Here is a 57,671-nt window from a genome sequence, read left to right on the forward strand (position 1 = left end):
ACGAAAAATTGGCTCGTAATTATAAGTCTATGCTGTATCTAGCTTGTACTATGATTCATTGCAAACTGAATTAGGGACACGCCCTAGCACAGCTTTGTCATTTAGATTTTGATGCAAATAATAAAGTATCTCCTTATGGAGACATTCAAAATATCGTAGCAGATAAAGTAGAATGGCTTACAGATATAATAGACGATATTCATGAACCACTGCTGAAAAATAGAGTTGCTGATGTACTTTGGTTATGCCATGAGCATAGAAATATTACATACGTCCATCAGGCTATTGATTCAGCAACATCTATGGATTTAAATCAAAATTTTGCTAGCCAAGATATTTTAGCCTGCTTTAGAAGAGCAACAATACTTGCTATAGGAACAAATCAAAAGGTTAAAATTAATGAGCTTTATACTTATTTACTATTAGAAATAGATAATAGTACCGATGAAAGATACTTCAAACTTGGTATTGCTAGAGTTATTCTCGATTCAGGTTTGAATAAGAATGAAGAATATATACTTGCTAAAAAGATGCAGCAAATAGCGGAGTCTAAAAAAACTGAGTCTCACGTGAAAATGACACAAGCTATCGATTATTTAGATTTTGTGATTGATTCATATCATAAGTCTAAGAAAAAACAAAGTAAGTCCGAAGCTAACAATGAAAAAGGGCTTTATCTTGAGGTACATGCTGATAATAGAATGCTAGATAGTGGTCTAGCAGCTTGTGATTTTTATAAAAAAGCCCTTAATGCTTTTCAGGGTGTAGAACAACCATTTCGTGAAAACTTAAAAACCGAAGTAAGCATTAATAGAATAAGACAAAAAATTAGTGATGCAAACCTGTCTGGACTAAACTCTATGCAAATGACCGAAACTGGAATTGATGTTTCTGAACTTACTGAACAAGCAATTAGTCGTGTCACTGGTACTACTAATTTATCAGAAGCCTTGAAAAGGTTTATAAATATAGTTGATGAACCAGACTATCAGGGAATGAGAGAACAGTACCACCCTAGTGTAATAGATTTTCTTGGAGGTAGTAGAGCAGTTTCACCCGTTGATGGTCGTACTATAGCAATAAATAAAGGCATTGATATAAATGACCCTAACAGTATAGAAGAGTGCAAAAACGACCATGCTATTAAGTTATTAATGACTAGAATCAACTTGACTATAGAAAGTCAAGTTTTACCCGCACTGGATCAAATTAATTCAGAACATGTATTTACACGTGATTACCTAGAAGACTTATGTGAGCAAGCTCCTATTGTTCCACTTAATCGTCAGAAGTTAATGGGTCATGCTTTATATGCAGGGTTTCAGAAAGATTACTATACTTCAACGCATGTACTATGTCCTCAGTTTGAACATATGATTAGAATGATTCTAAAAAATTCAGGCGTTAAAACAACCTACATCGATCCTGCAAATGGTATTGAAACTGAAAATGGTTTAAGTACATTAATGAATTCTTTAGAGCTAATTAGCTTGCTAGGTGAAAATCTATGTTTTGAAATTAAGACTCTATTTACAGATTCTAAGGGATTTAATTTACGCAATAATATTGCTCATGGATTGCTAGATGATGCACATGCAGTTACATCAGGAAGTGTTTACGCTTGGTTCCTAATCTTACGAATGATTATAAAATCAATTGAAAACAATGTAGCACATCAAATTTAGTAAAAGGAAAACCAACATGAAACTCGCAGAAGCCCTACTGATCCTTAGTGATATACAAAAGAAGCTGGCTCAGCTAAAAGGTCGTATCAACGCCAATATCAAAGTACAAGAAGGCGATACGCCATCTGAGGATCCAAACAAGCTGAGGGTTGACGCTCCGTACCTATCACAAATCACACAGCACTATTTAGACCTTATCACCAGACACTGACAATCGGTTTCAATCTTATTTTTAATGCGACCCAAAACGTATCGGAAGCATTTCATTGAGTCTATTTTAAAAAAATCACAAATCAATAGTCGTACAAACCATAAAGACATCTATCATGACTAAAACAAAGCCCAAAACCCTAAAAATAGATGGCAGCACTGGCGAAGGTGGCGGGCAAATCATTCGCACTGCCCTATCGTTATCGATGCTCACAGGCACACCAATCGAGATCACCAATATTCGTGCTGGAAGAGCTAAATCTGGATTGATGCGTCAGCACTTGATGTGTGTACAAGCCTCGCAGCAAATATCAAATGCCACCGTGACAGGTTCCGTTTTGGGCAGTATGGCGTTCACCTTTACGCCAAGCAAAGTGAAATCAGGCGATTATAATTTTGATATTGGCTCAGCAGGCAGCACCAGTCTTGTGCTACAAACGCTTTTACCCGCCCTGCTTTTTGCCAACACTGGTTCAGCATCACCATCTACCGTGACTATCAAAGGCGGCACGCACAATCCTCTCGCACCAACGACAGATTTCCTACAGCAAGCGTTCGTCCCTGCAGTAGCGAAATTAGGTATGCACGTGGATATCGAGTTTGTACAAGCAGGGTTTGCGCCTATTGGTGGCGGCATGATTAAAGCGACGATAACGCCATTTATGCGCCGTGCGAATACGCCACCCTTACAGCTAACCAAGCGTGGAGAGCTTATCGGTATAGAGCTGGTCGCGAGCGTGCTCAATCTAGAGTACGACATTTGCAAACGTGAGCTTGCCAGCGCAAAAGCATCATTGGTCGAATCGGGAATTGATGAAACGCTGATAACCACTCATAGTCATAAATTGCAAGGTATAGGTGAAGGCAATAGCTGCTATGCACAAGTCACTCATGAGGTTTCTGACACCCAAAATCATGAAGAATATCACGCCGAGGTGTTCACTTTACTAGGAGAAAAACGCAGCTCAGCGGAAAAGATAGGTTGTCGTTTATCAGGCTTAGTCAAACGTTATGTATTTAACACCGACTCACTGGTCGATGAATACTTAACCGATCAATTACTCTTACCGTTGGCGTTAGCAGGCGGTGGCGAGTTTACCTCGCGTGTCGTTAGTAAGCACACTGAAACCCAAGCATGGCTCATTCAGCAATTTTTGCCCGTTGAGATTAAGCTTAAAGTGATCGATGAGCAGAAAACTTTGGTACAAGTTGTCTGTTAAAATCACGCCACTAGCAACATCAACAGTAGCACTCTGTTACCCAATTACTGCTATGCGGTGATATCATATGTGTATGATGTAGGCGATAAATCTGAGCGCTTTGTCAGTGTCTAACAATAATGGTCATAAGGGGGTGGTTTTTTCCCTACTCTCTCTTTGAACCATTGTCACCTTTTTAATATTTATGTATTACTGTTGAGTGTAGCCATGCCCCAATCTCGTACCAATCTAAATCCTGAACCTAAAACCAACTCTCCGTATTTGGTCGGCTTATTGCTGCGTTATAGCACCTTTGGCGCTGCCATCTTAATATTTTTAGCAGGTCTACTACTGCTAAATTGGTGGTTAATTATTCTCGGTGGGTTTGGGGTATGCTTGGGAATTTATGACGTCATACAATCAAAGCATGCTATTTTGAAAAACTATCCTGTTGCCGGACATATCCGTTATGTACTTGAAGACTTTCGTCCTGAAATTCGTCAATATTTACTAGAAAATGACAAAGAGCAAGTACCGTTTTCACGCCAGCAGCGAGCGCTCATTTACCAACGTGCTAAGAATGTCAGTGACACCAATGCCTTTGGTACGCTAGATAATTTATATACAAATGGCAAAGAATGGTTTTTACAATCAGCGATTAGCCAACCTCTAGAAAACAAAGATTTTCGTATTATGGTTGGCGGTGAGCGTTGTCAACAGCCGCATGATATGTCGGTATTTAATATCTCGGCGATGAGCTTTGGCAGCTTATCGGCTAACGCGATTATGGCGCTCAATCAAGGCGCAAAAATGGGCGGCTTTACTCATGATACGGGTGAAGGAGCTATCAGCCCTTATCATCGCAAGTTCGGTGGTGATTTGATTTGGGAGCTAGGTACAGGGTATTTTGGTTGCCGTGATGATAGTGGCAATTTTGACCCGCAGTCTTTTGCCGAAAAAGCGGTTGATCCACAAGTAAAAATGATTGAAATCAAATTATCTCAAGGCGCAAAACCTGGTAAAGGTGGCGTGCTACCCGCGGAGAAAATCACCCAAGAAATCGCTGATACCCGTCAAGTACCGACAGGTCAAGATTGTGTGTCGCCCTCGTCGCATACAGCCTTTAGTACCCCGCGAGAATTGGTGGCTTTTTGGCAACAACTGCGCGAGTTGTCAGGCGGCAAACCTGTGGGCTTCAAACTTTGTGTTGGTCAGCCTTGGCAGTTTATGGCCATTGTGAAAGCCATGATCGAAACCGACAACTATCCTGATTTCATCGTCATCGATGGTGCAGAAGGCGGTACTGGCGCAGCTCCTGTCGAATTCATGGACAATGTCGGCATGCCGATGGTTGAAGGATTTTTATTAATACACAATACTTTGGTCGGCGCAGGCATTCGCGATAAAATCAAACTTGGCGTGAGCGGTAAAATCGTTTCTGGTTTCGATATTGCCCGTATGATTGCCTTGGGCGCAGACTGGTGTAATTCAGCGCGCGGCTTTATGTTTGCTGTTGGCTGTATTCAATCACGCTCGTGCCATACCAATACTTGCCCGACGGGCGTTGCCACCCAAGACCCGTATCGTCAAAAAGCGCTGGATGTACCAAGCAAAGCTGAGCGTGTCGCAAGCTTCCATAAAAACACCCTGAAATCCCTAGCCAGTATCGTCGGTGCGGTCGGCTTACAACACCCAAGCCAATTACAACCGTATCATATCGCGCGTCGTCTCGATGATGGGCAGATAAAACTATTATCGAAGTTCTTTTATTTTACAGATAAGGGAGCGCTACTCAATAATAGTGCCCGCGCAGATGTGTTTAATCAGATGTGGGTCATGGCGAACCCAGATAGCTTTTTAGCCAATGATGACGCCCTCATTGCTTATAATAAAGACTCACGGGATAAAGGTAGAGAAACCACCACATCGGTGGAACAGAGCCTTGGTAACTTTGCGAGTATCACTGGCGGTGGGCAATTAATCGGCAACGTCAACAATACTTTTCGCGAATTTCCGCCTAGCAGTGATTGAGATTTAGCGATCAAAAATCCGTGAGCCCTGACTATTTATATCTCACTCCATACTATAAAAGATATATCATTGATGCCAAATTTCGCTCTTCCCTTACCTTTAGGAGCAGTCGCCCTACTCTTGCTAAGTGTCAGTGCTTGCCAACCGATAAGCACTGATGCTGCTGACAACAAGACACAAAACTGGTCGTGCCAGACTCAGGATGTACCATTTTCCTATAGTCTTTGTAAAATTGATGCTGAAGCTTTGACGGATGAACGTTATTCATTGAAATTGTTTTGGCAGCAGCCTGATAGTACGAAATCGTTGCTCACCTTTGAGACGTTATTAGCCACATTGCCCTCCAATCAATCGCTGATCTTTGCCATGAATGCTGGCATGTACAATGAGAACTATGCACCGATTGGCTATACCATCATTGACGGCGAAGAGATCAAATCGCTAAATCTCAAAGAAGGCGGTGGCAATTTCCATTTATTGCCCAATGGTGTGCTGTGGTGGGATAAATTTGGAAAAGTACATATCACAGAAAGCAACGCCTTAAACGAGCAGCTTAACAGCGGCGAAGCGAAGCCTTGGTACGCCACCCAATCAGGTCCTATGTTGGTTATCAATAACGAGATACATCCACAGTTTAATCCTGACAGCACCTCACTCAAGATTCGTAATGGCGCAGGTGTTTGCGATGACGGCCACATAAAATTTGTCAATAGCGATGAGCCTGTGACATTTTATCAATTTGCATCGTTGTTTAAGGATGACTTAAACTGTCCGAATGCTCTGTTTTTAGATGGCGGAATTGCGTCGGCATTATATGCGCCCAGCATTGATAAGCATGATAAAAAAGAGATGGGTGTGATGGTTGGATTGGTTGAAAATAAAGATTAGGCGATGTATCCATTTTTCAAATAGTGATAAAAATAAGATAAATTGCACTGAATAAAAAGCACTTGAGACGACTTTGTCATCCAAGTGCTTTTTTTATTAATAGCAACAGTTAATGGCTAACAGTAGCTAAAATTAACCGCCCAAACTCATCTTGGGACCAAACGGTTCATAATGAACGCTATCAACACCGTGATCTAGCGTCACTAGCCCATCGATCATGCTTTCCATAAATGGCATCGAGCCACAGACATAAATATCAGCAGGCTTAGGTAATTGAGCAAGCCACGCCTCATCTAATAGTTGTCCCGACTCAAAATAGAAAATATGCTTTTCTACAGTCTCAGCATTTTCTAACAGCGTCTCCACTTCAGTATTGAAAGCGTGATGCGCATCATTTTGGCAAGCATAAACCCAGATAATAGGTCGTTTTGGATTGGCTAATACTTGTGCCTCCAACATAGACAGCACAGGAGTTACCCCAACACCCGCACTCATCAATACTAGCGGAATCTCATTTTGCTGTACCAAGTCTTGATTGAGCGCAAAGTCACCTGCTGGTGCCGATAATAAAACCGTGTCACCCACTTCTAATTGGTCGTGCATATAGTTAGAGACCAAACCATGATGCTCATTGCGATTGTCACGTCTGACCGCAAACTGAATGCCTGCATCGGTACTAGCAGAGTACAAAGAGTAATGACGTAGCGCAACATGATCACTGTCTTTTGGATCTGTTTTCACTGTGATGTACTGACCTGCGGTTAAAGTCAATTTGCTCAGGTCAATCTGTTGATGACTTTCTGCATTATCTTTGGCTGGTACAACTGTAAAGGCAGCAATATCCGTAGCAGCTGCTACCTTTTTAGTCACTACAAAAGGCGCAAAACCCTGCCACATCGCCTCCTTATACATGCCATGTTCAATCTGGATAAATACTGAGGCAATCTCATCATAAGCTTCAGTCCAAGCATCGATGATATCGTCATTGGCAGCCTCGCCCAGCACTTCCTTGATTGCACCGATTAAATGCTTACCAACGATAGGATAATGCTCAGGCAAAATCTGTAGAGCACGATGCTTGTGGCTGATTTGCGTGACTTGTGGTAATAACGTCGCCAATTTATCCAAGTGTTTAGCAGCAGCTAACACGGTCGTTGCTAGAGCCGTCTGTTGACGACCCAATTTTTGATTGGTTTCGTTAAAGATGTCCAACAGCTCAGGATGCTCTTCAAACATATTTTTATAAAACACCGTGGTGATTGCCGTTCCATGCTCTTCAAGGACGGGAACAGTTGCGGTGACGATTTCTAAAGTCTTTGGTGAAGCCATACTGTCTCTCTTATTAGTACCAATTCCAAAACATATGAGAAGCACCGTCAAACTCGTCTAGTCTACTGAATGTAGTACTTGCACGCGCTTTTTTGCTACTAAAATGGTTGAAGATGGCATAAGTTCATTACATTGATTGGTTGATTAACATATGAAAAATGAAGTGCTTAAATAAGCAACGACGACTGATTTTTACAAACGATTATCAAATTCTTGTCATCAAATTTTTTGCCTAACCAGTCAAAACGCCTCTATAAGATTCATTTAAAATGAATGTTATCATATTTTGCTGCTTATACCAATGCCGTATGACTGCAAAACTGATTATTTTTGACAAAAAAGCAGCCGCTATGCTGTCATAACGGCTGCTTTTATCAAAAAATATGGGGATTAACAGGTTTTCTAAGTTAGGGCGTATCTTTATCCACACGTCAAAATTAACGCGCTAGATAATTGGTCATCTCTTCTACCCCATGTAAGGTCATCGGATACATTTTATTGTCGAATAGTTTCTTAATTTCAACGATGGTTTGGGTATATTGCCAGTACGCTGGATCTTCAGGATTGAGCCAAGCGACTTTATCGAAATGCGCGAGCACCCGCTTGAGCCAAACAATACCTGCCTCATTGTTCATATATTCAACGCTGCCACCAACTGTCATCAGCTCATATGGTGACATTGACGCATCGCCGACAAAGATAACGCGATATTCGCGACCGTATTTATTGAGCAGCTCATACGTTGGCATCGGCGCACTGTGGCGACGATTATTATCCTTCCAGACATAGTCATATAAACAGTTATGAAAGTAAAAAAACTCTAAGGTTTTAAATTCATTTCTAGCCGCTGAAAATAGCTTTTCTAAGGCTTCAACATGGACATCCATACTGCCACCCACATCAAACAGCATCAATACTTTGACACGATTACGACGCTCAGCTTGCATATGGATATCGAGCACGCCTTTTTTTGCCGTGCGTTTAATAGTCTCATGAATGTCTAGCTCATCGGCGCTACCGGTACGGGCAAACTGGCGCAAGTTTCGTAGTGCCATTTGAATTTGACGGGTACCAAGCTGACTGTCATCATCAAGGTTGCGGTATTTACGCTGCTCCCAGACTTTAGCGGCGCTACGTTTACGTGATTCACCGCCAACGCGCACGCCTTCTGGATGGTCACCATAGGCACCAAATGGCGATGTACCGCCTGTACCAACCCACTTACTACCGCCTTGATGACGCTCTTTTTGCTCTTTGAGACGCTCTTCAAGCGCTTTCATCAGCTCCTCTAATGAGCCGTATTTTTTCAGCAAGCGCCGCTGCTCTTCGGTTAGGTTTTTTGGGTCTAATTTTAAGTCAAGCCACTCTTTAGGAATGTCCGTCAATTTAGCCAATAGCTCATCCATATCCAGGCTGTCGACGCCTTCGAAATAATCTGCCATTGCTCGATCAAATTTATCAAAATGGCGCTCGTCTTTGACCATACAAAGCCGAATCAGTCGGTACATATCCTCACGACTGGCAAAGGTAGACAACTCTGGATTTTCAGGATGCGGCTGCATCATCAGCCCTTGATCTAACGCGGCATTTAGGTCAAGCAGCTCACGCGTACTGACTGGCACACCATAAGTACGTAAGGTATAGAACAATTTGATAAACATAAGAGTCGCATCGCTTATTGGCTGATATGGTGACGAGTGAAGCCGTTTTATTAGGGCGTGTCGTCATTTTGAAAATAGTCTGTCGCTTAACGGCGCATTATATTAGCAAAGCGTTGCAACAAGCTCACATCGGCTTCATTTTTGAGCAGCGCGCCATATAACGGTGGAATAGACTTCTCACCGCGCAAGTTTTCTTCTAGCTCTGCTTGCGCCATATCATCAGCCAGTAGCAACGTTAACCAATCGACCAATTCTGAGGTTGATGGTGGCTTTTTAAGCCCTTGGACATTACGCAGCTTATAAAAGATATCCAGCGCATCATTGACCAGCTTTTCTTGGATATTAGGGAAATGCACGTCAATGATTTGACGCATAGTTTCTTCTTCTGGGAAGTCAATATAATGGAAGAAGCAACGACGCAAGAAAGCATCAGGCAACTCTTTTTCATTGTTTGAGGTGATAATAACCACAGGACGCTGTGCAGCAGTGATGGTCTCGCCTGTCTCATAGACATAAAAAGACATTTTATCAAGCTCATGTAGCAAGTCATTTGGGAACTCGATATCGGCTTTATCAATTTCATCAATCAGCAACACACTGCGCTCGTTACTGGTAAATGCCTCCCATAACTTACCGGGCTTGATATAGTTGCCAATCTCATACACCTTATCATCACCCAGTTGCGAGTCACGCAAGCGCGATACGGCATCGTACTCATACAACCCTTGCTCCGCTTTAGTGGTTGACTTGATGTGCCACGTAATCAGCGGCATCTCTAAGCTTTCAGCGACCTCCTCCGCCAATAATGTCTTACCGGTGCCCGGCTCGCCTTTAATCAATAGTGGTTTTTGTAACGTCATCGCGGCGTTGACCGCCAACTGCAAATCGTCAGTGGCAATATAATTTTGCGTACCAGTAAAGCTTTTTTTCGTTTTATCAGTCGTGCTCATAATCAAGTCTCAGTTATTGTTATAGATTAGGGCTATCAAGAGCCAGAAAAGAATTAAAGGCAATTGATGGCAAATAAATAATCATTTAGATTAGCACAGCATGATTGATTGCCAAAATACTCATGCGTTCGCAGTTGTTGAAAAATAATAGATGCCTTGAACGCCTTTTGACGGTTGGTCGGCACAGTTATAAAACGTTTTTTCATAAAAAAAGACACGCATGGTGTCTTTTTTTATGGTGCTTTTCATTCACAGTATTTTTATTGATAGCGTCTTTTATATAGCTACTATAAAAGCAAAGCTCCAATCATCGCTAGCAAAAATTTAATATCACTTTACTGATGTCGCTTTATTAATGTTACTTTACTACTTATCAAGCTTTTCCATATTAGGCTTTTTAGCTAAACTGCTGTCTTTTTTTAAGCTAACGTCTGCTTTAGGATTAGCCGCTAAAGGCGTTTTATTAGACTGTTCAGCAACAGTTGCTTGATCGGTTAAAGTCATGCCTTCTGTCAAATAATTGCCAGTCGTCAGCTGCACGGTCGCTTGTGTATCTTCTGCAGTACGACTGCGCGCTTTGTCTAGACTTGACTCAAAAGCACCGCGAATAAGCTGCCAGACGAAGCCCACAAACAAGCCGACCACTAACACGACGAGTATCGGCAGCATATTGGTAATCGCGCCAGCCGTGTCTTTCATCATAATCGCATAAACCACGGCGATACTAGCGGGGGCAATCACACTTGGATCGCCGAGGGCAGTACCTGGTGCCAATAACACAGCAAACAATATCATCCAACTCATACCGCCCAACGGCCGCGGCAGCATACGAGCGACCAGCAACCACAATACCAACACAATAACGACACCACCCAGATACGCGTACATCGGTAAGTCTGCGGGTGGCACGTCTTTTACCAGCTGTCCCCACCAAATAGCAATTTCGCCGAGAATATCACTAATGGCTTCCAGCGGTAAGCTGTTTATAATACCTTTTAACCAGTCCATGCGTGTGTAGTTACCTGCGTTTATAAATTGTGCAGCGCGTTTACGCGCTTAACGATAGACAGTGTGCTGTTTCAACGAACCATAATATCGAATACATTATAGTCAAAAGCAATTAAGACATAAGCACTTGAAACATGACCTTTTGCCTCGCCACGTATTTTGTGTCTTGTCACTCATATAGCCTGCTAGTTTATCACGACTTTCTACCAAAATGCATGAGCGCAAATGTGTCATAAACTTTTTCTTGCTGGCTGTCATGCAACATAGTCAAAAGAGGCTGATTAAAAACTCGCTTCAAAAATACCCATTAATCATAAATATTGTCTTGTGCTTCGCGCGCACGTAATTCCGCTTGGCGGCGCATCACATCTTGCGGTGGCATTTGTACAAAATACCCTTGCGACTGTAATTTTGCCAGTACCTCTTCTTTGTCAACGCGCGCAAGCGTCGGCGTATTGGCTAAGTCCAAGTGCATCACAAATTTACTGCGCCCTAAACTGGCACGGAAATCTTTTGGTAATACGCCAAGCCAATCTTTAAGCTCGTCGGTATCGTCAGGATAATCAGGACGGGCAATATAGACATACATATCGTTATGTTTGGGGAATTTATAAATATCACAATGCATAATAATAACCTATCAGAAACTATCGCCATAGATTAGCATATTTTGGGTGAATATCAGTAGTCGCTTTACGTTTTACGATGGGCATTCATGCTAAATTGACTACTGCCTACCAAACGTAAAACGCTTTACTTATCGATACGGTATTGATTATTCTCACAAAAAATCATTTTTGCCAAAATTATTCACTTTAATCGCCTAGATGGCTTGTAAAAGCGCCTTGAACCTTTCATAATAAAAGCGTTTTTCAGGAGAGAGTCTTGAGCACGATATCAGGTGCGTTCATATTAATGAGCTGGCGCTGATAATTGCTACTTGACCACCGAAGGCGCATCCACCCTGCCAATCGCTCAGGTAAAAGGACTGAAAAAACACATGTCACGACTGTTTCGCTGTCTACCATCAATTGCGTAGCACACCCAAACATAAGGCATAACAAATCTGGAGAGCGGTAAGGACGGACGACGCCTTACCCACCGAAGGGGAGAAAATGCGACATCATTTAATTTGGTTTTTTAAAGCTGGTGCTTTTAAAAACGTGAAATGATGGTTCGTGTTGAAAATCTCAGGTTACAGGACAGATAGGGCTTTTGCTTAAACCGACGTTCAGCGTCTGTTTGGCGGATTGCGCTATTTTTCTGTGCCACCCTTGGTTGCAATGTTTGCACCTTGCAATATTGCTTCTCGCTACTATGATAAGGCACATCAGCCCTCATACTTTGATACTTGTTTTTACGACTGGTTATCGAATGCAGCTGATGTCCACATAAGGATTTGTTATGACCATTACTCAAGATAACACTGCTCAAAGCGCCAACACTTCAGCCCCTAAACGCACACCTCTTTATCAGTCTCACGTTGATAGTGATGGCAAGCTGGTGGATTTTTCAGGTTGGGAATTACCAATCCATTATGGTTCGCAAATCGAAGAGCACGAAGCGGTGCGTACTGATGCTGGTATGTTTGATGTCTCACATATGGTCGTCGCTGATGTCACAGGTAGCGATACCAAAGCATGGCTACAAAAGCTACTGGCCAATGATGTCGATAAACTCAAAACCGTAGGTAAAGCGCTATATTCTGGCATGCTCAACGAGCAAGGTGGCGTCATCGATGACTTAATCGTTTACCTAATGAACGAAGACGCTACTGAATATCGTATCGTCTCAAACGCTGCTACTCGTGATAAAGACATGGCGCAATTTGACAAAGTCGCCGAAGGTTTTGACATCAGCATCACCGAGCGTCCAGAGCTTGCGATGATTGCCGTGCAAGGACCGAACGCTGTTGAAAAACTGGCGCAAACCAAACCTAGCTGGGCAGATACCTTGGCGGGACTTAAGCCTTTCGTTGGTGCTGATTTAACAGACATCGAGGGCACAGATTGGTTCGTCGCTCGTACTGGCTATACCGGTGAAGATGGCGTCGAAGTCATCATGCATGGTGATGATGCACCAGCGTTTTTTGAACAATTAAAAGCCAATGGCATCAAACCTGCCGGTCTTGGCGCGCGTGACACCTTGCGTATGGAAGCTGGCATGAACCTCTATGGTCATGACATGGACGACAACGTCAGTCCTTACGAATGCAACATGGGCTGGACACTCGCGCTTAAAGACGAGCGTGATTTTGTCGGTCGTGACGCTTTAGTTAGTAAACGCCAACAGTCAAAAGACGATAGCTCTGCCATGAAGCAAGTTGGCTTGTTGCTAACGACACGCGGCGTATTGCGTGAAGGCATGACAGTCACCATCAATCAAGGCACGGACAATGAGCAAACGGGCATTATCACCAGTGGTACATTCTCCCCTAGTCTAAAAAATTCGATTGCGATTGCCCGTGTGCCTGCCAGCGTATCAGATGATGATAGTGTTCAGGTCGATCTGCGCGGCAAAGGCAAGTTCGTTGATGTGCGTGTTCTTAAGCTACCGTTTGTCCGTAATGGCAAACAGCAGTTTGACTCGTAGGCATTATAAACCCTATTATTAACGTCCACTATTTTTGTTAACCATCCTCTATCACTTAGGAGAGAGACCATGAGCAATATCCCAGCAGAACTAAAATACATCGCCAGCCACGAGTGGTTACGCTTAGAAGACGACGGTACTATCACTGTTGGTATCACTGACCATGCTCAAGACCTATTGGGTGACGTGGTGTTTGTTGAATTGCCAGACGTGGGCGACATCATCGCTGTTGACGACGAAATCTCTGTTGTTGAATCAGTAAAAGCGGCTTCTGACGTTTATGCACCTATCTCAGGTGAAGTCGTTGCGATCAACGAAGCCCTAGAAGACGATCCAGAAATCATCAACTCTGACCCATATGGCGAAGGTTGGTTCTTTAGAATGAAGCCTGACAACATCGCTGACTATGAAGCACTGCTAACCGCTGATGAGTACGAAAGCGAGCTGTAATAGTAGCTTCACTCTCTCGCTTAAAAGCGGTATTTTATTCAAATACCGCTACTTATAACCTTAAAAAACACAACTTGTTATGACAGATATTGGCGTCAGCTGATATCTGTACGCTTTTTCTTAGAATGCTTATCGCTCAATTTATTGCTTCCAATCGCTATCTGATTTATTCATATCAATTACTTGTCAGGCGCTATTAAAGAGACGTACTCAATACTGCCCCAAGTTGATCACTTAATCTCCAGCATGGATTCTCATATGACCCCTGACACTGATAATCAAGCAAACGCTCAAGAAAAATTTGCCACGCCTGATAATACACCGCAGCTGCAAGCGTTTCGCGAAGTGGTTGAATCACGTCGTTCAGTGCGCCGCTTTACCGACACAAAGATACCTGATGATGTGTTAGCAGACTGTTTGCGTTTGGCCATGCTTGCGCCAAACTCTAGCAATCTACAGCCATGGGAATTTTATGTGATTGATGATGCGGACAAGCGCAAACGCGCGGTGAAAAATTGCATGAATCAAAATGCAGCGAAAACCGCCGCTCGTTTAATCGCAGTCGTTGCTCGCACCGATGTGTGGCATGACCATGCCAAGCAAATATTGCGCGAATACCCTGATAAGCCAGTACCCAAAAAGGTCAAAGACTATTATACCAAAGTCGTTGCCATGGACTTCTTACGAGGACCTGCCAATGTGGTATCAGCGGCTAAATGGGGTGCGACTCAAGTGGTCAGACGGGTAAAAGGTCCGATTAAATCACCTTACTATACCTTTGAAGACACCAAAAACTGGGCAACCAACAATACCGCCCTTGCGGCTGAAAACCTAATGCTTGCACTACGCGCGCATGGCTTTGACAGCTGTCCGATGGGTGGTTTTGATGAGCCTGCCATGAAGCGCCTTTTGAAGCTAGGCGATGATCAACATATCGTTATGATGATTGGTGCTGGTGAGCGCGCTGATAATGGCGTTTACAACAGCCAGTTCCGCTTTGACCAAAAGCAATTTGTTCATTACGTATAAAATCTTAAACCGTCATTAGTTATTATTACTATTTATTTTAGCCATCCCTTTATTACTCCCTTAACCAAGGATTGTCATGACTATCTCGCAAAACCCAACGTTTGATACCTTTAAAGGTTTATTCAACGAAGCTGAATTTGTCTATCGTCATCTAGGCTCTAATGAGACCAAGCAAGCTGACCTGCTCAGTGCCGTTGGTTATCAAGACATGGCGAGCTTCATCAACGATACCGTGCCTGAACCCGTGCGCCTGCATAAAGAGCTAGATTTGCCTGTGGCGATGAGTGAGCACGCCGCACTTGCTAAACTACGTACCATGGCAGATGACATCACGGTTAATAAGAGCTATATCGGACAAGGCTATTCGCCAGTACGTATGCCTGCGGTCATTCAGCGTAACGTCCTTGAAAATCCAGGCTGGTACACCGCTTATACCCCTTATCAGGCAGAGATTGCCCAAGGTCGTCTAGAAGCCTTGCTTAACTTCCAACAAGTATGTATTGATTTGACTGGTCTTGAGCTCGCTGGCGCGTCATTACTTGATGAAGCAACCGCAGCCGCAGAAGCCATGGCAATGTCAAAGCGTGTGAGCAAAAGCAAATCAACGCAGTTTTTTGTTGATGAGCGTATCTACCCACAAACATTAGATGTTATTAATACCCGTGCCAAGTACTTTGGCTGGGAAGTGGTGGTTGGTGATTTTGAAACCGCTAAATCTGGCGACTATTTTGGTGCGCTATTCCAGTACGTCGGTGTTGAAGGCGATGTTAAAGACTTAACCGACGTCATCGCTTCGGTGAAGAAAAACAAAACTTATGTGAGTGTCGTCAGTGATATCATGAGTTTGGTGCTATTGAAATCACCAGCAGATATGGGCGCAGACGTCGCTTTAGGTAGCACGCAGCGTTTTGGTATTCCAATGGGCTTTGGCGGTCCACATGCTGCTTACTTTGCCTTCTCTGACAAAGCCAAACGCTCAGCACCTGGTCGTATCATCGGCGTCTCTAAAGACTCGCAAGGCAATACTGCCCTACGTATGGCACTACAAACTCGTGAGCAGCATATCCGCCGCGAAAAAGCCAACTCAAACATCTGTACCTCACAAGTATTGCTTGCCAACCTAGCCGGTATGTATGCCGTTTATCATGGTCCAGGTGGCGTAAAACGTATCGCTACTCGTATCCATGCGTTTGCGACTGCTTTTGCTGATGTCATCAAAAATGCTAACGACAGCAACTTAAATGTCGTACATGACCAATTCTTTGACAGCGTCGTCGTTGATTGTGGATCAGAAAAACTGGCTACTCAAATTTTCGAAAATGCTGACAATCTAGGCTATAACTTATGGCGTCTTGGTGAAACCAAATTAAGCGTCGCGTTTAGTGAAACCAGCGATCAACAAGACTTTAATGTATTAACTCAACTGTTTGTCAGTAAAGCACACGACCTACCAGAAGACGCTCGCGTCTCTCTTGATAGCGCTCATTTGCGTACCGATGCTATCTTATCGCATCCAGTATTTAACTCGCATCATACCGAGCACGAAATGCTGCGTTATTTAAAATCGCTTGAAGACAAAGATTTGGCGATGAACCGCAGCATGATTTCACTGGGTAGCTGTACCATGAAATTGAATGCGACCAGTGAGATGTTGCCAATTACTTGGCCTGAATTTGCCAATGTGCATCCTTTTGCACCGCGCGATCAAGTTACAGGCTACGTTGCCATGATTGATAGCTTGCAAGACCAGCTGAAAGCCATTACCGGTTTTGATGATGTGTCTATGCAGCCAAACTCTGGCGCTTCAGGTGAGTATGCTGGTCTGCTAGCGATTCGCCGTTATCACGAATCATTGGGTGAAACTGACCGTGATGTTTGTTTAATCCCTCAGTCAGCGCACGGTACCAACCCTGCGACGGCTATGATGATGGGTATGAAAGTAATCGTGGTTAAAACTGATGACAATGGTAACGTTGATATCGATGATCTAACTGCTAAATGTGAAGAAAATAGTGCCAATCTAGGTGCTTTGATGATTACTTATCCATCAACGCATGGCGTGTTTGAAGAAGGCATCCGTAAAATCTGTGACCTTATCCATAAACATGGCGGTCAAGTTTATATGGATGGTGCCAATATGAATGCACAGGTTGGCATGATGCAACCGGCTGACGTTGGCGCTGATGTATTGCACATGAACTTGCATAAAACCTTCTGCATCCCGCATGGCGGCGGCGGTCCAGGCATGGGCCCTATCGGCATGAAGTCGCATTTAGCACCCTTTATGGCCAATCATACATTGAGCCCTGTGCATAATGCGCAAAAAGACTGCTCGGCCGTATCGGCAGCCCCTTATGGTTCAGCAAGTATTTTACCAATTTCATGGATGTACATTGCCATGATGGGTCGTGATGGTCTGCTAAAAGCCACTGAGCTTGCGCTATTAAATGCTAACTATGTCGCTGCTCAATTAAAAGACCACTACCCTGTCCTTTATACGGGCAAAAATGGTCGCGTTGCTCACGAATGTATCATCGATATTCGTCCGTTGAAAGAAGAGACGGGCATCAGTGAAAGCGATATTGCTAAGCGCTTGATGGATTACGGTTTCCACTCACCAACGATGAGCTTCCCAGTTGCGGGTACGTTGATGATTGAACCAACTGAGTCTGAATCTAAAGAAGAATTAGATCGTTTCATCAGTGCCCTAAAATCTATCAAAGCCGAAGCAATGAAAGCCAAAGCTGGCGAAGAGGGTTGGACGTTAGAAGACAACCCACTAGTCAACGCGCCGCATACCGCGGCGATGGTCACCAACAGCGAATGGACGCACCCATACAGCCGTGACACAGCAGCATTCCCACTGCCTTATATCCGCGCCCATAAGTTCTGGCCGAGTGTAGCACGTGTCGATGACGCTTATGGTGATAAGAACCTCATGTGTTCTTGCCCAAGTATCGAAAACTATATGTAGTTTTCAAATAAGTATGAACAGTTGATATAAAAATAAACCTCCAAGTCAGCAGCTGATTTGGAGGTTTTCATTTTGCCACTAATATTTAGCGCTATAATAAAATGGCTATCAATCTATTCACATTATTTACTTGGTTAGAATTAACTATGCAGAAAAACAATCTTGTCATTCTCATCCATGGTCTGCACCAAACCGCTTGGATCATGCGACCACTGGCCAAACGCTTGCAAGCAACAGGATTTGATACTCATCAATTCGGTTATCGTAGTATGCGTGACGGTATCAAAACCAATAGTGCCCGCCTAAATAGCTGGCTAGAAAACCATCATCATCCTGACCAACCGATAGATTTGGTCGGTCATAGTTTGGGCGGTCTGATTATTCGTGATTTTGTTACTGCATATCCGCAGTGGCAGATCGGACGCTGCGTGACACTTGGGACACCGCATGTAGGCAGTGTATGTGCTGACTATATATGGCGCTTGACCCCAGCTGTAGTAGGGCGCTCATACATCGATGCCTTAGATGGGAGCGTTGCACCTTTACCGGAGCATATTACCCTTGGGGTGATTGCGGGTAATCGTCCTTATGGCCTAGGGCAGTTGTTTTTGCAATATCATAATCGCAAATTGCGTAAGACAAATAATATACCATCAGTAGAACATCTACTACACGATGGCACAGTATATATAGAAGAAACCAAAATAGAGGCTGCCACGGATCATATAGTTTTACCAGTTTCGCATACTGGGATGCTGGTCGATAAAACAGTAGCCGCGCAAACCAAATACTTTTTACAACATGGACAGTTCGAGCATAACAAACTTACGTCTTGAGAAAAGCATCATCTTTTATCAATGATAGAATCTTACGGCTTATCGAACATTGATACCCATACCCTGCTGCAACTCAGTTCTATGTTTTTTGATGACTGGAATCAGGGTGTTCATGACCCAGTCATTCCGCCAGCCTTTTAAGCCTTCTGGCAACTCGCTTAATTCCTTATCAAAAGCAATTACTTCATATAATTGCCCGAGCCACTTCTTACGCATCAATACATTGTCAGGTACGCCGATAGCTCGTGCGTGATCATCGATCGCTTGCTGCACTGCTTTTGACAGTACTTTATTTTTTGAGCGATACGGCGGTAATAGGCAATCAGGATATTCAGCAGGGTGCAGATTTTTTGCTTGATTTATCACTTTTAGCAGCTCTTCGCCGTATAAGCGCAACATACTGCGATGCATCGTGGTTTTATGCGCAAGCTCTCGCATATTGCTTGGTTTTTCAGTGATGATCTCGCGTACTGCTTGTTTTTTAATCACAAACGTACGTGGCTGATTGGTCGAACGTGCCAGCTCCTCGCGCCACGTCGCAACCGCTTGCAGTATCGCCATCTGCTGTGAAGTATAACGATAATCTGCCATTGTTAGGTACATTGCGTTGTCTTCAACATGCTGAGCATCATACAAATCACTGGCATAAAGCTGGCAATCTGCCCATACATAATCGTATAAACCTTGCTTTTTTAACGCATATTCAAGACTTAAATAAAGCGCTGGCAAAAAGCGTACGTCATCAATCGCATACTGCTCTTGCTCGTCTGATAATGGACGTTGTAGCCAGTCCGACTGGCTTTGTTCTTTATCAATGTGCATGTCTAGCTGGTCGTCAAGCGCTTGTTGATAGCCCATTTGCAATTGACCCGTTAAGTAAGACAACGCAATTTGCGTATCAAATATATTGGTCAATGGCGGACAGCCAGATAATAAGTAAAAAATACCCAAATCCTCACCACAGGCATGCCAAATCGCCACATCCACTTTCATCAGCGCTTGCCACAGCTCAGCCAATTGCAGTTGCGGGGCGTCTAGCAAATAAATATGATCACCCACATTTAACTGCACCAATGCCAAGCGCGGATAATAAGTATCACGTTTGATAAACTCAGTATCTAACGCCACCCGACCACAAGTTGCCAATGCATCGATCACTTCAGCCAAACCATTTTGCTCACGCACCCACGTGACAGCAGCTTCGTCGGCACTATCTAGCAGCGCATCAATATCTGGCTCTGACGGTAGATCTGCTGACTCTATTTTAGAACTGATTGATGGTGCTAATAAATCATCAGAAGCAGCAACGTTAATGTTGTCTACAAGGTTTGATTGGATGGCAGCAGTTGAAGCTGTTGGAGCATGGTTGGACACGGGCAGATACCTGCATAAATAGGAAAAAATAAAACGCTAAAAAGCGTCTCAATAAAAGTAGATAACAAGATACTAGTGAATCAATTATAACAATTTCATGAAATAAAATGGACAAGACTTGGTTTTTATAAAGAAGTTATAGAAAAAAATGTCAGTGTGCTATAAAAATGAACGATTTTGTATCGCTTGTCCAAGGGTCATGCTATCAAGATATTCAAGCTCGCCGCCCATTGGCACACCTTGTGCCAAACGTGTGACCTTATTAACATGACGACTAACCGCTGCACTGATAAAGTGCGCGGTGGTCTGCCCTTCGACAGTCGTACCAGTCGCCAATATCAACTCTTCAACAGACTCTTGCTTGACCCGCCAGACCAGTTGTTCAATATTCAAATCATCAGCGCTAATGCCATCAATCGGAGATAAATGACCACCTAACACAAAGTAGCGGCCACGGTAACCTGCGGTTTGTTCGATAGCCATCACGTCTGCTGCGGTCTCAACCACACATAGCAAGGCATCATCACGGCGCGGATCTTGGCACAGCGGACAGATTTGATCATCACTGAAGCTGTGGCAGCGTTGGCATTCGACGATATCGCGCATCGCCTCATCAAGCGCTTGGGCAAGTGCCATGCCTTGTGGACGTTTTTTGGTGAGCAAATGCAGTGCCATACGTTGGGCACTTTTTTGACCCACACCCGGCAAAATACGCAGCTGTTTAACCAGCTGATCAAATTTGGCTGTCAGCAAAGCATCTTCCTTTATTTAACTTAATTTATAAATCGTAGCTATAAAAATGGGGTCGTATCATGTCGATAACAACCCCATTTTGTCTTTAATATGTCGTGTTTGGCTTAAAAAATAACGACTTAGAACATACCTTGCATACCAGGTGGTAGACCCATACCTGAGGTCGCGCCAGCCATGGTTTCTTCGTATAGCGCATCTGCTTGACGAACGGCATCATTGATAGCAGCAGCGATAAGATCTTCGATCATATCTGGCTCATCTTCTAGCAAGCTTGGATCGATGGTTAAACGCTTAACCACATGGCGACCCGTCATGGTGACTTTTACCAGACCACTGCCCGCTTCAGCTTGTACTTCTTTATTCGCAAGCTCTTTTTTAGCATTTTCAACGTTTGCTTCGACTTTCTTTTGCATCGTTTGTGCTTGTTGCATTAATGCTTGAATATTCATAGTTACCTCTTTTGTTTTTTAATCATAAATGATTGATATTTTACTAGGGCGTGTCCTCAATTCAATTGATCATATCTAAACGGGTTAAAAATGGCTAAATTTTGCCAAACATCGTTAAATAGCTGGTTAATATCCCGATATTAACCAGCTATTTTCCTCGTTTGACGGCAATTTATCTCATTTTTATCACCATTTTTGAAATAAGGACACGCCCTAATATAAAGTGCTAACCGTGATTATACCGTTATCTTTACAAACTGTCTAAACCACGCGCCAAATCTTTGATGATATCTTCTATATCTTCTAAGCCTACTGACAAACGAATAAGACCATCTTTGACGCCCGCTTCTGCGCGCTCTTTTGCACTCAAACGAAAATGGGTGGTTGTTGCAGGATGGGTAATGGTGGTTTTAGCATCACCTAAATTATTAGTGATAGAAACCATTTGGGTGGAATCAATGACATGCCAAGCAGCAGATTTCGAATCACGACTATTTAAATCAGTGCTATCAGAAGCCTTTACCTCAAAACCCATGATAGCACCATAGCCACCTGTCATATGATGTTGACGCGTCGCAAGCTCATGAGCAGGATGATCACTCAAACCTGAGAAATGTACGGCACTAACATTGGGATGATTGACCAAAAACTCTGCTACTTGATTAGCATTTTGACAATGCGCTTGCATACGCAGTTTCAGCGTCTCTAACCCTTTAGTAAATACCCATGCGTTAAATGGACTCATACTGATACCGCCTGAACGTACCACAGTAAACGCCTCTTGCATCAGCTTATCGCTACCAACTAGTGCGCCGCCAAGTACTCGCCCCTGACCGTCTAAATATTTAGTGGCAGAATGAATCACCACATCTGCACCCAAATCGAGCGGACGCTGCAAAGCTGGGGTGGCAAAGCAATTATCAACGACCAATAAGATATCATTGGCTTTACACAGCTGGCTTAAAAAGCCAATATCACAAATCTGTGCCAATGGATTGCTAGGGCTTTCGCAATAAATGACTTTGGTGTTTGGTTGAACGGCGTTTGCCCACGCCTCATTATCGAAGCAATCAACGTAGCTGACTTCCACACCGAACTTTGCCATATAATTATTAAATAGACCAATCGATGAGCCAAATAATTGATTGGCAGCAAGCAAATGATCGCCCGCTTTCAGATATGCCAAGCACATGGTCAAAATCGCGCCCATGCCAGAGGCTGTCGCTACTGCGCGCTCACCGTTTTCAAGCGCTGCCAAACGACGCTCAAAGGTACGCACACTTGGATTGGTATGGCGTGAGTACACGTTGCCCGTCTTGTCTCCATTAAAATGTGCCGCGGCATCTGCCGCTGAGGTATAAACGTATGAGCTGGTGGTAAAAATAGCCTCTGAGTGCTCACCCTCATCGGTACGATGTTGCCCTGCCCGTACAGCAATGGTTTGCATACCATAATCGAGATCTAAATTGAGCGCGTCACTGCGCCAGTTTGGATCTAATTTATCTACATTTTTATCATCATGGGCTTGCGACTGACTCATAAATATTCCGTTGCTTTGATTGGTATTTTGATTGTTATAAAATGACTGCTTATTCTTCTGATTATCGACCGAATGCATCAGCGTTATCATATCATGTCAACTTATTCCACACAGCTGGTTTCAAGCGATGGCTAAACATTATTTTTGAATACACATCTATAGTCGGTTCAATATAATTTAGATACAAGGAAGGCAAGCGAAAGTACTACAAATAGTAGGCTAATCGAGCCTGACACCGTATCTGGTTTATATAGGATTGACTATACCTCTTTCTTAACAACAGATGAAAGAGAGAGCATATCTAAACGATAAGTAAATAATGACTGAATAAGTCGCTGAATCTAACAAAAATAACGTATTTATAATAGGCATAGTTGACGACAGCTGATAAGCTTAGCGGCGATTTAATTTTTGCCTTGGGCGATATTGTTATACGCTTCGTAATCAGTGCTATCATCGGTAAAATAAACGATGCATTAGCGCATGTCCTTCATTCAATTGATAGTCTTTTTAATGGGCTAAAACTGAGGACATGCCCTCACGCTTACTTTCTAACAAATACTTCTTTATGTAAGGCTCACTAAGGTAATTCATTTATGTCGATGTTCAGTATAGAACCAAGCAACTTATCGTTGAGTCTAACACTCGGACTAACCTTAGGTCTTAGTGGATGTCAGGTTTTGCCAAAACAGCCGCACTTACCTGAGAGCCAAGCATTATCAGCACGAGTACATGACTTATATCAACAAGAAGACAATCAAGAAACTGGACAAAGTGACACAGTAGCAACCAATGACGTTGATTTGGTAGCATCGATTAGCGAGCAGAATGATATTCACCCAGATTTATCCGGCTATCACCCCATTGTAACTGGTGCCAATGCTTTTGCTTCTCGCAGTATATTAACGGATATGTCCACACGTAATATCGATGCGCAGTATTATATTTGGCATAATGACCAAGCTGGTCAGCTACTATTGAAAGATCTGTGGGAAGCGGCTGAACGCGGCATCATTGTACGCTTATTATTAGATGATTTTAATAATGATGCCACCTTCGATCAGCATTTATTACGTTTTTCCAGTCATCCGAATATCGCGGTACGAATCATCAATCCGCTGATGCATCGTAAGTTTCAAACATTAAACTACGTCACAGGTCTGCCACGTATCAATCGCCGCATGCACAATAAAAGCATGACTTTTGATAAGCAGATTACCATCATTGGGGGACGTAATATTGGCAATGAATATTTAAGCAATGACCAAAATAGTCAATTTGCGGATTTAGATGTTTTACTCATCGGTAAAGTCGTCGCAGATATTGACAACAGTTTTTCAAGCTATTGGTCGTCACCTTTGTCATTTGACATCGAAACGCTAGTGAAGCCTGACAACAATACAGCGCCTGATTTCCTAGCGGCACTGGACAAGCTCGGTCAGGATGAAAAAGGTAGCGACAATCATTTGACGGTGTATAAAGAAGCGCTAGAAGAGTCAACGATAGACAGTGACTTGGTCAATAAACGCGTGCCTTTTCGCTGGACAGACATGCAGTTTTTGAGTGATGATGTGGGCAAGCTGACCAAAACAGTACCAGCGGATACCAATTTGGTGCATCAATTGCGTACCTTATTAGGCAGTCCAACCAAAAAGCTAACCATCATTTCCTCTTATTTTGTACCCACCAAAGATGGTGTCAATACTTTAGTGCAATTGGCTGAAGCTGGTATCGAGATTAAGATTTTGACCAATTCATTTGATGCGACCGACGTGACTGCTGTGCATTCTGGCTATAGTCAATGGCGACCTAACTTGCTGCGCGCTGGTGTTAAAATCTACGAGCTAAAATCCACCGCCTCTGAGGAAAAACGCGAAAACAAGCTTTGGAAAGCTCGTAGCCAATCCTCAACCAGTTTACATGCAAAAACGTTTGCCGTTGATGACTATCAAGTATTCATTGGCTCCTATAATGTCGACCCTCGCTCTGCCAATATCAATACAGAAATGGGTGTGATCATCAATGATGATGAGCTGGCAAAACAATTGCATGGTGCGCTGAGCGATGACCTGCTAAACCAAGCTTATGAAGTCAAACTATCAGATAATGGTAAGCTACAGTGGCATACTATGGAAGACGATAAAAAAGTAGTTTACGATTCAGAGCCACGCGTCGATATCAGCGATCATGTCTGGCTGACTATCATGTCATGGTTACCTATTGATTGGTTGCTATAGCTGCCATCATCAAAAACACTCTAAAACCTAGTCATATTTAAATAATAACAGCGTTATCGAGTGATTCTTTGACCCAATTTTTTTTAGTTTGAGCACTTTTTAGTTGGAGTGCTTTTCATTTAAGCACTTTTCATTCAAGTGCTTTTAACTCCGAGGCTTGTTGCCCAATAACTTTTAGCTCAAACGTCTTTATTTTTTCGGCAAATCATTATTTTTCATATTGATTTGTCGTTTTTTATTATAGCCGGTTATCCAGATAATAATCGGCTTAACGAATACTATTATATGTGGATGCGCGACCTATTATGCCTTCTCGTTCTCAATATGCAATGATGTCTTCTAAAGACAGAAACACCGTACTGTTTATCTGCTTTAGCAGCGCAGTCGCGTTTTTTGATTTTTTGATTTATTTATATCTAGCAGATATCATGGCGACCGCTTTTTTCCCTGCTAATATCGACCCAGCTATTACGAAGGTGCAAGGGCTTGGTCTATTTGCAATTGGCTATTTGGCACGCCCACTTGGCGGTATCATCTTTGGTCGTTATGGTGATATCAAAGGCCGAAAACCCATACTATTGATCAGTATATTAGTGACGGCCGTCAGCTTGTTGGCGATGGCATGCTTACCGACCTATGGACAGTGGGGGTTGATTGCACCAACCTTATTTATAGTCTTGAGGCTAATACAAGGCATGGCATTTGGTCTTTATGTGCCACTCGCTTGGGTTTTTGTGGCAGAGCATGTACCGCGCCAATATTCGTCAGTATCTTGTAGCTATGTCACCGCCAGTTTTTATGTAGGCGTGTTTTTTTCTAATGCCTTTTTTCTTTGGTTAACCAATTCTATGACGACTGAGCAATTGGCTAATTACGGCTGGCGCTTGCCATTTTTTATCGCGGCTATTCTGAGTTTATTACCATTACTGGCGTGGCGATGGATAGATGAGTCACCCTTTTTTCTGGAAATGAAAAACTCAAAACCAAGCGATTATGTTGCCAAACCCTTCAATTTACTCTTTAAGCATTGCAAACATTCGCTATTTATCGGTATGGTTCTCACGCTTATTGTTTCTAGCATCACGACCGTTGTTGTGCTATTGCTACCCGATTTGATTGAATTACGTTTTACCTTAGACAGCGATTTATTTGGATTCTCACACAGTCTGGGTATTGTGTTCATGGTTTTTGGTTGTATTTTTTATGGGATAATATCCAACCACCAAAACTTCGGTAAGATTCTGACGGTTGGCTCTATTCTTTTAATCGCTCAGATGTTTGCCTTTTTTTACCATCTGCAAGCCAGCGGTGACTACATCCTTATTATGTATGCGCTTTTAGGCTTTTGTGCTGGCATCGTTGGGATGATACCTGCCATCCTTGTACAGTTATTTCCGACCAATGTACGACTAACAGGAATGGCTTTTTGTTATAATATCGCCTACGGTATTGTTGGAGTGCTTGTGCCTTTTGGACTGGGTTATGCCACTCTGTATGTGAGTTTCTCACCAGCGCTCTACATTGCATTTATCGGTTTTATCGGCATAATAATGGGTATTTATTTTTATAATTTGCCTGAATTCAAAAAAATCGACCACATTATTTAGCTAGTAGGTAGCTGCCTATTATCTGTATAACGATTGAAATTAAAAAATTAAGGTGCAATCGTATGTCTCATACATTGCACCTTGTTCATTTATTTAAGACACCAATATTAAAATATTAAGGCTCAAAACCATGGTTGATATGACCAACAAACGTCTTTCCGTTGCACCCATGATCGACTGGACAACGACGGATTATCGTTATTTTGCTCGGCTTTTTAATCCGCATGTTTATTTATACACCGAGATGATCAGTACGGGCGCGCTGATACATGGCAATCGTGCACGGCATCTGCGCTTTGATACGCTTGAGCATCCGCTTGTACTACAGCTGGGCGGCGCAGATATTAGCGAGATGACGCAATGTGCTGAATTTGCGCAGCAGCATGGTTATGATGAGGTCAATATCAATGTTGGTTGTCCCTCTGATCGCGTACAGCATAATAAAATAGGTGCTTGCCTCATGGCAGAGCCGCACACGGTTGCCGATTTGGTTAAGCACATGCAAGCGGCGGTCGATATCCCAGTAACCGTCAAGCATCGTATTGGTATTGATGATTTTGACAGTTATGAGTTTATGGTAGATTTTGTAGAAAAAGTGGCAGCAGCGGGTTGTACACGCTTTATTGTCCATGCACGTACTGCATGGCTACAAGGGCTTAGCCCCAAGCAAAATCGCGAGATACCACCGCTACGTTATGAGGATGTCTATCGTCTCAAACAAGATTTTCCACAGCTTGATATCGAGATTAATGGCGGCATCGATACTGTTAAAGACATCGAAGCACATTTGCAGAATGTGGATGGGGTGATGATTGGTCGCGCGTTTTATCACAACCCTTACCTATTAGCAGAAACCAATAGCTTATGGAACGAACCAGCACCTAAGCGCTCAGATATTCTAGCGCAGCTGTATCCGTATATGGAGGCGCAGATTGCTAAAGGTGAAGCACTGCCAACGATGACAAGACATTATTTAGGGTTGTTTCAAGGACTGACGGGTGCGCGCAAATGGCGACAGGCGTTAAGTGGTAAACCTCAGCTAACAATCGACGATATCAAACGGGCAGCGGATGAGGTGTTACTACTAAATCCTGATGCTTAAGAAAATTCATCATTATGATGACAGCTATAAAAGTGTAATAATAACGCCGAAATACCATTATTTATTTAGGCGGTTTGCGCAATATATTGCCACATCGCCGCCCCATTATTCACGATATGCAATAATATCGGCAGCAACAGCGAGCCTGACTTGATACGCGCGTAGCAAAATATCAATGCCAGTACCACGATGGTACTGATTTCATAAATACCATACTGCACATGGATCACTGCAAATATCAAGCTGGTCACGACACTTGCTACGATCGCCCCTCGATGCGTTGAATAAGTTGACGAGGTAAATTGCTCTGCGATCGCTGACCATAATAGACCACGAAATATCAACTCCTCATAGATTGGCGCGACAATGACCATTGCAAATATCAATAGCCATACTGAGCTGACAGACTGATATAAAGGGTCAACGAAGAGCAATGGCGATTTATCAAGTAAATAAGTCAATGCCTGACTGCTAATCATAAATACCAATAGTAGCCCAAGCAATCCCATACCCACCGCAAATGAGAACGGCTTTAGCGCTAAATACTGCCGACTATCGCCGCCTCTTACACGGATCACCAAAAGGCTAATAGCGATCAATAGCACGCAGCCTATGATAATAGAGAGGCTGACCACAGTGCCATCGTTACTACCAAAAAAGAAGATATCAGCCATGGTTGAATTTTTAGCAGCCGGTAAGACTAGCTTGCCAGCGATATATACGCCTAGCAGCTGACTGATAAAAAATGCCATCAGTATACCAATAGTCAGTAGCAATACACCCAATCGTGAAAATAGCGGCGTGCGCTTAGGCGGCGTATTAAGATTGTGCGAACCAGTAGCATTTTTTAGCATAAAGTCATTACTCAAACGGATATTTTGTTAGCTCGCATTAACATAAGCAATAATGAGCATAAATAGTCATCAGCGATTATGTTGGTAGTTGCTGCTCAATCAATGATAATACTTGCTGAGATACGGACTCTGGATACTCAAGTGGGAACATATGACCACCGGCATGGGTCTCATAAGGAATATCCAAACGCGACTTTATTTGTTGCGGAAATCGGCGTTTTAAAAAGATACTGTCTTGACCGATAATCAAAGTAACAGGCGGCTTTGGTCCATGATTTGGTGCCAGCCAATACCAAGATGGATTGGTGCGAAAGACAGCGACCTCACTGGCTTTCGGAATCGCCAATGTCACTTTGCCATCCGCACGTTCATGTAGCCCATGCTCGATATAGCCTTGAAAACTGCGTTCATCAAAATTTTTGAAAAAGCCTTTATGCCGCATCTTATCGTACGCGTCTGCGCGGCTCTCCCAGACATCACGGCGATGCTTAGACACGCCAGCTGGTGACAATTTATCCATCAGGCGGTTATTCATCATCGGCAATCTATCCGCCGTCTTTGCCAAATGCCATAGCAAACTCACTTTGCCATAAATCCAAGGTGGATCCATGAGTACCGCTTGGGCAAAGTACTGCGGCGCACGATACAATGCCTGCAAGGTACACATCGCACCCAGCGAATGACCCACTGCCACTACTTGCGACACGCCATGCTTCTCACAGGTATTTTTGACACTATCAATAATCTGCTGTGTAAGGCTGCGCCAATGGTCATCGACTGGATAATCAGGCGTTGCACCCAGCATGGCAATATATTCAATGGTAAAAAATTCTGCTAACTTCTCAAAAAATGGTTGATAAACCGCACTTGGCATCCCATTAGCATGAGCAAAATGCAAGACAGGTTTGTTGGTTATTGTAGAGACAGGTAAAGCAGTAAAAGTTGGCAAATTAATTTCATCACTCATGATAAGCTCTCTTCGATTTAAGTCGCTATTTAGGGTGTTTTTTATAATCATTGAATCTCATATACAATTGAGGCTGAGCATAATCATACGCTCAGCCTCAACAATCATACACAGTAAATCTCAAACATAAAACGCTTAACGCATCTGCGCATTGCCTTCTTCTTGCGGTAAAACATCAAGGCTGACACTAGAGCCAATGCCCGCACCCAATTTAACAGCAAAGCGGTCCATGAATAATTGAAACGGATCTGTTGGGCTATAATTGATCACATTATCCAGCTCTAACTGCTTTTCTAAGCTAGCAATGCTGCCTTTCTTATCGGCTAAGCCAAGCTCAATCGACTGCTCGCCTGTCCAGAATAATCCTGAGAACAGCTTATTTTGTTCAGGATTTTTGAGACGATCACCGCGCCCTTCTTTCACTGCATTAATGAAATGCTTGTGGGTGTTGTCCAATACTTTTTCGACATGTTTTTCTTCATAATCCGTTAACGGACGTGACAAACTTAATATGTCTTTGTATTCACCAGCAGTAATCGTACGATCTTCTACGCCGACTTTATCCATCAAACCTTTGATGTTATAGCTTGGCATAATCACGCCGATCGAGCCAACCAAACTTGATGGATTCACATAAATCTCATCCGCCGCAGAAGCAATATAATACGCGCCAGAAGCACCCATATCACCAATCACTGCATAGAGTTTTTTGTCTGGATATTCTTTACGCAAATCCATCATAGTCTGCCAAATCTCATCAGACTGTACTGGTGAGCCACCAGGTGAATTGATATCCAAAGCTACCGCCTTTGAATTGCTGTTTTCAAAAGCACGGGTCAATGCCTCATTGACATCATAAGCGTTGGCCACATCGCCACTACTAATGACACCTTGTAGCTCAACCACAGCTAAATGTGGCTTACTCGTGTCAACACCATCTAAACCCGTTGGCGCGCTGCTGCTGCAACTACGACCAAGCGTCAGAAATATCAGTAAAATATAACCAAAGGTCAATAGTTTAAAAAAGATACTCCAGCGACGGGCGCGGCGTTGCTCGACCACACTAGCCAATAAAGTGTTTTCAAGCAATCGCCATTCTTGTCCACTCGGCTGGCTTGGCGGCGACATCGGTACTGGCTGATTTGCCGAATTGTCAGGACGTTTGTTAGGGTCTGGTGGCCAGTTGGGCATATAACTTCCTAAGTCAGAAACAGTCTAAAGCAATAAAAAGAGAAGATAGAAATACAGTCAGTAATAAGGAGCTGCTTCTCACTCCAAATACGGTCACAGTCATCTATATTCATAGGCTGCTAAGTATGGTGGTATTTCAATCATGGTTCAATAGTATAACTGGGAAATATCACTATATTGTAACATTGATTAGACAAGCGATATTTTTATGGCGTCATATTGGTCGTATCTACTGCCGGATTGAGAGACAACGTTGCTTCTGGCATTTTGTCATCATAAGTGATCATTTCATTGATTGTTTGACGATTTATAACCTCAGCAGTTATCTGTGATGTGCTATGTCCTAGCCATGTTACATTACGAAAAGTGCGTGGTTGCTCAAGGGGTTCGACTGAACATAATAATGTCCACATTTGCCAGATACGCTGATGAGTATCTGCATTTAATATCAGACGTGCCTGAGGCATATTGGCTTGATGAGTCGGTGGCTGGCTACTTGATGTGAGTGTTTGCGCAGTGGCAGGTATTGATTTGAGTGGATCAGCCGCATTATACTTTAATACCCTTATGGGCAAGCTGGCATCTATAGCCACCGTACAATCCCAAACACTCGGACTGTCTATTTTGCTCCACCCTGTCAATGCTTGTATGGACAAGTCACCATTGCCCAACTGCCATGTTTTGCCTTGTTCACAGCGTTGCACACTGATATTCGTCATGTCCTTGGGTTGGCTAGTGACTTTATAGGCTTGCTGAAATGCAGACCAACGATCAGAGCGTCCTGCTTGCCAATACTGACTAATAGGTAAATGCTGATTAAGCTGAAAAACCGTCAAAGGCAACAGCTCAGAAGCACTAGCATTAGAAGCTAAATACTTCTTATCAGTAGTAAGCGTATCCGTCAATCCAGCACTGCTACTCTGCACAACCATACCCTCTAGTATATCAACTGACAAGCTACCCAACTGCTGCGCCAATGTCATCGACAGCTTATTCGCCGTTAGATTACTGGGCATCGTTCGTGCAGCATTGGGTCTGTGGTCAGATAAAAATAGCCAGCTGATGTTTGTCTTATGCGTATTTGTTGTGGATGACTGCTCATTATTGACAACAGGATACTGCAACAAAGCAGCGCTTATATAGGGATCACCCGTTGATAAGATATACAAGGTCGGTATCGTCGTTAGTGATTGCTGATTGGCATATACCGTCATCATTAATAAGGTTAGCGGCGGCAGTGCCAGCCAACGACTGATAAATCCTCGTGGTAGTAGCCATGGCAACATACTTAATAGTACCATCAGCAATATGGCGACATTCACAGGAGTATAAAGCCACGCTTCTGACAATGCAGGTAATGAAGTTAACCACGTTATCAGTTCATGCAGTTTCGCGACAATGGCGCTAACGAGCAGCCAAATACTATCAGCAATAGCAGGTGATAAAAGATAGCAAAGCCCGGCCAACAGATTAAGCGGCACAATCACCCAACCAAATAAACCGATAGCAAACAGATTGATGACAAGACCCCATAGCGACGCCTTGCCAAATAATAACAATGTAATAGGTAATAAAGTAATAAATAGCCAAAATTGTAATTTAAATACACGTTTGCCTATTATCCAAACACGCTTGAATGCAGTCTCTACTACACTGGCATTATGAGCAGATGCCGTTTCTGATACGACAGCTGATTGCGTATATGACGTATCATCATATTTAAGGAGTAATGCCACTGCGATAAAAGATAGCCAGTACCCTGCCTGCCATAATACATAGGGATCAAGCCATGCCATCAATACTGCCAAGGCAAACAACACCCGCATCGTACTAACCGGCAATAATGTTAAACGTACCAAACCTATCGCGAATAACATCCATGCGGTACGAGCAGCAGGTACATCAAAACCAGTAAATAACGCATAAATAAAAGCAGCAGCGATCATCACCCACCAGCGCACTTGCCAACGCGGTACATAACGATAAATCCTTGGCCATAACCGATCAAAAAGCAACACCGCCGCACCCGCCAGCATAATCGCTAAAAACAACACATGAGTGCCAGAGATAGCCAGCAAATGTGAAATACCAGCCAGCTGATATAGATCTTTGGTCTCACGATTGATTAAACTGCGATCACCTGTGAGCAAACTTAAAGTGACCGCTTTTGCCTGTTGCGCTGCTGTGGTCTGTGTCGACCAATCTTGATAAAAATGCTGGCGTAATTGCCAACGCCCTTGATTAATATAAGTCTGAAAATGCTGAAGATATGAAGAAGAGGCAAACGCTGGCTCTAATACCTCAGTATTGGTGACAGTCGATGTGCCAACGGTCAATATATTAGCGACTCCATCAATATGACGACCTCGCAGCCAGCGATAACTGTCAAAACCAGATGGATTGCTCAACGCTTGCTCAGAGGTCGCCAGTGGTGCAAGGGCTAAACTCATAAACAGCTGATCGCCAGGTTGTAAATAATTTAAGCGGTCAAACGGATTGCTGTCCAAATTTTTCTTGGATGATTGTTTTGATGAATTTTTTGGATAACCATTGAGCAATACACGGTACGTGACATTTTTGCCGTTATTGTTATTTGAGTTATTTCTATATAGGTTGTTATTGCTTAGGCTATTATTTTCATCTATTAGAAAGTTACTGGTCATGGCATCTAAATCTTCAACCGCCAGCGCCGACACCAAGGGTGATATATCACTAATGACAGCAACTTGTCGATAGCCACTGTCCGTGGCGACGTCATAAACGCTGTCACTTATTCCTTCGAGGGTGACTAATGCTTGCACACGCATTGGCTCAGTGATTTCTGTTAATTCTGCTTGTTGATGGCTAATCAGGGCTTGCAGCGCACTGCCAATGATTAATCCAATTGCCAATACAGCAACTAAAACATGAGTCAAAATACGAAAGAAGAGTTTAGATTTATATGAAGTATTATGTGAAGAGAGATCAGCCGTATGTTGCGAAAAATGGCTGGGTTTTGCAGAAGGTACATTAAACTGGGCAATAACCATCAGGATAATAGCAAAAATAATGAGCAACAAAGATAAGGTGGGAGTATTTAATATATCCATTAACGGTGAACTAGTGGGTATCGCCATACTATCTGCGACTGCCAAAACGCCCATCATGGCGATAATAATCAAGCTACCAATCAACCAGTACACCAGCGCTCCTTGCTTGATGAGTTGAATATTAGTTTTTGCCTAAATAAAGCCATTTATTATGATAAACAGCCACTTAATATGACGAAAATGTACTGGAATGCTAAAACACAGGTTAATACTAAAGCCAGAAACAACAACTGATACGTCATGCAATAGCATTTATATAACTATTACCCTATACTGACTGACATATTGCGATGATGATAATCTGATATCATTATCCTATATATTCTCAGCTGTACACTTTATGAATAATATTACTTTATAGCAGACCATCAATGCGATTGAGCGGACTGTAGCTAACGATTACAAAAGGCGATCCTGTGCCCCAAAAACGTCTGAAAGACCTGCTTCCTACGCCAGAGAAAATCTTAGAAAGTCGCACCTTAAAACTGTTCGCACCGCATCTGGCTGATCCACGATTATGGCACTTTAATCGACATAGCTTAAATAAAGCGGTCTATATCGGGGTGCTTAGTGCATTTTTCCCATTGCCAGGGCAAATGCTACTGGCTCTAGTTGGCTCATTAATTTTTCGTGCCAATGTTCCCATGGCACTCGGCTTGACTTGGATTACCAATCCACTTACGAGCTTGCCCATCTTTTATGCAGGCTATTATATCGGTGCCAAAATCCTTGACGTACCGATGATTAGTCTGCGGCTTATCGGCAGGATGATTGCTGATTTTAGCTTATGGGCACTGTCAGATGGTGCAAATCCATTTATTACTTATCGCGGCACGGTATCGATTGCTGCTTTTTGCATAGGCTTGACGATCTTAGCGATTGTGACCAGCATCGTTTGTGGACTGGCATTTAAGGCGGTTTGGCGCTACAAAACCGTCGTGAGCTGGCAAAAACGTCAGCAAGAACCTTCTGATAAACCGCCTAAAATCTAATATATGTTGCTGTTATCAAGTCATGGTAACCATAACGTAGCGAACCACCCTTTACTTTCAACCATTCGCTAACGATAGCAATCTAGATCACCATCTATTATCGATTTTTCTATGCTATGTCTCGATATCACCTTAAGCTGGCTATGACCTAAAAACAAAAGCCATTTTCTTTGTTGATACCAGTCACTCTGCTTCTTTATTCTTTTCTATGGCAGCAAGGATGTTGTCCGTAAGGCTAGTGTCCATCTCGAAAACTTCAACCACTTTTTCATCTTTAAGTAATGTATAGCGTTTGCCCGTTGCACTTTCTTGAGCTTTTAGATCGTAATCAACGCCAGCCAAAGTAATGGCATCAAAAACGGGTGTTAATAGATCTATTTGTGCTTGTTTATCAATTGTCTCGAATAACGTCACATCCATATAGGGTTTTAAAGGTTCATTGCCTTCTTCGGCACTGCCAAAAGCAGCGATTGGGTCGTCATCTCTATCCATAATAATAATTCTTCTTTAATAAATTGGCGGCATTTTGCAGCCCCATTTTGCGTTTATTTTTATTACAAACTTAGTGTCTGTTGAACATAAATCTTGTCGTTCTAGGGTATATCCTCATTTAATAATGATGATAAAAGCAAGACAAATTGCCGTTAAACAAGAGAAATAACACAGATCATAGTGATATTAATCAGCAGTTCAGTTCAACGACGTTTGACAAATTTTAGCCCATGTAGATATCAATTGACTTAAATCAGGACACACCCTACTACTTAATAACCATAACCATTTACGCTATTAAAAATAAAGCGTTAAAAAATGCAGTGTTAAAAAACAGTTAATACTGCTCCCAATGACCATTACGTAGCAATAACTGACGATCTGCCAGCGCCGCGAGATTGCGATCATGTGTCACCATTAATAAGGCTGTTTGCATGGTATTTTGCAGCTCTGATAATAATCCAAACACGCTTTGCGCATTGTCATAGTCCAAATTACCAGTTGGCTCGTCTGCCAAAATGAGCGATGGCTTCGTAACCAAAGCACGGGCAATAGCCACACGCTGGCGCTCACCGCCCGATAGCTCACCAGGTCTATGCGCCAGACGATGCTCAAGTCCGACACTTTCTAGTATCGCAATTGCTTGCTCTCTTGCTGAAGTCGTTGAGACTTCTGGTCGCATCAGCAACGGCATAGCAACGTTTTCAATGGCAGTAAATTCGGCTAATAAATGGTGAAACTGATAAATAAATCCCAAATGCTTGTTACGCATGGCACCGCGCTCAGTTTCATTCATGCTATTTAACAATTGACCATGTAGCCAGACCTCACCGCTGGTTGGCGTATCAAGACCACCAAGCAAGTGTAGCAAAGTGCTTTTGCCTGAACCACTGGTGCCAACAATAGCGATGCGCTCGCCAGCATGGACAGTCAAATCCAAGCCAGTCAGTACTTGCGTACTAACCGCCCCTTCATCATATATCTTGTTGATATTTTTCGCCTCTAAAATGGCAGACATGGCTTTTCCTTTATTCTATTTATACTTGTATTGATGCTTTATTCAGTGCTACAAACAATTTATCAGCCTAAACTTGCATTAAAATTAATTTTACCTAACAAGCATTGGTAATAACTCAAACTGTATATAAAAACTTAAGCGACATATAAAATCATTTATTCATAACGCAACGTCTGTGCTGGCTGAATCTTAGCCGCTCGGCGTGCTGGATAAATGGTTGCCAAAAAGCTCAGTACGAAAGACGCACCTGTAATCAATACCACATCTAGTACACGCAACTCTGATGGCAAATAATTAACAAAATACGCATCAAACAAGTTCAAATTAAAGACTTGATTAATAAAGCCTAAAATATCACTCACTGTAAGCGCAAATATCACGCCCAGTATCGTACCAGCAATCGTACCAATCACACCGATGACCACGCCTTGCACCATAAACACTTGGGTAATCAAACGAGGGGATGCACCAAAAGTTTTTAGAATCGCAATGTCCGCTTTTTTGTCGGTAACGAGCATCACTAGACTTGAAACAATATTGAAAGCAGCCACTAGGATAATTAAAAATAGCAGCAAGCCGACCATGGCTTTTTCCATCTGAATCGCGCCAAATAGGTTGCCATGTGTTTGTGTCCAATCATTAGGATACAATTGCTGAGGGGCAATAGCGGCAGCTTTTTCTGCTGCCATCGGCGCGGTAAAGATGTCATTAAGCTTCATACGCACACCCTGCGCGCCATCTGGCAGACGCAACAGTTTTGCCGCATCACCCATCGGGATAAATGCCATGAGGCTATCCACTTCTGGACTGATGGTAAAAATACCTGTCAAGGTAAAGCGCTTGAATCGTGGTATCACGCCAGCTGGTGAAGGCGATGCCTCTGGCAGCACTAGCGTCACTTTATCACCCAGTTGCAGCCCTAGAGACTGTACCATCTCTTCACCTAGCACAATATTGAACTCACCACTTTGTAAAGTATCAATACTGCCTTGAACCATATGTTCATTGATAATAGAGACATCTTTTTCGTATTCAGGATCGACACCAGTGACCATAATCCCTGCAACCTGACCGTTTGACGTCAACATCCCTTGCAGTTGAATAAAGGGCGCTACAGCTGCCACTTCAGGATCTTCTTTAATTTTATCAGCCAATTGCTTCCAATCACTGATAATCTCGGTGGAAACGACCGTTGCTTGCGGGACCATACCCAAAATACGGGTTTTTAACTCCCGATCAAAACCATTCATGACTGATAGCACCGTGATCAATACGGCAACCCCAAGAGTCAAACCAATCATCGAGATAAGCGAGATAAAGGAGATAAAACCATTACTACGCTCTGCTCGGGTGTATCGTAAGCCGATAAACAACGCTAAAGGACGAAACATATTCAAACTCTTTATCTTATCTACGTGCGACTTTATATATACTATAAAACGAGCAACAGCAAATGCATCTCACACCTGCACTTGCCATAGTCACATATAAATCGAACACAAAAACAGGGTTTCAGACGAGCCAAAGACAGCCGTCAAAAGGGAGCTAGTTTGACACAATTTGGCTGATATGTGCCAGTCATTAGCAAAAACTGGACGTATTTTTTAATAAAAAACTGGCTTTTGTTACTATTTTTTATGAGGGGCTTGCTATTACTTGCGTCAATACCTATATATTGTATGCTAAGGACAATTGTCATTAACCATTCATTGTTGTTTGTTGACCCTTTACTGATGACAACGTTGCCAACTATCATAAATCTATCGTGTCAAATAGAGCCTTATGATAGCCAGCAATAGCCGTTTCAGGTCCAAACCTCACGCTGACTAATTTTGAGTATCTTCATGACCATTAATTATCAATATAAAAACGTCCAATCTCCCACCAAAATCACCATGACTGATGAGCAATCTGCAGGTCACGCCGATCATTGGAGTATTCTGACCGATGACATGAGTCATGACGTGCCAGAATGGCTACAAAAAATGATCGAAAAGGCGGCCATGCCTAAAGGCCTCAATAGCAATGTCAGCGCTCAAGACAGCTGCCTATTGCTGTCTGAAAACCAGCCTTGTCATATCAATCAAGTATTAGCCATGAAAAATGGCAAACCTGAATGCTTTATCAATGCTTATCCTTGTGTCGATAGCCCGTATGGACTCAATTGTAAGATTGAGCGCATCATTGCCAATGACAATTCACACGATGCTGTATTACGCTTGCGTACCGCTGATGGCAGTATTATTTACGCCTTTGACCAGCTTTATACCGCCAACCGTCATTTGTATCAACGCGATACGTCTTACTTCGTGAATTTTAGTGCTTGGGCACATGAAATCAAGCTAAGCGAGCAGCACGAAGTTATTATGGTAGAAGATCAAGAAGCCATTCGCTACCATCGTGCCTTTAACGATATCGTCGCCGCCAATGATGGTCAAATACCGGATGATCTACAAGAGCAAATCAAAGAGTGGAAGCCTGAGACCAAAGAACAAATGGCGCCAGTCGAGATTAACCTAGGTCATATGTGTGCTTATTTGTTCGGTGATACTCTGGGACAAGAAGACGAGGCATGGTGCCAAGGTCAAGTACTTGGCAAGCAAGAAACCCTCTTTAATGGCAAGCCCATTATCTTGTTTGATGTGGTAATACTACGTGAACAAGACGCCGATCCATTCGTGGTGCGTATTGGTGCGCTCAATACGACAGAGACTGCTTCTATTAACGTACATGACTATGTACAAGCGAATGTCTGGCTACAGGCAGCGATGTATAAAGAAAACCAAAAGTCACAAGATGCGACGGCGGCATCAAAAGCCAGCTAAACATTCAAGAAACTTAAGTCGTTTAATTAATTTAAATAGTCTAAGTAAGCAGCATCGCTAGGCATTCATTGCGACAATTACTTCTTCTTACTCATATTATCATTCGTAAAAAAGCTCCTAATATAAAATTAGGAGCTTTTTTGTGCTTTGCTTAGACAATATCGATAAAAAAAATCAATTGAAAAAGTGAAAGATATAGACTTAAGCCGTTAAGCCGTTAAGCCGTTAAGCCGTTAAGCCATCGTCGTCATAGATTTGACACGTTTGTACAATTCTTTTTGCTCAGCACTTGGACGTGCCGTTTGTACCGCCATCAATTGTGACATATCGCCTTCAACGCGAATTTTACCACTCATAAATGCGCCCATGATTTCGTTGGTATCAAAATCGGTGATGATTGATTGCAAGATACTACGGTCAAGCAATAATGTGGTGGTCGCATTATCATTCAAACCGCGATGCAATAGGCCATCAGCAAAGTTGGCTTCGATATCTCCATCGGTGTCAGACACTTTTAGGTTGATAACCATATTCGCCAGTGCTGGCGGCAAATTTAGCTCGCCTGCCTCATTACCCATTTGCTCAACTTGCTCAAACCACTCATCTGTCAAAAAAACTGCCATATTATTGTCCTTAATTGGTGTTATTTCAGGCTACCGTTGTTTGGCTCACTCGCCTGACTGGATATCAAGTGATAAAATAGTTGCTCATAATAGCAGTATAAAAACTGCTATCATCACTTATATTTAGCCTCATTATAAGGGTCGACTTGATGATAAGTAAAACTTATTTAGAGTGCTTATGCAGCCATTGTTACAAAAATACTGCTGGTCATGATATCTAAGCGCAGTAATTACTGTCCCTCTATCACCAAAATGTATTCCTAGAATCGTGATAAAATTGGGTATAAAATAGACAAATTGCACAGCTATAATAAGTTGCTTGCTAAGATTTTTACCAAAGAGTTTGTATTTTGCCGCATAGTTCTGATGATATTTGATTAGGATTGCGTTACAATACCCTTAAACAGAGTCGGGAGTTTTAACTAAACATTACGCAAACATGTTTTTTTGTCAGCCGCCGCTAGCATACGTCTATGGTCAGTACCTTTTTATGGCCCTATGGATATTGGTATCTATCTTCATTAGTACAGCATTTTTGGTAATAATTAAGATAAATACTTCACCTCTTTAGATGTTTGATGCTCAAAAACGGCGCATCTTCTTATTCACCTTAATGATTTATTAACAATCCTACTATCGACCAGCTGTGAGTGTCGTGCGTTTAAAACGCCTTTATGCCTCAATACCAGCTGATATAGCGAAAGCTTAGATTGATAGTTAATAATATTATGGTGATAAGCGAGCCAAAAAACAGCATGTACCGCGATTCTATTTTATCTGACTATTACTTTTATGATGCAGATAGCGCGGAGAGTTAGTTAATTCTGTTGATAATTCGGGCTGTAAAGGAATCATCCAATGAGTTTACAAAACACAGCAGTCGCCCCAGTTGACCGTGAGTACGAAATTACTATCGTAAGATTCTTTACGATAATGGCCGTGGTATGGGGCATCGTCGGCATGAGTATTGGTGTGTTCATTGCTTCACAGTTAGCATGGCCATCACTTAACTTTGACATTCCATGGCTGACATTTAGTCGTTTAAGACCGCTACATACCAATGCGGTCATTTTTGCGTTCGGTGGCTCTGCCCTGTTCGCAACGTCTTACTATATTGTTCAGCGTACCTGTAAGACAAGGTTATTTGCGCCTTATTTAGCTTGGTTTACCTTTTGGGGTTGGCAAGCCGTTATCGTATCAGCGGTTATTACCCTACCTTTAGGTTTAACATCGACCAAGGAATACGCTGAGCTTGAGTGGCCAATCGATATTTTGATTGCTCTGGTATGGATATCTTATGCCATTGTTTTCTTCGGGACACTCATCAAACGCAAAACCTCACATATTTATGTGGCCAACTGGTTCTTTGCCGCTTTTATTATTACGATTGCATTACTACATATCGTAAACAGCATGGCGATTCCTGTTAGCGCATTTAAGTCTTACTCGTTATTTGGCGGTGCGACCGATGCGATGGTGCAGTGGTGGTACGGACATAACGCGGTAGGTTTTTATCTAACGGCAGCTTTCTTAGGAATGATGTATTACTTCGTTCCAGTACAGATTGGTCGTCCTATTTATTCTTATCGTTTGTCTATCGTTCACTTTTGGGCATTGATTGCGTCATATATGTGGGCTGGTGGTCACCATTTGCATTATTCAGCGCTTCCAGATTGGACGCAGTCTCTAGCAATGGTATTCTCAATCATCCTGTTTGCACCATCTTGGGGTGGTATGATTAACGGTGTGCTAACACTATCAGGTAGTTGGGATAAATTACGTACCGATCCGATCATTCGCTTTATGATTGTGGCATTGTCGTTCTATGCGATGTCAACCTTTGAAGGTCCAATGATGTCGATTAAGACAGTGAATGCGTTATCGCATAACACGGATTGGACAGTCGGTCACGTACACTCAGGTGCACTTGGTTGGGTAGGTATGATTACCATTGGTTCGCTATATGTACTGTTACCACGTATCTATAACAAACCAAAAATGTATTCTATCAGCTTAATCACCACGCATTTTTGGTTGGCGACAGCGGGTACTATTTTCTATATCGTATCTATGTGGATTTCAGGTATTGGCCAAGGCATGATGTGGCTAGCTACTAATCCAGACGGTACGTTGGTATATAGCTTCGTTGATACAGTTGAGTTCTCACATTTCCCATATATTGGTCGTGCTTTTGGTGGCCTATTGTATGTATCGGGTATGTTTGTGATGGCATATAACGTTTATAAAACACTTAAAATGCCAGAAGGTAAGCCTGTCGATATCGCAGATCCTACTGATCATGAACCTAGTGTTGATAAACCTTCAGCAGCTAACGTATAAGGAGCGATCATGTCTGGTACACCGCATGAAATTATTGAAAAAAATACAGGCTTGTTGGTTATCGGTATCGTTATTGCTATTAGCTTTGCAACGCTAGTTGAAATCGTACCATTGATATATGACAACAAGGGTCCTGAAGAAGGTGGGGTGAATGCTCCCCTGCCCTCTATGGAGCCATGGACTGCACTAGAATTTGAGGGTCGTGACATCTATATTCGTGAAGGTTGTCACGTTTGTCATACTCAGATGATTCGTCCACTACGTGCTGAAGTTGAACGTTATGGACCTTACTCACGTGCTGCTGAATCTACGTGGGATCACCCTTTTCTTTGGGGTTCAAAACGTACTGGACCTGATCTAGCACGTGTTGGCGGTCGTTATTCTGAAGACTGGCAAAAGCAGCATTTGATTGCGCCACGTTCACTAGTACCTGAATCAGTAATGCCTGGCTTCCCGTGGCTTGCTACCAACGAAGTGAATGGTGAAAACGTTCAAACTAAAATGCGTCTATTCCGTGATCGCTTTGGTGTACCTTACACTGAAGAAGATATCGAAGGAGCACCAGATGCTGTACTTGGTGCCACTGAACTTGATGCTTTGGTTGCTTATCTACAGCAACTGGGCACCGCGATGGAAGGACAGCGCTAATGGGTATTGGTGAATTACAAACAATTGCGACCGTTTCTGCCTTTGTTGCCTTCGTAGGTGTTGCATGGTGGGCGTATTCGCCAAAAAACAAAAAACGCTTCGAAGAAGATGCACAACTTGCGCTTGATGACGAGGATATAAAATCTCTGTCTGAAGAGCAGCGCAATAAGGATAAACGATGACATTTTTTTGGAGTTCTTGGATTACCATACTAAGTATCATGTGTTGGGCTGCTATCCTCGGTGTCTTACTAATGGTATTGAAGTACAAGCCAGAACTAGAAGATGACGGTACGACAGGCCACGCTTATGATGGTATCAAAGAGTACGACAAGCCATTACCTAAATGGTGGCTCGTAATATTTTTTGGCTCTATCGCTTGGGGTGTTGCCTATTGGGTATTTTTCCCAGGTATTTTCCCATCAAAATGGGAAGGTATTGCCACTGTAGAAGTCGATGGTGAAACGGTACCGTGGACCTCTAAGAACGAGCTATATAGCGAGCTTGAGAGTAATAACAAAGTATTTACGGATAACTTTGAGAAAAATATTTTAGCAAAAGCGGATGCTAGTGGTGCGACACAGACCTTAGCGACACTTGCTGAGTTACAGGCAACGATGCGCCGCAGTGAAACACCACCAGCAGATCTGCAAGCTCAAATTGATGAGAAAACTGCAGAACTATCCCCTTATGTAGAAAAGCTTTCAGAAAACCCGAATGCTTTAAAAGTTGGTAGTCGTTTGTTCTTACAGAACTGTGCAGTCTGTCATGGCTCTAACGCCAAAGGTGCGGTAGGCTATCCAAATCTAACTGACAATGACTGGTTATATGGCGGAGAAGCGTCAAACATTTTGACCACGCTACATAAAGGTCGAGTTGGTGGTATGGCTGCATGGCGTGATCAAATCGGTGAAGATGGGGTACGTGCGGTATCTGAATACGTGCTGTCAATATCTGGCAACCAACCTGGTTACGAGCTTGATAAAGCTCAAGTCGCTCAAGGTGAGGCCATCTTTAATGAGCCGACTAACTGTGTACTTTGTCATGGCGCAGATGCCAAAGGTATGACTTCTACTGGCGCGCCAAACTTGACAGATAACATTTGGTTATATGGTGGTGATCGTGAGACCATCCGCGAAACCTTACGTTATGGTCGTGCTGGTGTGATGCCTGAGTGGGAAACAAAACTGGGTAATGAGCGTATTATGCTGCTTGCAGCTTATGTTTACTCATTATCAGACAAAACCCCTCAACCTGCTGCTAAAGCACCAACCGCTACTCAAGTAGCAACCACTGTAGAAACGACGGCTAACTAATATTTAAAGATGGTTGTCATAGCATCAGTGGATAAGATTTGATAAAGGGAGAACTGTTATTGCAGTTCTCCCTTTTTTATAAATTCTTTGATGAGAGTTTATTAACTGCTACCGCATTATCAAAATTTGAGTAGCCAATGAAATGCGGTTTAATACTGCAGATAGCACGACCAACATATCGATCATTATGCTGATATATTGATTTGTTTTTAAGATTATTACCCCATTTATAATAGGGAGAATGCTAAAATGACAGTACATAAAAACCACTTATTAGTGGCGAATTTAGAAGATAGTCACCCATTCTCATTAAGTTATTTGCAATCGATCATTTGGTAGATGGGTTAAAATATTTTTCTGTTTAACATTTTATCCGCTACTTACTGACATTGATAACATCACACACTCATACATCTGATGATTAAAGATGTTTGTTCATCATGCCAGCAAACTGATTCTTTTTTAAAAGAGGCACGTTTATGTCAGCACCACAACCCAATAAAATCCCTGTACAGCAAATTGACCTTGATGCGACCAAGCATCGAGTTCATCCTAGGTTTGTCACCGGTTTTTATCAAAACATTCGTGTCGTCACGATGTATGCGCTTTTAGCCGCTTTTCTGCTGTTGCCATGGTTACGTTATAATGGTAGGCAAGCCATATGGCTTGATGTTCCGTCGCAGCATTACTATGTTTTTGGCATGACTTTTTTGACCCAAGATTTTTACTTCATTGCCGCCTTTGCGATTATTGCCGCATTCACTTTATTCATGGTGACTGTGTATGCGGGGCGTGTTTGGTGTGGCTATGCCTGCCCTCAGACGATTTGGACACATCTTTATCAATATGTTGAAAAATGGGTGATTGGCGATCGCAACAAACGTATCAAGTTTGACAAAGAACCGATGAGCGCAAAAAAAGCCTTTAAACGTTCTTTGGTATATTTTATTTGGTTGGTATTTTCAGTAATTACCGCGGCAACCTTTGTCAGTTACGTCGCTGGAACAGATTATTTATATCAAAGCTGGCAAACCATTGGTTTTATTACCATTCCTGATTGGCCAACATGGGTATGGGTGTCGATGTTTATTTTCACCTTTGCTACCTACGTCAATGCAGGTTATATGCGTGAGCAGATGTGTATCCAAATCTGCCCATACGGTCGTTTTCAAAGCGTCATGTTTGACAAAGATACGCTGGTCGTATCTTACGATTATGAGCGCGGTGAGCCTCGCGGGGCACGAAAAAAAGGCACCCATCCTGAACATTTAGGCGACTGTATTGAATGCACCATGTGCGTGCAGGTATGTCCGACTGGCATTGATATTCGAGATGGTTTGCAAGTCGCTTGTATACAGTGCGCGGCTTGTATTGACGCTTGTAATGAAATTATGGATAAAGTCGGGTATCCACGTGGACTCATTCGTTATACGACAGAACGACAGTTGTCAGAAAAAGAAAATACCCGCGTCATCAGTCCACGTTTATTTGCTTATTTAGCCGTTATTACTATTTTATGTGGTGGCGTTATTTATGCATTGACGGACCGTGTACCGTTAGAGATTGATATTCGCCGTGACCGTAACCAGTTGTCCTCAGTGAATAATCAAGGCATGATTGAAAACAGCTATATCGTCAAGCTGACTAATAAAACACAAGAGCCGCATACCTATACAATAACCCTTGCTCCACAAGAAGGTTTGAGCTTGGAGCTGCGGTTCAATGATGTACCATTAGAAGCAGGTGAAAGCTTTGATATGCCTGTGAGTATTTATGGCGATCCTAAGGTTATCGATTTTGAACAAACATCAGTGACCCTAAATGTGACCAGTGAAGATGGTCAGTATAAAGTCAGTAAACAAAACGTATTTACTACTCAAGGGCAGTAGGTTTTTATAAGCGATTGATAGCTTAGCTAGGGCGGGTCCTCATTTTAAAAGTGGTAATAGAAATGCAATAAATGGCAGCTAAACTGGGAAAATAGTGCAGATAGTATCGGCATATTAACCAGCTGTTTGGCAAAATTTAACCATTTTTAATCCATTTAGGTGCTTTCATTCAGATTGAAGACACGCCCTAGTATATAATTCTATATTTCACCTGTGAGTCAGTGGCTAGCAGGTGGACGATTTATCATTAAACTGGCAGCTGTTTCGTTGTCAGCTTATCCATTGATACAGTTTATAGATATCTGATAAACAGATATCTGATTAATAGGTATTTTATGTCTACTCCAGCATCAAATTTTAAGCATCAAGATACTCAGCCATGGTATAAGAATTACATGGTGGTTATTTTTGTTATTGGCATGCCAGCATTTGTCGTAGTGGCCTGTATCTTTTTTGTTTATTACTCTTATCAAATTCGGGATAGCGTGGTACGTGACGACTGGTATATGGATGGTAAGACGCTTTATCATGATGTGTCACGTGACAAATTGACTTATGACTTAGATTTGCACGGCGAAATGCAGTTTGCAGATAATGGTGATGTTGTATTCTATCTAAATTATCCTGAACAGAGTCTGCAATCAGGTAAACTGCTGAATGGCAATCCTCTGGCTTATCCTGAAAAACTAGATCTGTCTATCTCACATGCAACCGATATCAAAAAAGATCACGATGTCGTCCTACAGCATGTCGAGGGCAATAAATACAGTGCGCAGGTAGATATAGATCCTCTAAAAGCAAAATATTATCTACAAGTAAGTAGTGATGGTAAAGATGACTGGCGTATGCAAGATGTGGCGAAATTACCACGTTCAAAAGTTAGCTTTGACCCATTACCTGTTTTTGCAGAAAGTTGATTTTACCAATCTTGCTATTATAAGCATGATTAATAATTGATTTATTAACACATAAAAAAACCAGCCATTAGTAGATAATGAGCTGGTTTTTTATAGCCAATTTAAAGGTTTTAGCGATAGCTGGTTCAGTATAGAACCATCAAATAACCGGATTAATCGTTGGGATTTTTTGCGTGATACGATTATCTGCTGTCGCTTTATCTGATTCTGGCAGTTGCTGTTTATCACTCATAAACTTCGGATTGAACGCTTGAGTTTTTGGCGATACAGGTAAGCCAATTTCCGCCAAGCTCTCGGTCTGGCCAGCTTGGATGTTATCTCCTTCAAACAAACGTTCATTATCATCACGATCAAGACTTAACTGCTCAAAATCAAACAATTCACGGTCTGCTAGTTGCGACGGTGCGACGTTTTGCATGGCTTTAAAAATAGAGGCCAAACGCTGTGGGTGGGCATCATCCCATTCCCGCAACATATCGTTGATAATGGCTCTTTGTAAGTTGGTTTGGCTGCCACATAAGTTGCATGGAATAATTGGAAATTCTTTTAAGCGAGCATATTCAATGATGTCTTTTTCTTCGACATAAGCCAATGGACGAATAAGTAGGTTTTGCTTGTCGTCACTGAGCAATTTCGGTGGCATCGATTTAAGAGTGCCACCATGAAATAAATTCAAAAAGAAAGTCGCCAATATATCATCGCGATGATGACCCAGCGCAATTTTGGTTGCGCCAATCTGCTTAGCAAAACCGTATAATGAGCCGCGGCGCAGACGTGAACACGCCGAGCAATAAGTTTTGCCTTCTGGCACCACGCTCTTAACGATACTATAAGTGTCTTTTTCTAAAATATAGTGAGCAATGCCCTGCTCGTTCAAATACGCTGGCAAAATATCTTCAGGGTAACCGGGTTGCTTTTGATCGAGATTGACCGCGACGATATCAAAGTTAATCGGGGCGATGCGCTTGAGTAACAGTAAAATATCCAGCAAGGTATAGCTGTCTTTACCACCTGAAACACAGACCATCACCACATCGCCGTCTTCGATCATATTAAAATCACGAATCGCCCAAGAAACTTGTCTACGCAGCTTCTTTCGCAGTTTACGGAACTCTGCTGATTCAGTAGACGTTGACGGTGCAGCGGCGATACTGTCTTCATTTGTATGATCGTCAGCAACATCCTCATATTCCATACTATCGCCATCAGTGTCCCAAGCATGATTATCCAAACCTGTATCAGCTGACATATCATCGATTTCAGGCGTAATTTGTGGCGTAAACAAGGTTGCTGCGGTCATAAGTTACTCAATATCTTTACAAGGAAATTTTGCTAAAAAATGGAAGGATAAAGCCTTTAGCAAGGAGGTAATAGTACAGTGGCTCTAAAAGCAGCGATTATAACAAAATTTGCTAACAGATTGAAAAGATGAGATTCAACTATCAGATTAAATATTCAGTCTTTTTTATGGCTTAGCTCAAGGCATGCTGAACATTCGACCATAGCACTGCTGATAGCTCCACCCTTTTATAAAAAATTTCTCATTTGAGCTGATTAAGGTTTCATATCGTATTTATAATGGCTTCGTGGTTCTGTAATGAGCGTATTTTTGCTAAAATAGGCGTTTTTCGCAAACCCATTTCGCAAACCAATAATAGATACCACTATGACTAATGTTACTTCGCAAAGCGCCTCTAATAATCAAGCCTTCGATACTGACTTAAATGCTCTGCATAAAAGCCAAAATGCCGTTGTGCTGCTGTCAGGTGGGCTTGATTCGGTGACTTGTTTGTATTGGGCCAAGGCACGTTATGCGTCGGTGACTGCGGTCAGTTTTAATTATGGTCAACGCCACAATAGTGAACTGGTCGCGGCAAAAGCCATCGCTGAGACTGCCGAGGTCAATCATAGAATTATTGATATTGATATCGCTCAGCTTGGTGGCTCTTCGCTGACAGATCACAGTATGATTGTTCCTGATGGCGATACGGATAAGTTTCCTAACAAAAAGCGTGATGAGATTGATAACGACGCTATTCCCAACACTTATGTGCCTGCGCGTAATACGATATTTTTGTCTTATGCGCTAGCCGTTGCTGAAGTGACCGATGCCAATCATATCGTCATTGGCGTCAGCTCAGTCGATTACTCAGGCTACCCCGACTGTCGTCCAGAGTATATTGCCGCCTTCGAGCATATGGCCAATCTTGCCACCAAAGCGGGCGTTACCGGTCATCATTTATCCATTCAAACGCCATTACAGCAACTGTCAAAAGCAAAAACCATTGAGCTTGGATTGTCATTGGGCGTCGATTATGGGCAAACCATATCTTGCTACCAAGCCGATGCACAGGGTCTTGCTTGCGGTGTATGTGATAGCTGTGCCCTACGCCGTCAAGGATTTGCTCAGGCTGGCATCACTGACCCAACCCATTATCAATCTTAATGAACGATGGGATTGCACTTGCATGAAAGCGTGATAGCAATCAACATTAGCGAAACATTCGCTTGCATTAACACAGCACGCCGCCGTTGTATTTTAACTCACATACTTGTTATGGTATGAGCGATTGCATTTATCACAAGATATAAGTAACCACATTAGTCAACGAACTATGAGTACTTTTGCTTTACTTTGAGTACAAAATTTAGAAAATTGATGTTACCCGTAAGAGGATATTTATGAAGTTGTTGCCATTATTACCCCTAGCTTTAGCTGCCATTTTTGTGATGCCACAAGCAAACGCTGCCGATATTAAGCAAAATAACATCAATACCTGCGTTAATGGTGCGGTCAAATATAAAGTCGCTGACAAAGACGATGCGACCAAACTATGCAATTGCACTATCGGTGTGCGTAGCAACATGACCATCGGTCAGATGTGGGAAATTGAGAGCTATGCCCAAGACAAAAAAGATCCGTCTGGACTGCCTTACGTCAAAAAAATGCAAAAAGATTTGCAGCAATGCACCGTTGGCTTAGATTTAAAACAGCCACAAAAACCAGCGTAATACACATCTCGTTTGATATACAAAAGACTGGCTATTGCCAGTCTTTTTTGTTGTCAATACAGGCGCAAAGTGTAAAACTGATTATGAATCGCTGCTAATCTGCTTATAATAAGCACACAGCATAGATTATCAATCGACATAAGCACTTACATAAGCACTTACATAAGCACTGATATAAGTACTGACATAAACAAAAACGAATAAGGATTTTATAATGGCAAAACCAACCACAGAAAACCTAACCTTACCTGACTTTCCAGTGATGATAGTACGAAAGCTTGCCGGCAACTTCATCCATGATGAAATCAATCTCAAAGAGATGATTGCCAATACTGATAAAGGACTTATTTTGTACTTTTATCCAAAAGACAGTACGCCAGGCTGTACCACTCAAGCAACCGAATTTACTGCTCATCTCCATGAGTTTGATGATTTAGGCTATGACATTATCGGCGTCTCACGTGATAGTGTTGAATCTCATGAGAAATTCATCACCAAATATGATTTAAACATTGCCCTTATCAGCGATACTGACGAAAAATTATGCCAATACTTTGACGTTATTAAAGAAAAAAATATGTACGGCAAAATAACGTTAGGGCTGGTCCGTTCAGCCTTTGTCTTTGATAAAGATGGCACGCTCACTCATGCTCAGCGAAATTTACGTGCCAAAGGCTACACTGAACGTTTGCTTGAAACCTTAGCTCCTTAACCAATAAAGCCAAGAATCATAAAAAGCATTTTAAAATAGACGATAATAATCATTACGATAAACGCTGGATATCAGAGGCTAAAAGTAGTTTTTTAATAATTTTTTAAAGTAATCTCTTAAAAAAATTATCTAAAAAACAGCCCTGAATAATAAACATCTTATAACTTGAGAATCATATGAATAAACAATCCGATACTGCAGCGGATAACACAGCATCCAAAGCTACTCGCCAAGTATCTGTTGCCGTTATCGGTGCAGGTACTGCTGGGCAAAATGCTTTTCGTCAAGCCAGTAAAACCCATGATGATGTTATTATTATTAATGACGGATTCTGGACGACCACTTGTATTGCGGTCGGCTGTATGCCAAGTAAATTATTGATTGCCGCCGCTGATCGCGCGTATGAAGCCAATCACTCTGCTGAATTTGGCGTCCATGCCACTGTCCAAATAGATGGCAAGCAAGTCATGCAACGCGTTCGGGACGAGCGTGCTCATTTTGCTAGCTACGTCAAAACTCAAGTAGATAGCTGGCCTGATCACAAAAAAATCTCAGGACGCGCTCATATCAATAACCGAGGATTCATTGAAGTCAATGATGCGCTGATTGCCGCTGACAAAATCATCATCGCCACGGGCAGCTCTCCATTTATCCCAGATGGCTGGGCAGATAAGCTTGGTAACGCCATGCTCACCTCTGATACGATCTTTGAGCTCACAAATTTACCAAAAACAATGGCCGTCGTCGGTACAGGTGCTATCGGATTAGAGCTTGCGCAAGCCTTTAAACGCTTAGGTGTAGAAGTAACTTTGTTTAATCGTGTCAAACGTGTTGCAGATCTCAAAGACGATGATATCAATAACAAAGCTATCGATTGCTTAAGCCGCGAATTGACCATGCATTTGGGCAGCAAAATCAGCGATGTCGGTGTGCAAACAGCCACGGATAATGATTATTCAGCCGCGTTCATTGATTATGAAGACAGTGCTGGAGAGTCGCAACAATGGCAAGGTGAGTATGTACTGGTTGCGACTGGTCGCCGCAATAATATCAAACCGCTAGGAGTTGAACATTTAGGCGTTGAACTTGACGACAAAGACCGTCCAAAGCACTTGAATAAAAAAACAGGTCAGATTGGTGATTTAGATGTCTATATCGTTGGTGATGCCAACGCCAATCTCCCACTATTGCATGTGGCCAGCGATGAAGGCTATAGCGCTGGAAGTATGGTCTGCGAGAATGAAGACGCCGCTCATATTCGCCCGCCCGCCACGCCCTTCTCGATTGTGTTTTGTGCACCGCAAATCGTTAACGTCGGCATGTCTCTACCAGACATTCAGCAGGATACAAGCTTAGAATATGTCATCGGTAGCGTCAGCTTCGACAATCAAGGCCGTAGTCGCGTGATGGGCGTCAACTGTGGCCTGCTACATATCTATGGCTGTAAAAAAACTGATAGAATCTTAGGCGCTAGTATGGTGGGTCCTGATGCCGAGTATATTGGACACATTTTAGCTGCAGCGATTACCAATGATTTGAGTGTTAAGGCCATGCTCGATACGCCTTTTTATCATCCTACGATATTAGAAGGCTTACGTACCGCGCTACGCGATGTTCAACACAAAATGGCAATACCTTATCAGTACCAAGACACACAGGAAGATAGCTTTTAAGCATCAGCTCAGCTACACTTTCAAAACAAGGATGTGTCGTATTAATCATCACTCATGTTGTGTTTGGTAGCACTGACGACTTGAGATACTTTAAAAAACTCTGCATGGACCAAAAAATGGCAATCGCTAGTATTACTGATTTTTTTAAAGAGATTGTTCGTGACCTGCATACTAGCCTCTACCTTGCGCTTGGCGGCTCTGTCGATGAAGAGTCACTTGATTGGTCGTCTCAAGCGGTAGAGCTCGCTAGTACTGCCATCAAAATTCTAATACTGCTGGCAGTGTTGGGATTTTTTTATTGGCTTGCCATTTATATCCTTAAGCAAAGTAGGACAAAAATCCGCCTGAATGAGCGCCGTACTAAGATTGTCCGTTCGGTCTTGCGTTATATCTGGATAGTTGCCAGCCTGATTGCCATTATGAGCCAGATTTACTTTGAGCCAGAGACTATCAAAGCCACTGCAAAAGCCAGTACATGGGCGGGGATTTATTATGTACTTTGGGCGTCATCTGGACAGATTATCCATAAGGTGTTACAGCATTATGGTCTCAATGCTTCTATAGAGCAGCTGCTTCAAAACATCTTGTCAGTGCTGCTACTGGTACTCGGACTTGCCAGCGTCATGGCGCAATTTGGTTTCGATATCGTCTCATTGGTCGCAGGTTTAGGGATTGTGGGCTTGGCAGTCGGTTTTGCTGCCCAATCAACGCTTGCTAATTTCATTGCAGGTATTACCATTTTACTCGAACAATCTTTTCAGGTTGGCGACTGGATTCATATCAATGACAACGAGGGTCGCGTCGTACTCATTGCGTTACGCACCACCCATATTTTGACGCGAGACAACATCACCGTCATTATTCCCAACTCTAACGTTGCCTCCTCTGAGGTGACCAATTTAACCTCCAAGAACTTCATACGTTTCGATATTCGTGTGCGTATCGCCTTTGAAGATGATGTCGATACTGCTCGCAAGGAAATTTTGCAGGTGCTTACTGACACCGATGTGGTACTTAGCCGTCCTGAAACCTCGGCCACCGTGGATGAAATTGGTGAGTATGGAGTGTTCTTTATCGTGCGTTTTTGGGTCAAGCCTGCCGCTGTCGCTCGCATGCCCAAAATTAAAGAAGGTTTAAAAGAAGATATCAAGCGTGCCTTTGATGCCGCTAATATTTCTACTCCTTATCCTCATATGCGTCTGCTTATGCCAAAGGATGTGGATTATCCTATTGCCACTAAACCTTTTGCAACTACAACGCAGGTTGTGTCAGAAACACCACCACTGAGCAAAGCAGATAAATAAGCTCATTATATTATTTATCCCTTGGACAATTTATCCCACAATTTTTAGGCTCAAGGTTTTCATCTTTAGTATGATAAGCATGATTCTGTGAAAGATGACATTACTGAATCTCTCTTTTATAAACACCACCACTTTAAACCATCCTGCCCTGAATTATGGTAAAATTGGCGGTTAAACATCTTATTTTAGGATGTGCATTACTTATCAATTTAGCCCACAGGTATCCGTATGACCGAAACAACCGCGCCCGCACCTCTAACAGCAGCTTCACCAGAATTGTCGCTTGACCTTATTATCACCTGTGCCGATGGGCTTGAGGCACCACTACAAACTGAGCTGACAAGTTTTGGTATTGCAAGTGAAATCAAAAGTACAGGCCGTCTGGCAGTTACTGGTACTTTGCGTGACTTATATAGCATTTGTTTGTGGTCACGTGTCGCCTCGCGGGTATTAATGCTCATTAAACGCAAAAACATCAATGCCGAATACGATGTGGCTGAGCAACTTTATGGCTTGGCAAAATCGGTCAATTGGATTGAGCAGTTTAGTTTAGAGCAAACCTTTGCCATTCGTCTGTCGGTCGATAAGCGTGTGGCCGTCAGTCAACAGTTTGCGATGCTACGTATCAAAGATGCGATTGCAGATACGTTCAATGAAGTTTATGACAGCCGTCCTAACGTCGATAGTAAAAATCCAGACTTTTCTATATTTGCAACCGTGAATGATAAGCAAGCTGAGCTGTATTTAGATTTATCAGGTACCAGTTTGCATCGCCGTGGGTATCGTGTGGCAATGACTGAAGCGCCACTCAAAGAAAACTTGGCAGCGGCTCTACTATATAGTGCAGGCTGGCACAAGAAAAATGAAGCTGGCAATGCACCTTTTTATAATGCGCTAATTGATCCAATGTGTGGGTCTGGCACCTTTATTATTGAAGCACTACTCATGCATTGCGATTATGCTGTGGGTATCGATAAAGCCGCCAATCAATTTGGTTTTTACCAATGGCAGCATCATGACGATGCCTTATGGCAACAGATGATCGATGATGCCCAGACACGCTTCCGCGAAGCCTTAGCAATTGCTAATGAGCAACCAGATACATTACCGCTGATTTTGGGCTTTGATGCCGATAGCGGCGCGATTTTAGCAACAGAGAAAAACCTGATTGCCGCAGGTTTGCAAGATTTACTACCACTGCTTGATCTTGAGACGCGTGCGCTTGACCAGCTGAGCACTATTTTGAAGCCATTGGTCGATGACGGTCGATTGAGCAACCCTCTAATCATCACCAACCCACCTTATGGTGAGCGTTTGGGTGACGAAGAGATGATTAAGCCATTATATCAGGCGATTGGGCTTATTTTGCAAGACAGCTTTGCCGGTAGCGGCATTGATCCGATGCTTGGCATATTGGCATCTAATGTTGAGCAAGTTGATATCTTACCTATTAAAGAACCAAAAACCTTACGCTGTCATAATGGTGCTATCACCGTTTATTTCCGCTATGGCACGTTGATTGCGGGACAAACGGGCAATCTCGTTAGTCGCTTCGAAAAACGTGAGATTGAAGTGGAAGAGGGACAAGACTTTATCAACCGCTTGCAAAAAAACCTGTCCAAGCTGAAGAAGTTGGCTAAAAAAGACAAGGTTAGTAATTTGCGCGTTTACAATGCTGACTTGCCCGACTTCAAAGTCGCCGTCGACTTATATGGCGACTATGTGCACGTGCAAGAATATGCGCCACCAAAAACCATTCCACCTGAGACGGCTAAAAAACGCTTCAACTTGGCACTAATGGGTATTCGTGAAGTTTTTGGTATTAACCGTGAACAAATATTTATCAAAACCCGTGCACGCCAGTCTGGTAATGACCAATATAGCAAACAGAACACCACCGAAAAGCGTGGTAAATTTCATGTTGCACGTGAAGATGGTGCTTATTTTTACGTCAACTTTACGGACTATTTAGATACGGGTTTGTTCATTGATCACCGTAATATGCGTGCCCGTATCAAAGACAACAGTCGTAATAAATCCGTACTGAACTTATTTGCTTATACCTGTACTGCAAGTGTGCATGCGGCGCTTGCTGGCGCGAAAAAAGTCACTAGCGTTGACTTGTCACAGAACTATCTAGACTGGGGTAAGCAAAACTTTGTATTAAATGGTCTGGACGTTAGCCGCAATAAATATCAATTCGTCGCAGCCGATATCTTTGAATGGATTAAAGACAATACTGAACAATTTGATGTCATCTTTATCGATCCACCGACTTTTTCGAATTCGAAAAAGTTCCAAGGTACCTTTGATGTGCAGCGTGACCACTCTGCCCTCATTAATCGTGCGATGAACCGCTTGACCTCTGACGGGATTTTATATTTTTCAAATAACTTTACCCGCTTTGAGCTCGATGAGCAGTTAACCGAGCGTTATGATATTGTCGATATCACGCAAAAAACCATTGGTTTTGATTTTGATATTAAAAAGCCCATTCATCAAAGTTTTGAGATTCGTCATCGTCAGGGATGATAATTTAGGTTTATGGATGGATATGAAGGTTGACCACCGCATTTAGACGCCATCTTTTATAGTCAGTCTGGTCGTACACATAACAATGACCCAATCAGCTTTGATTGGGTCATTTTTTGTTGTTATGATAGAGCGTCACTAAATACTAGCTAAGTAATAGCTAAGTAATAGCTAAGCAACCGTGAAGCGTAGATTTACGAGCGCTTTAATCCCACTATTGCGATTGTTTTTATTTATATAACTTAACTATCAAACCCTTAATCACTCTAATAACAAGGATAACCCCATGGCATTATCACTTAATAAAGGCGGTAACTTATCGCTCACCAAGACTGATCCAAATTTAACGAAGTTACTTATCGGTCTTGGTTGGGATGAACGCGCAACTTCTGGTGCTGAGTTTGATCTTGATGCCAGTGTGTTTTTACTGAATACGGCAGGTAAAGTACGCGGCGACCATGACTTCATTTTCTATAACCAGCTTAAGTCTGATAATGGCGCGGTTGAGCATACTGGTGATAACCGCACTGGCGAAGGTGATGGCGATGATGAAGTCGTCAAAGTAAACCTGACTCAAGTACCTGCTGATGTGGATAAAATTGTCGTCACTGTTACTATTCATGATGCGGCGGCTCGTAGTCAAAACTTTGGTCAAGTTGCCAATGCCTTCATTCGTGTCGTGAATGAAGAGACAGGCACTGAAGTGGTACGTTTTGATTTGGCAGAAGATTACTCTGTTGAAACAGCAATGGTATTTGGCGAAGTCTATCGTCACAACGGTGAGTGGAAATTCCGTGCTGTTGGTCAAGGCTATTCAGGCGGCTTGCAAGCCATGTGTCAACAGTATGGCGTTGTTATCTAATTTGATAACTTATTCATGCTTAGACTACTATATGACAATTAAACTCAAAATATAACGCAGGTATTAGCCCTCTATTTGTACTCACCATTAGCAATGATAATGGCTGTAAAATATGGTTGCAAAATAGTCACAATTATTCATAGCTAAATGACTAGTAATGCTTTATGTTTCGTTTAGAATTATGCAAAAAAAGTGGTTAGCGATAACCGCTTTTTTTGTGGTTTGTGCCTATAGTAGGCCGACCTTAGCTTTATGCAACCAGACAGGATGTGTCATGAGACATTTTTATTTAGACTTTATCTTCACAGCCATCGCCCTAGCGGTCGCGGCATGGTGGGGATATTCACATGGCGGTATGGGCGGTATGATAACCACCCTATCTATTACCGCTATTTTGGCCGTCATGGAGATTTCATTATCGTTTGATAATGCGGTGGTCAACGCCTCAGTCCTTAAGGGCTGGGACGAGTTTTGGAAAAAGATATTTTTAACGGTGGGTATTTTAATCGCCG

47 protein-coding genes, 1 pseudogene and 2 riboswitches (1 of these 50 running past the window's edge) are annotated in these 57,671 nt (G+C 42.6%); of the genes and pseudogenes, 30 read left to right on the forward strand and 18 right to left on the reverse strand.

From position 1 onward, the window contains the following. Positions 1–98: 98 nt before the first annotated feature. The 6 genes and pseudogenes from JFC08_RS14060 to JFC08_RS09415 all read left to right on the forward strand — a co-directional run. Positions 99–386: pseudogene (locus JFC08_RS14060) on the forward strand (DUF7380 domain-containing protein); the annotation flags it as partial. 987 nt (positions 387–1,373) lie between these two features. Further along, positions 1,374–1,685, forward strand: coding sequence for a DUF4209 domain-containing protein (locus tag JFC08_RS14065; RefSeq protein WP_420825213.1), 312 nt, complete (start codon positions 1,374–1,376; stop codon positions 1,683–1,685). A gap of 16 nt (positions 1,686–1,701) precedes the next feature. Beyond that, on the forward strand, positions 1,702–1,896 hold the full coding sequence (locus JFC08_RS09400; RefSeq protein WP_420825212.1) for a DIP1984 family protein: 195 nt from the start codon (positions 1,702–1,704) through the stop codon (positions 1,894–1,896). 115 nt (positions 1,897–2,011) lie between these two features. Beyond that, positions 2,012–3,115: an RNA 3'-terminal phosphate cyclase gene (rtcA, locus tag JFC08_RS09405; protein ID WP_198330506.1), complete on the forward strand. Its 1,104-nt coding sequence runs from the start codon at positions 2,012–2,014 to the stop codon at positions 3,113–3,115. A gap of 207 nt (positions 3,116–3,322) precedes the next feature. Further along, positions 3,323–5,125 carry an FMN-binding glutamate synthase family protein gene (locus tag JFC08_RS09410; protein ID WP_087813738.1) on the forward strand — a complete coding sequence of 601 codons (1,803 nt, stop codon included), beginning with the start codon at positions 3,323–3,325 and terminating at the stop codon, positions 5,123–5,125. A gap of 72 nt (positions 5,126–5,197) precedes the next feature. After that, positions 5,198–6,013, forward strand: coding sequence for a phosphodiester glycosidase family protein (locus JFC08_RS09415; protein WP_198330507.1), 816 nt, complete (start codon positions 5,198–5,200; stop codon positions 6,011–6,013). 132 nt (positions 6,014–6,145) lie between these two features. Here JFC08_RS09415 and JFC08_RS09420 read toward each other — a convergent pair whose 3' ends face one another. The 5 genes from JFC08_RS09420 to JFC08_RS09440 all read right to left on the reverse strand — a co-directional run bounded on the left by JFC08_RS09420 (position 6,146) and on the right by JFC08_RS09440 (position 11,589). Then, positions 6,146–7,342 carry a globin domain-containing protein gene (locus JFC08_RS09420; RefSeq protein ID WP_198330508.1) on the reverse strand — a complete coding sequence of 399 codons (1,197 nt, stop codon included), beginning with the start codon at positions 7,340–7,342 and terminating at the stop codon, positions 6,146–6,148. A 437-nt stretch (positions 7,343–7,779) separates the two neighbouring features. Further along, entirely contained in the window at positions 7,780–9,003 is a 1,224-nt protein-coding gene (locus tag JFC08_RS09425; RefSeq protein WP_045445449.1) for a vWA domain-containing protein, read from the reverse strand. 86 nt (positions 9,004–9,089) lie between these two features. Further along, positions 9,090–9,953: an AAA family ATPase gene (locus JFC08_RS09430; protein ID WP_198330509.1), complete on the reverse strand. Its 864-nt coding sequence runs from the start codon at positions 9,951–9,953 to the stop codon at positions 9,090–9,092. A 366-nt stretch (positions 9,954–10,319) separates the two neighbouring features. Continuing rightward, positions 10,320–10,961, reverse strand: a complete 642-nt coding sequence (locus JFC08_RS09435; protein ID WP_198330510.1) for a hypothetical protein — start codon at positions 10,959–10,961, stop codon at positions 10,320–10,322. Positions 10,962–11,268: 307 nt separating this feature from the next. Then, positions 11,269–11,589 (reverse strand): YcgL domain-containing protein, encoded by a 321-nt coding sequence (locus JFC08_RS09440; protein ID WP_198330511.1) that lies wholly within the window; start codon positions 11,587–11,589, stop codon positions 11,269–11,271. 235 nt (positions 11,590–11,824) lie between these two features. Further along, positions 11,825–11,962, forward strand: a riboswitch (glycine riboswitch). A gap of 55 nt (positions 11,963–12,017) precedes the next feature. Then, positions 12,018–12,177, forward strand: a riboswitch (glycine riboswitch). A gap of 188 nt (positions 12,178–12,365) precedes the next feature. Between JFC08_RS09440 and gcvT the strand changes: the two genes are divergently transcribed. The 5 genes from gcvT (at position 12,366) to JFC08_RS09465 (ending at position 18,842) form a co-directional block, all read left to right on the forward strand. Next, positions 12,366–13,553 carry a glycine cleavage system aminomethyltransferase GcvT gene (gene gcvT, locus JFC08_RS09445; RefSeq protein WP_198330512.1) on the forward strand — a complete coding sequence of 396 codons (1,188 nt, stop codon included), beginning with the start codon at positions 12,366–12,368 and terminating at the stop codon, positions 13,551–13,553. Between the two features lie 69 nt (positions 13,554–13,622). Next, a complete protein-coding gene (gene gcvH / locus JFC08_RS09450; RefSeq protein WP_198330513.1) occupies positions 13,623–14,003 on the forward strand; it encodes a glycine cleavage system protein GcvH in 381 nt (126 codons plus the stop codon). A 258-nt stretch (positions 14,004–14,261) separates the two neighbouring features. Next, the gene (locus JFC08_RS09455) at positions 14,262–15,032 is read left to right on the forward strand and encodes a nitroreductase family protein (protein WP_227697717.1); all 771 of its coding nucleotides are present in this window, start codon (positions 14,262–14,264) and stop codon (positions 15,030–15,032) included. A gap of 76 nt (positions 15,033–15,108) precedes the next feature. Then, positions 15,109–18,006: an aminomethyl-transferring glycine dehydrogenase gene (gene gcvP / locus JFC08_RS09460; protein WP_198330515.1), complete on the forward strand. Its 2,898-nt coding sequence runs from the start codon at positions 15,109–15,111 to the stop codon at positions 18,004–18,006. A gap of 146 nt (positions 18,007–18,152) precedes the next feature. Then, entirely contained in the window at positions 18,153–18,842 is a 690-nt protein-coding gene (locus JFC08_RS09465; protein WP_198330516.1) for a lipase family alpha/beta hydrolase, read from the forward strand. 39 nt (positions 18,843–18,881) lie between these two features. Here JFC08_RS09465 and JFC08_RS09470 read toward each other — a convergent pair whose 3' ends face one another. The 4 genes from JFC08_RS09470 to JFC08_RS09485 all read right to left on the reverse strand — a co-directional run bounded on the left by JFC08_RS09470 (position 18,882) and on the right by JFC08_RS09485 (position 22,958). Then, the gene (locus tag JFC08_RS09470; protein WP_198330517.1) at positions 18,882–20,216 is read right to left on the reverse strand and encodes a ribonuclease D; all 1,335 of its coding nucleotides are present in this window, start codon (positions 20,214–20,216) and stop codon (positions 18,882–18,884) included. Positions 20,217–20,375: 159 nt separating this feature from the next. Further along, positions 20,376–20,969 carry a recombination mediator RecR gene (gene recR / locus JFC08_RS09475; RefSeq protein WP_198330518.1) on the reverse strand — a complete coding sequence of 198 codons (594 nt, stop codon included), beginning with the start codon at positions 20,967–20,969 and terminating at the stop codon, positions 20,376–20,378. Between the two features lie 119 nt (positions 20,970–21,088). Next, positions 21,089–21,418, reverse strand: a complete 330-nt coding sequence (locus JFC08_RS09480) for a YbaB/EbfC family nucleoid-associated protein (protein WP_045445429.1) — start codon at positions 21,416–21,418, stop codon at positions 21,089–21,091. A 250-nt stretch (positions 21,419–21,668) separates the two neighbouring features. Continuing rightward, positions 21,669–22,958, reverse strand: coding sequence for an O-succinylhomoserine sulfhydrylase (locus JFC08_RS09485; RefSeq protein ID WP_198330519.1), 1,290 nt, complete (start codon positions 22,956–22,958; stop codon positions 21,669–21,671). A 596-nt stretch (positions 22,959–23,554) separates the two neighbouring features. On the opposite strand from JFC08_RS09485, the gene JFC08_RS09490 reads away from it, so the two are divergent. The 3 genes from JFC08_RS09490 to dusA all read left to right on the forward strand — a co-directional run bounded on the left by JFC08_RS09490 (position 23,555) and on the right by dusA (position 27,904). Then, positions 23,555–25,195 (forward strand): phospholipase D family protein, encoded by a 1,641-nt coding sequence (locus JFC08_RS09490; RefSeq protein WP_060491440.1) that lies wholly within the window; start codon positions 23,555–23,557, stop codon positions 25,193–25,195. Positions 25,196–25,500: 305 nt separating this feature from the next. Next, positions 25,501–26,802, forward strand: coding sequence for an MFS transporter (locus JFC08_RS09495; protein WP_193008774.1), 1,302 nt, complete (start codon positions 25,501–25,503; stop codon positions 26,800–26,802). 130 nt (positions 26,803–26,932) lie between these two features. Then, on the forward strand, positions 26,933–27,904 hold the full coding sequence (gene dusA, locus JFC08_RS09500; RefSeq protein ID WP_198330520.1) for a tRNA dihydrouridine(20/20a) synthase DusA: 972 nt from the start codon (positions 26,933–26,935) through the stop codon (positions 27,902–27,904). Positions 27,905–27,969: 65 nt separating this feature from the next. On the opposite strand, the gene JFC08_RS09505 is transcribed toward dusA, so the two are convergent. The 4 genes from JFC08_RS09505 to JFC08_RS09520 all read right to left on the reverse strand — a co-directional run bounded on the left by JFC08_RS09505 (position 27,970) and on the right by JFC08_RS09520 (position 34,098). Further along, entirely contained in the window at positions 27,970–28,758 is a 789-nt protein-coding gene (locus JFC08_RS09505) for a CPBP family intramembrane glutamic endopeptidase (RefSeq protein ID WP_198330521.1), read from the reverse strand. A gap of 76 nt (positions 28,759–28,834) precedes the next feature. Next, positions 28,835–29,725, reverse strand: a complete 891-nt coding sequence (locus JFC08_RS09510) for an alpha/beta hydrolase (RefSeq protein WP_198330522.1) — start codon at positions 29,723–29,725, stop codon at positions 28,835–28,837. 135 nt (positions 29,726–29,860) lie between these two features. Then, positions 29,861–30,916, reverse strand: coding sequence for a signal peptide peptidase SppA (sppA, locus tag JFC08_RS09515; protein ID WP_045451362.1), 1,056 nt, complete (start codon positions 30,914–30,916; stop codon positions 29,861–29,863). Between the two features lie 206 nt (positions 30,917–31,122). Beyond that, the gene (locus JFC08_RS09520; RefSeq protein WP_198330523.1) at positions 31,123–34,098 is read right to left on the reverse strand and encodes a ComEC/Rec2 family competence protein; all 2,976 of its coding nucleotides are present in this window, start codon (positions 34,096–34,098) and stop codon (positions 31,123–31,125) included. Positions 34,099–34,421: 323 nt separating this feature from the next. Here JFC08_RS09520 and JFC08_RS09525 point away from each other — a divergent pair, with 323 nt between their 5' ends. Further along, complete coding sequence (locus JFC08_RS09525; protein ID WP_045445416.1) at positions 34,422–34,997, forward strand: DUF2062 domain-containing protein; 576 nt, start codon at positions 34,422–34,424, stop codon at positions 34,995–34,997. 183 nt (positions 34,998–35,180) lie between these two features. Here JFC08_RS09525 and JFC08_RS09530 read toward each other — a convergent pair whose 3' ends face one another. From JFC08_RS09530 to JFC08_RS09540, 3 genes are all read right to left on the reverse strand, one after another. After that, positions 35,181–35,489 carry a hypothetical protein gene (locus tag JFC08_RS09530; RefSeq protein ID WP_198330524.1) on the reverse strand — a complete coding sequence of 103 codons (309 nt, stop codon included), beginning with the start codon at positions 35,487–35,489 and terminating at the stop codon, positions 35,181–35,183. Positions 35,490–35,826: 337 nt separating this feature from the next. Next, on the reverse strand, positions 35,827–36,507 hold the full coding sequence (lolD, locus tag JFC08_RS09535; protein ID WP_045451357.1) for a lipoprotein-releasing ABC transporter ATP-binding protein LolD: 681 nt from the start codon (positions 36,505–36,507) through the stop codon (positions 35,827–35,829). 155 nt (positions 36,508–36,662) lie between these two features. After that, a complete protein-coding gene (locus tag JFC08_RS09540) occupies positions 36,663–37,898 on the reverse strand; it encodes a lipoprotein-releasing ABC transporter permease subunit (RefSeq protein WP_055123885.1) in 1,236 nt (411 codons plus the stop codon). A 453-nt stretch (positions 37,899–38,351) separates the two neighbouring features. Between JFC08_RS09540 and JFC08_RS09545 the strand changes: the two genes are divergently transcribed. Further along, complete coding sequence (locus JFC08_RS09545; RefSeq protein ID WP_198330525.1) at positions 38,352–39,332, forward strand: hypothetical protein; 981 nt, start codon at positions 38,352–38,354, stop codon at positions 39,330–39,332. Between the two features lie 233 nt (positions 39,333–39,565). Here the strand turns inward: JFC08_RS09545 and JFC08_RS09550 are convergent, their stop codons facing one another. Then, entirely contained in the window at positions 39,566–39,955 is a 390-nt protein-coding gene (locus tag JFC08_RS09550) for an SCP2 sterol-binding domain-containing protein (protein ID WP_198330526.1), read from the reverse strand. An 858-nt stretch (positions 39,956–40,813) separates the two neighbouring features. Here JFC08_RS09550 and ccoN point away from each other — a divergent pair. The 6 genes from ccoN to JFC08_RS09580 all read left to right on the forward strand — a co-directional run bounded on the left by ccoN (position 40,814) and on the right by JFC08_RS09580 (position 47,064). Further along, entirely contained in the window at positions 40,814–42,295 is a 1,482-nt protein-coding gene (gene ccoN / locus JFC08_RS09555) for a cytochrome-c oxidase, cbb3-type subunit I (protein WP_045445398.1), read from the forward strand. Positions 42,296–42,304: 9 nt separating this feature from the next. Continuing rightward, on the forward strand, positions 42,305–42,943 hold the full coding sequence (gene ccoO, locus JFC08_RS09560) for a cytochrome-c oxidase, cbb3-type subunit II (RefSeq protein WP_045445396.1): 639 nt from the start codon (positions 42,305–42,307) through the stop codon (positions 42,941–42,943). Further along, positions 42,943–43,125 (forward strand): CcoQ/FixQ family Cbb3-type cytochrome c oxidase assembly chaperone, encoded by a 183-nt coding sequence (locus JFC08_RS09565; protein ID WP_010199605.1) that lies wholly within the window; start codon positions 42,943–42,945, stop codon positions 43,123–43,125. The genes ccoO and JFC08_RS09565 overlap by 1 nt, the downstream gene beginning before the upstream one ends. After that, positions 43,122–44,258 (forward strand): cytochrome-c oxidase, cbb3-type subunit III, encoded by a 1,137-nt coding sequence (gene ccoP, locus JFC08_RS09570; protein ID WP_198330527.1) that lies wholly within the window; start codon positions 43,122–43,124, stop codon positions 44,256–44,258. Before JFC08_RS09565 ends, ccoP begins: the two co-directional genes overlap by 4 nt. Positions 44,259–44,737: 479 nt before the next feature. Beyond that, on the forward strand, positions 44,738–46,147 hold the full coding sequence (ccoG, locus tag JFC08_RS09575) for a cytochrome c oxidase accessory protein CcoG (protein WP_198330528.1): 1,410 nt from the start codon (positions 44,738–44,740) through the stop codon (positions 46,145–46,147). Positions 46,148–46,482: 335 nt separating this feature from the next. Next, complete coding sequence (locus JFC08_RS09580; protein WP_087813718.1) at positions 46,483–47,064, forward strand: FixH family protein; 582 nt, start codon at positions 46,483–46,485, stop codon at positions 47,062–47,064. A 139-nt stretch (positions 47,065–47,203) separates the two neighbouring features. On the opposite strand, the gene ttcA is transcribed toward JFC08_RS09580, so the two are convergent. Continuing rightward, on the reverse strand, positions 47,204–48,364 hold the full coding sequence (gene ttcA / locus JFC08_RS09585) for a tRNA 2-thiocytidine(32) synthetase TtcA (protein ID WP_198330529.1): 1,161 nt from the start codon (positions 48,362–48,364) through the stop codon (positions 47,204–47,206). 429 nt (positions 48,365–48,793) lie between these two features. On the opposite strand from ttcA, the gene queC reads away from it, so the two are divergent. The 8 genes from queC to JFC08_RS09625 all read left to right on the forward strand — a co-directional run. Then, positions 48,794–49,510 (forward strand): 7-cyano-7-deazaguanine synthase QueC, encoded by a 717-nt coding sequence (gene queC / locus JFC08_RS09590; protein ID WP_167541684.1) that lies wholly within the window; start codon positions 48,794–48,796, stop codon positions 49,508–49,510. 236 nt (positions 49,511–49,746) lie between these two features. Next, entirely contained in the window at positions 49,747–50,076 is a 330-nt protein-coding gene (locus tag JFC08_RS09595; RefSeq protein WP_198330530.1) for a hypothetical protein, read from the forward strand. A 214-nt stretch (positions 50,077–50,290) separates the two neighbouring features. After that, positions 50,291–50,788 (forward strand): peroxiredoxin, encoded by a 498-nt coding sequence (locus JFC08_RS09600; RefSeq protein ID WP_198330531.1) that lies wholly within the window; start codon positions 50,291–50,293, stop codon positions 50,786–50,788. A gap of 176 nt (positions 50,789–50,964) precedes the next feature. Next, positions 50,965–52,461, forward strand: a complete 1,497-nt coding sequence (locus JFC08_RS09605) for a dihydrolipoyl dehydrogenase (RefSeq protein ID WP_198330532.1) — start codon at positions 50,965–50,967, stop codon at positions 52,459–52,461. A gap of 116 nt (positions 52,462–52,577) precedes the next feature. Further along, positions 52,578–53,765, forward strand: coding sequence for a mechanosensitive ion channel family protein (locus tag JFC08_RS09610; protein WP_226950312.1), 1,188 nt, complete (start codon positions 52,578–52,580; stop codon positions 53,763–53,765). Between the two features lie 228 nt (positions 53,766–53,993). Then, positions 53,994–56,297 (forward strand): bifunctional 23S rRNA (guanine(2069)-N(7))-methyltransferase RlmK/23S rRNA (guanine(2445)-N(2))-methyltransferase RlmL, encoded by a 2,304-nt coding sequence (gene rlmKL / locus JFC08_RS09615; protein ID WP_198330533.1) that lies wholly within the window; start codon positions 53,994–53,996, stop codon positions 56,295–56,297. Between the two features lie 286 nt (positions 56,298–56,583). After that, entirely contained in the window at positions 56,584–57,159 is a 576-nt protein-coding gene (locus JFC08_RS09620) for a TerD family protein (RefSeq protein WP_055123872.1), read from the forward strand. A gap of 274 nt (positions 57,160–57,433) precedes the next feature. Continuing rightward, a protein-coding gene (locus tag JFC08_RS09625; RefSeq protein WP_045445375.1) for a DUF475 domain-containing protein crosses the window boundary here: on the forward strand, positions 57,434–57,671 show its 5' portion. Its footprint extends 827 nt past the window's final position; the window shows 238 of its 1,065 coding nt (coding positions 1–238); the start codon lies at positions 57,434–57,436; its stop codon lies off the right edge, out of view.

The sequence above is a fragment of the Psychrobacter cibarius genome (assembly GCF_016107535.1).
GTDB lineage: Bacteria > Pseudomonadota > Gammaproteobacteria > Pseudomonadales > Moraxellaceae > Psychrobacter > Psychrobacter cibarius.

Coding starts and splice junctions, on each gene's coding strand:
- sppA (WP_045451362.1), bottom strand. CDS start 30,916: ATGCCCAACTGGCCACCAGACCCTAACAAACGTCCTGACAATTCGGCA.
- JFC08_RS09510 (WP_198330522.1), bottom strand. CDS start 29,725: ATGAGTGATGAAATTAATTTGCCAACTTTTACTGCTTTACCTGTCTCT.
- lolD (WP_045451357.1), bottom strand. CDS start 36,507: ATGTCTGCCATTTTAGAGGCGAAAAATATCAACAAGATATATGATGAA.
- JFC08_RS09480 (WP_045445429.1), bottom strand. CDS start 21,418: ATGAATATTCAAGCATTAATGCAACAAGCACAAACGATGCAAAAGAAA.
- JFC08_RS09420 (WP_198330508.1), bottom strand. CDS start 7,342: ATGGCTTCACCAAAGACTTTAGAAATCGTCACCGCAACTGTTCCCGTC.
- JFC08_RS09605 (WP_198330532.1), top strand. CDS start 50,965: ATGAATAAACAATCCGATACTGCAGCGGATAACACAGCATCCAAAGCT.
- JFC08_RS09545 (WP_198330525.1), top strand. CDS start 38,352: ATGACCATTAATTATCAATATAAAAACGTCCAATCTCCCACCAAAATC.
- JFC08_RS09490 (WP_060491440.1), top strand. CDS start 23,555: ATGTCGATGTTCAGTATAGAACCAAGCAACTTATCGTTGAGTCTAACA.
- JFC08_RS09565 (WP_010199605.1), top strand. CDS start 42,943: ATGGGTATTGGTGAATTACAAACAATTGCGACCGTTTCTGCCTTTGTT.
- gcvP (WP_198330515.1), top strand. CDS start 15,109: ATGACTATCTCGCAAAACCCAACGTTTGATACCTTTAAAGGTTTATTC.
- JFC08_RS09455 (WP_227697717.1), top strand. CDS start 14,262: ATGACCCCTGACACTGATAATCAAGCAAACGCTCAAGAAAAATTTGCC.
- JFC08_RS14065 (WP_420825213.1), top strand. CDS start 1,374: ATGATTAGAATGATTCTAAAAAATTCAGGCGTTAAAACAACCTACATC.
- JFC08_RS09430 (WP_198330509.1), bottom strand. CDS start 9,953: ATGAGCACGACTGATAAAACGAAAAAAAGCTTTACTGGTACGCAAAAT.
- JFC08_RS09485 (WP_198330519.1), bottom strand. CDS start 22,958: ATGAGTCAGTCGCAAGCCCATGATGATAAAAATGTAGATAAATTAGAT.
- ccoG (WP_198330528.1), top strand. CDS start 44,738: ATGTCAGCACCACAACCCAATAAAATCCCTGTACAGCAAATTGACCTT.
- ccoN (WP_045445398.1), top strand. CDS start 40,814: ATGAGTTTACAAAACACAGCAGTCGCCCCAGTTGACCGTGAGTACGAA.
- JFC08_RS09620 (WP_055123872.1), top strand. CDS start 56,584: ATGGCATTATCACTTAATAAAGGCGGTAACTTATCGCTCACCAAGACT.
- JFC08_RS09610 (WP_226950312.1), top strand. CDS start 52,578: ATGGCAATCGCTAGTATTACTGATTTTTTTAAAGAGATTGTTCGTGAC.
- ccoO (WP_045445396.1), top strand. CDS start 42,305: ATGTCTGGTACACCGCATGAAATTATTGAAAAAAATACAGGCTTGTTG.
- gcvT (WP_198330512.1), top strand. CDS start 12,366: ATGACCATTACTCAAGATAACACTGCTCAAAGCGCCAACACTTCAGCC.
- JFC08_RS09465 (WP_198330516.1), top strand. CDS start 18,153: ATGCAGAAAAACAATCTTGTCATTCTCATCCATGGTCTGCACCAAACC.
- JFC08_RS09505 (WP_198330521.1), bottom strand. CDS start 28,758: ATGCTAAAAAATGCTACTGGTTCGCACAATCTTAATACGCCGCCTAAG.
- JFC08_RS09400 (WP_420825212.1), top strand. CDS start 1,702: ATGAAACTCGCAGAAGCCCTACTGATCCTTAGTGATATACAAAAGAAG.
- rtcA (WP_198330506.1), top strand. CDS start 2,012: ATGACTAAAACAAAGCCCAAAACCCTAAAAATAGATGGCAGCACTGGC.
- JFC08_RS09415 (WP_198330507.1), top strand. CDS start 5,198: ATGCCAAATTTCGCTCTTCCCTTACCTTTAGGAGCAGTCGCCCTACTC.
- JFC08_RS09435 (WP_198330510.1), bottom strand. CDS start 10,961: ATGGACTGGTTAAAAGGTATTATAAACAGCTTACCGCTGGAAGCCATT.
- JFC08_RS09495 (WP_193008774.1), top strand. CDS start 25,501: ATGCCTTCTCGTTCTCAATATGCAATGATGTCTTCTAAAGACAGAAAC.
- JFC08_RS09530 (WP_198330524.1), bottom strand. CDS start 35,489: ATGGATAGAGATGACGACCCAATCGCTGCTTTTGGCAGTGCCGAAGAA.
- gcvH (WP_198330513.1), top strand. CDS start 13,623: ATGAGCAATATCCCAGCAGAACTAAAATACATCGCCAGCCACGAGTGG.
- JFC08_RS09595 (WP_198330530.1), top strand. CDS start 49,747: ATGAAGTTGTTGCCATTATTACCCCTAGCTTTAGCTGCCATTTTTGTG.
- JFC08_RS09410 (WP_087813738.1), top strand. CDS start 3,323: ATGCCCCAATCTCGTACCAATCTAAATCCTGAACCTAAAACCAACTCT.
- JFC08_RS09540 (WP_055123885.1), bottom strand. CDS start 37,898: ATGTTTCGTCCTTTAGCGTTGTTTATCGGCTTACGATACACCCGAGCA.
- ccoP (WP_198330527.1), top strand. CDS start 43,122: ATGACATTTTTTTGGAGTTCTTGGATTACCATACTAAGTATCATGTGT.
- JFC08_RS09440 (WP_198330511.1), bottom strand. CDS start 11,589: ATGCATTGTGATATTTATAAATTCCCCAAACATAACGATATGTATGTC.
- JFC08_RS09600 (WP_198330531.1), top strand. CDS start 50,291: ATGGCAAAACCAACCACAGAAAACCTAACCTTACCTGACTTTCCAGTG.
- dusA (WP_198330520.1), top strand. CDS start 26,933: ATGGTTGATATGACCAACAAACGTCTTTCCGTTGCACCCATGATCGAC.
- ttcA (WP_198330529.1), bottom strand. CDS start 48,364: ATGACCGCAGCAACCTTGTTTACGCCACAAATTACGCCTGAAATCGAT.
- JFC08_RS09580 (WP_087813718.1), top strand. CDS start 46,483: ATGTCTACTCCAGCATCAAATTTTAAGCATCAAGATACTCAGCCATGG.
- JFC08_RS09550 (WP_198330526.1), bottom strand. CDS start 39,955: ATGGCAGTTTTTTTGACAGATGAGTGGTTTGAGCAAGTTGAGCAAATG.
- rlmKL (WP_198330533.1), top strand. CDS start 53,994: ATGACCGAAACAACCGCGCCCGCACCTCTAACAGCAGCTTCACCAGAA.
- JFC08_RS09425 (WP_045445449.1), bottom strand. CDS start 9,003: ATGTTTATCAAATTGTTCTATACCTTACGTACTTATGGTGTGCCAGTC.